This is a genomic window from Vibrio sp. 14N.309.X.WAT.E.F5, from assembly GCF_030397615.1.
GTDB lineage: Bacteria > Pseudomonadota > Gammaproteobacteria > Enterobacterales > Vibrionaceae > Vibrio > Vibrio lentus.
Map to the genome: position 1 here is coordinate 346,028 of NZ_JAPNXR010000002.1, position 57,671 is coordinate 403,698.

The following is a 57,671-nucleotide window of genomic DNA, read 5'->3' on the forward strand; positions in this document are numbered from 1 at the left end:
CTCAGTATTTAAGGTCGTGCCCATTGGGTATTGGTTACTTGGGGTGACATACAGAGCCTTAGCATTACTGGACAACACTTTTTCAATATCTAATCCAACCTTTTCACGCACACTCACACCGTCTAACTCTAGCCTCAACAGATCGATGATTTTATGCACTTGTCGATAGCCGGGCTCTTCCACAAGGATTTTGTCCCCCATCGCTAACGTCGCCATCAAACCAATTGAGATGGCTTGCTGCGCACCTGCGGTGATGATGATTCTATCGGCACTGCAGTGAACCGAGCGACTGCTTGCAAGATACCCGCTCAATGCTTCCCTCAAGGCCAAGCTTCCCTGAACCTCTTGATTACCCGCAATGTTCTGACGTGTAGAGTGACGTTGCAGCAGCCTCTGCCATTTCGCAAAAGGGAACGCATCTAAGTCAGGGACTCCGGGCGCAAAACTGCGGTTAATGTCGTTAGGTTTCGCTATGTTTGCACTCGGTTTACTGACGGTTTGTTGAATCTTCGCATCCTGAACACACTTCGGTTGAGACAAACTTAGAAAGTATTCTGGTTGTTCAACCGAGACATAAAACCCTGAGCCTTGCTTACTCTCGATATAGCCCTCGGTGACCAATTGTTCATACGCGTAAATCACCGTATTTCGACTTACCGACAGTTCTACGGCCAACTTACGTGTTGAAGGTAACTTGCTGCCTTTGCTCCATAAATCTTGAACGATCTTTTCTCTGATCGCATGAAACAAGGCGGTTTGACGTGTGTCATGTTGCTCGTCTAACTGTAGGTCACCGACATCAATAGGCTGCATAACTGGATCCAAATAGTGTTTAAAAGTGGCTCTATTTAAGAGACCAGTTAATCGCTACATTAATCAAAAGGCAATGATTAAGGAGCGATTATGTTATCTAACACGAAAAGAACTACGATTAAAAAAGGGGCTCACAAAGCCGTATTTGAACAAGAGAAACTTCATCAAATCATAGATGAGAGCTTAATCGCACACATTGCATTGCAAGGCGAACATGGACCAATGGTTATTCCAATGCTCGCGTGGCGAGTGGATGACAAGGTCTACATTCATGGCGCTAAAAACAGCCGCTTGTTGAAAGGCTTAAAAAAAGGAGAGCCAACCTGTTTAACGTTCACTTTGTTCGATGGTTGGGTGTTAGCTCGTTCGGCATTTCATCACAGTGCGCATTATCGTTCTGCTGTGGTGTTGGGGTCATTTTCAGTCATCGATGACAACCAAGAAAAGGATCGCTTGTTGAATATCTTTATTGAGCAAATCGCACCGGGCAGAACCGATGAAGTCAGGCTCAGTAATGAAAAAGAACTCACCGCGACCGAGTTATTGGCGATACCTTTAACGGAAGCCTCCGTGAAGATTGGTAAACATGGTGTGAATGATGATAAAACCGATATGGATATCCCAGTATGGGCTGGCGTATTACCTTATCGAACGATCGTAGGGCCATTAGAAACGGTGCCTGAGCAAGAAGGCGTCATCGATAAGCCTGATTATCAATCAGCCTATGGCGAACGTTGGTATCAGAATTAACACGACAAGGTGGTCAGCAAAGGATAATTGTATACAATCTGGTTTATCAAATTTTTAACATAACTAAATAGTTAATCAGACAATGCAGAAGAATAAGGAAACTCTCCCACTTCAAGACTTGCTCAATGGTATTGGGCAAGTCTATTTCACGTCATCTGTCATGACGTCCTTTCTGCTATTGCTCGCTATTTCAATTGAGTCACTGTCACTGGCTTTTCTTACCTTATTCGGTGCGAGTTGCAGCTATGGATTTGCCTTACTGACCAATAAACCGTCTCATGATATTGAGAATGGCATGTATGCGCTAAATGGCGCACTGATTGCTTTGTTCATCGGGAATTTTTTTGAAGTAAATGGGTGGCTGATTATAGTAGTAGCCCTCGGCTCGCTGATAACCGTACCCATCGCCAAGATCGTGTTTAGCTTTAAGAAGTATCGCGGTTACACAAGTGCCTTTATTGTCACCTCTTGGTTTATCTACATGCTTCAATCAGGCTTGAACCTCCCTTTTTTCACACCCTCAAACACTACGCTACAGTCGACAGCGTTTTTAACATTCAACGATTGGTTGAACCTACCAAGCATGGCCATAACGTTGTTAAAAGGCATCAGCCAAGTCAGCTTCATCAACAATGAGTTATCGGGGTTAGTTATCTTGGCTGCGATTGCGTTCAACAATATTAAGCATGCGCTATGGGTAATACTTGCGGTGACCGTCGGCACCGTTTTCAGCCAGTTAATCGGTGTCTCTGACGAACTGATCAAACAAGGCCTGTATGGTTACAATGCTGTGCTTGCGACCTTAGCGCTTGTGCTATATCAACGCGTCCCTTGGCCACTGATTATTCTATCCATGCTTCTAACCTGCTTAGTCACTTTGGGCTTTCACAAATTACAACTCGTTCCGCTTACCGCACCATTCATTTTAAGCACGTGGGGCATGGTTTATTTTGCCAGTCGGCTTAGAAAGAAAGGTTCGAACAGTACAAACTCTACTCCAACTAAATAATCATGGTTATGGCTAACGATGCTTATTACTGATAACGAAGCTAACTATCCAACTGAAAGCGCTCTGCATATTGCTTAGGCGTCAAACCCCGATGCTTTTTGAACATACGATTAAAGCTCGCCACGTTGGTATAACCTAAACGTTTTGCCACCTCTTCAATGGGCAATGAATACCTCAACAACTCAACCGCGATATTGCTGAGCACGTAACCAGTGATAGTTGAAAAGTTAACGCCGAGATCGTGTAACCGACGCTGAAACTGCTGCTCAGACAACCCCAATAAGCTGGATACCTTACTTAAGGTGGGCAAGCCAAAATGACGGCTGTAATTGATCATTTCATAGGTGACTTTATGGTCATCGGCAGCATCAGGCATATTTAGATAGTTGTCCAAGTCATGAAAATTCATGGCCAGGCTCATTTTACTGACGGACGGAGATTGGTTGGTAGAGAGCCTTAATTTACTTGGTAACCACACCTCGGTTCTCGGTTTGTCCCACTGAATATTGCAACCAAAGTACTCCTGATAAAGTGCAGCATTCTCTCGACGCCCCGCAATTGTCACAGCTGCTGGCTTAAAGTCCTCCCCTAGGTAACAACGCAATATCTTCATCATAAAGATAGCGACTCGAACCGAGTCATGAACCTTCCCCGCCTCCGAATAAGATGGGTTGTGATAACACCACTTGATAAGGTTCCCCACTTGGGCCCCATACAGGTAAGCCCCAGACTGTAAGCAGTGTAGCCCGGTGTTCACTCGACGGATCGTCGAGGCCAAATCATGACCAGAGAAAATCCAATTCGATAGTGGGCCAAGCTTTTCAATTTCTACACGGTCAGCAAGCTTTAATATGATGTCAGGATCGTTAGTTTGTTGCTCAAGGCCCACAAACCAACGGTCTACTTCACGTACAGGAATGAGGTTCATCGGGTTCTTAAATACCGAGCTTGGAATGCCCAATTGTTCGGCATCAACACCATCGTAAGCAACTGCGTACTGGTATATTCCCCAAATACCTAATGCTCTCAGGAAGTTAGAATTATTCATATGAGCGTCTTTCCTTACACACCAAACACTAATCACGTCATTTAATGTCGATTATTAACGTAATCTGTGAAATTACAACCTGTAAATTTGCATTCCATCACACTCGGCGTTCAAATTTTACTTAGGGTTGATCAATGAGTTTACTAAGTGTCCCATTCGTTGGAACAGGCGCAGATACCGCATTACACGTTGTAGCAGGCGTTGTGTTGGTCGCAACAATCGCAGCAGCCTGTTACGGCTTTTGGCGTATTCATGAATTACCAATCAATAAAGCTCACAGTAAAGAGCACCACCAGCTCGGTTTAATCACCGCTTTAACGTGGATTGGCTTCATATGGCACTGGGTATGGGTACTCGCAGTAATCGTGTCGTTTGTTGATATGGAAAAAGCCATTATCAACCTTAGAGATACATGGCGTGCACCAAGCAACACCAGCACAGAGAGTACGAGTAATAGCAATGCGAATACTGTCGGCAACGTAAACAGCACTCAATCGGTTGATAATAAGGAGAACCCAGCATGTTAGAAGGTTTGGCTGTATGGGCACTCTTTATTTATTTGCTGCGCTTAGTGGGCATGCCGTGGAACAAAGGTACTAAGGCGTTTGCTTACTTAGGTGGCACGTCTTGGTTACTGTTCGTCTGGGTTGGGTTGGTCAACTTTACCCCAATGGATCTGTCTGGCGGGTCGGTTGTACAGTCTCCCCATATTCAGCTGCGTCCAGACTCAACATCGGTCACCGGCAAAACCACCAAGGTTCACATCAGTCCAAACCAAGACGTGACGAAAGGTGAGTTAATCTACGAGATTGATGACACCAAATATGTCATCGCGAGAGACAAAGCAAGCGTTCAACTTGAATCTGCTCACGTAGCCTTAGATACCGCTCGACAAGAAGTCAGCATCGCAGAGATCAGTCATCAGTCTGCGCTTGAAGACATCAAAGCGTCTATCGCACAAATTGAATCAGCAAAAACAGACTTAGTCCTTCAATCGAAGACTCTCTCTCGTTACCAGCGACAAAACAATGTTGTTAAACATACGATTACTGAGGCCGACATAGACCAGCAAACGGCCAAGGTAGACTTAGCAACACATAACGTCACCACTTTGGAATCTCAACTGAGTAAAAAAGAAGTCGACGCCGAGAACGCGAAGTTAAACATCCACAAAGCAGAAACGAACGTCAGTAAAAAGCAAACTGAAGTCGACTCTGCAAAGGCAACCTTAGCCCAAGCGCAATGGGACCTTAACAGCACCAAAGTCACCGCCCCGACAGATGGCTTTGTGACTAACTTTATTCTTCGTGAAGGGCAACGAGTCTCAATGATGCCTCGTATCCAGATGTATACAGAAGAGAAGTACGTGCTAATGCGGGTTAATCACCAAGCGATTCGTAACGTAAAAGTGGGCCAGCCTGCTGAATTTGCTACGCCGGTTTATCCTGGAAAGGTTTTCTCTGCGACCGTCGAAGGTATTGTTGAAGCGACAGGTGAAGCACAAGCCAGTTTACTTGGTATTGATGAACAGGTTCGAGTAACAACCGGACGGAATCTTCAAAACAAACACCACTTCGTGAGACTGAAGATCGAAGAAACAGAAGGCTATGATATCCCAGTAGGCTCTGTTGGACTGGCATGGGTGAGTGGCGAAAAGCCAATCAGCTTTATGGCATTCTTAGATGTTATCCGTGGAATCATTATCAGAATGAAGTCGCAACTGTACTTCTTCTATTCGATATAACACGACTTCAATAAATTAGAACCAATAGTAAGCCCACATAGACTGATGTCATGTGGGCTTTTTTAATGCTTGCGTTGGCTTTAGTCTCTGTTTTGGTTTGAGTATCAAACTGGCTTCTTGTCTTTATCGCCTACTTACCACACTTGAAAATACTCAATTTCCCTTACTGATAAAATGTAAAATTGGTTGCAGAGCATCAACAATTCGCAAAATGCATTTTCATAATGCAAAAACACCTTTCAAATACGCACCAAATTGCTGTAAAACAGCCCAATTCATAGGTTTAAAAGTTGGCACGCTATCTGCAATGTATATATTGACCCTTCTTAAGCCGAGGGTCACCTAGCCAACTGACGTTGTTAGTGAACCTTTCTTGTTCACGATATATATAGGCCAATTGCGAATATTGCGATTGGCCATTTTTTTGCCTGCAATTTAAGAAACATCGTCCATCCAATATACAGACACCCATTCACGGCTATAATCGCTAGCATTCATAGTGAAGTTCAATCCTGACTCATCATCTACGTCATAGAAAACGTTTTCTAATTATTTTTAAAAAATAAATTTAAAAAGTAACCTTATGTTTTAAATGTCTATTTTTAACAAAGCTGCTTTAATAGCTGACTTATTGACAAAACTAGCATTGACTATGTGGTTTATATCACCATAATGCGCTCGTTTGCCTGCAATACGGCGACCGTTATTTTTAATTTTGATCAATTGCGGAGGTAAAAGATGGCTGCGGATAATAACTACAGTCTTGGGCCGGTTCCAACATCGGCTAGGAAAGGAGTTGCTTCACTCACCATGGTAATGCTTGGGCTCACTTTCTTCTCTGCAAGTATGTGGACAGGTGGTTCACTCGGGACAGGTCTTTCTTTCAACGATTTCTTCCTCGCCGTTCTCATCGGTAACCTAATTCTTGGTATTTACACTTCTTTTCTTGGCTACATCGGCTCATCTACTGGCCTCTCTACTCACCTCCTTGCTCGTTTCTCTTTCGGTACTAAAGGCTCATGGCTTCCTTCTGCGCTACTTGGTGGTACACAAGTCGGTTGGTTTGGTGTGGGCGTTGCCATGTTTGCGATTCCGGTACAGAAAGCCACGGGCATTGATACCAACACCTTGATTGTTGTATCAGGGTTGTTGATGACCGGTACGGTGTATTTCGGTATTAAAGCGCTAATGGTACTCTCGGCGGTTGCCGTTCCTGCGATTGCCATTCTGGGTGGTTACTCAGTACTGACCGCGGTAGACAGTGTTGGCGGGCTAGAACAGCTACAACTCATCGAGCCGGAAACACCAATGGACTTCTCAATGGCGTTAGCAATGGTTGTCGGTTCATTCGTGAGTGCAGGTACTTTAACTGCCGATTTCGTTCGCTTTGGTAAAAAGCCAGCGAGCGCAGTATTAATTACAATGGTCGCGTTCTTCATCGGTAACTCACTGATGTTTATCTTTGGTGCAGCCGGTGCAGCAGCGACGGGTCTCTCTGACATTTCAGATGTGATGATTGCGCAAGGACTACTTCTTCCTGCCATCATCGTTCTAGGCTTGAACATCTGGACAACCAATGAAAACGCACTTTATGCGTCAGGTCTTGGTTTATCCAACATCACTGGCCGCTCAAGTACTACAATGTCTATCATTAACGGCATCGTAGGTACGATTTTCGCGCTTTGGTTATACAACAACTTCGTCGGCTGGTTAACCTTCCTTTCGCTGGCAATTCCACCGATTGGTGGCGTAATCATCGCCGACTTCTTTGCGAACCGTAAACGTTACAAAGATTTTGCAAAAGCAGAGTTCCAAACCGTTAACTGGGCTGGCATTATCGCGGTAGCAACAGGCGTAGCCGCTGGTCACTTCCTTCCTGGCATCGTTCCTTTGAACGCCGTGTTTGGTGGTGCGATCAGTTACCTCGTGCTTAACCCTCTATTGAATAAAAACGCTCTGAAATCTCAGGCCGCTTAAGGACACACTATGACAACCTTATTAATCAAGAACGCGAAGCTTCAAGACCAAGATGGCTTGAAACAAATCCTGATTGAAAATGGTCAATTTTCTCGCATTCTCGATAATGACGCGCCAATCAATCATCAAGGTGAGATCCTTGATGCTGAAGGTGGCATTGCAGTTTCTCCTTTCTGTGAACCGCATATTCACCTAGATACTACGCAAACGGCTGGAGAACCTAACTGGAACATCTCTGGTACTTTGTTTGAAGGTATTGAGCGTTGGGCTGAGCGTAAAGAATTGTTATCAATCGAAGACGTAAAGTCTCGTGCGAAACAAACACTGAAATGGCAGATTGCTAACGGTGTTCAACACGTGCGTACTCACGTTGATGTATCGGATCCAACGTTAGTTGCGTTACGAGCAATGGTTGAAGTTCGTGAAGAGATGAAAGAGTGGGTCGACATTCAGATCGTTGCATTCCCTCAGGAAGGCATTCTTTCATACCCTAACGGCAAAGAATTGCTTGAAGAAGCTGTGAAGATCGGTGCTGACGTTATTGGTGCTATCCCTCACTTCGAATTTACTCGTGAGTACGGTATTGAATCTCTGCACTATGCGTTCGAGCTTGCACGCAAATACGACTGCCTGATCGACGTTCACTGTGATGAAATCGATGACGAGCAATCTCGCTTTGTTGAAACACTGGCGGCTCTTGCTCATAAATTCGACATGGGTGAAAAAGTAACGGCAAGCCATACGACAGCAATGGGCTCTTACAATGGTGCTTACGCATCTCGCCTATTCCGCTTGCTAAAAATGTCGGGTATTAACTTCGTCGCGAACCCGTTAGTAAACATTCACTTACAAGGTCGTTTCGATGACTACCCGAAGCGCCGTGGCGTGACTCGTGTTAAAGAGATGCTAGCGGCTAATATCAATGTGTGTTTCGGCCATGATGATGTGTTTGACCCATGGTACCCACTGGGTACAGCGAATATGCTGCAAGTTCTGCACATGGGACTGCACGTAACACAAGTTATGGGCTACGACCAAATCAACACCTCACTTGATTTGATCAGCAAGAATTCAGCTCGTACTCTGAACATTCAAGACAACTACGGTATTGAAGAAGGTAAGCCTGGTAGCCTACTGATCTTGCCAGCAGACAACGGTTTTGATGCTGTTCGTCGCCAAGTGCCTGTTCAATACTCGGTACGACACGGCAAGGTCATCGCTGAAACGCAACCTGCGAAAACAAAAATTAACTTAGATCAGACAGAAGATATCAACTTCAAGCGTTAATATCGTCTATACTGATGAAGAAAAGGAAGCTACAGGCTTCCTTTTTACTTTGTCATAGCGTGTAACTTTATAAAACTATCAACTATTAAGGGTAGTTTTGTTAACGAGCACAACATGACAAAAAAACTCGCTGATTTCTCAATCAATGAGTGTACAACCGGAAAGACTGTGTTAACATGCACTCGCTCTGTTAGCCGGAGTTATTTAAGTTAGATAAATAGTAAAAAATGACATGTAAAATCGTTACCCGTTTTTGTAAGTAGTTTTTCCTTATTTCTTAGCAATATTAAATAATTCAATTATCAGCGCATTGCAGTAATGCAATCAACAATTTAGAAAATTTATGAATAAGGGACAAATTATGTCTAACACAAATACTGGCACTGTAAAATGGTTTAACGAAGAGAAAGGTTTCGGTTTCATTTCTCAAGACAACGGCGGTGCTGACGTATTCGTACACTTCCGTGCAATCGCTTCAGAAGGTTTCAAAACTCTGAAAGAAGGCCAAAAGGTTTCTTTCGAAGTTGAAAACGGTCAAAAAGGCCTACAAGCAGCAAACGTTGTTGCTCAATAATTAGCTTTTAGCTAAAAAGAATTTTAAAGCGCTGATTTTTATCGGCGCTTTTTTATGCCTACAATAAAACTTCTTACCTGAAATAAAGCCTCTGTCCCCGTTATCATCACCTCTACACTGCGTCATATTACCTACTTTTCAGCTACCCGCTTTCCTCAAACTCTCTCGACTCAACTAACCTATCAAAGCTCATCTTCTATTGATTCTCAAAGCACCTAGAAGACAGCCAATCAATCTATCAAAAACATAGCGATTCTTCTTAGCAGTTACCAACTTTATGCTAAACCCTCATCAATCGACTTAGTGAAACTCCAAATCTAACCTTCTCCTCTTTGGTCAAAGAACAATCGATTTAATGTTCGATATAAATATGCAATCGATTTCCATAATAAAAATGATTGATTTATCCAACCCTTATCCATTAATTATATAATTTTTAAAGCAAATACACGCAAAATCCGCTAACCTAGCGACAAGTGGCTTTAGTTGGTTTGGTATCTGTAGTAAAAATAATGAACAAAGATGAATTTCAGAAATCCACCGCTAATTTGAAAAAAGCGGTGCCTCTTATGATGAAGAATAGAGTGTCGACAACACCTGCAAATTACGCACTTTGGTACACCTATGTCGACAACGCTATCCCGCAGCTCACCAAAGATATGGATGGTGTGTTAGAGCACTACGGTATCTGCCCTCCTGCGGTAGGTGAACAGCTCTACAACAACTACGTTGCAAGCAAATCCGAAACCAATATCAATGACCTACGAGCAAACCTAGAACTGTTAGTTTCTGAGGTTTCTAACTCGATGAACGATACTCTCACCGACACTTCAGCTTTCTCTGAGATGATCGATAAGAGCTTTGAAGACTTATCTCGTGTCGACAATGAAAGTTTGTCTATTGATGAAGTGATGTCGTTGGTCCGTCAGCTGGTTTCTGAATCTCGCAATATTCGACACTCGACTCAGTTCTTAAGCTCTCAACTGAACTCTGCAACGTCAGAAATCAGCAAACTCAAGACACAACTTGTCGAAGTACAGAAAGACGCGCTATTTGATAGCACGACCACGCTTTATAACCGACGCTCTCTGGATCGTGATTTAGAGACGTTGTGCGAAGCTAAGCAGTCGTTATGCCTCATTCTTCTCGATATCGACCATTTTAAAAACTTCAACGACACCTACGGACACTTGTTTGGCGATATGGTTCTTAAGGGTATTGCTCGTAAGTTAAAGCAAATGTGTCGCGAAGGGATTTCCGCTTACCGATTCGGTGGCGAAGAGTTCGCTCTCATTGTACCGAACAAATCATTACGCATTGCACGTCAACTTGCTGAGACCAATAGGCGTTCTCTGGAAAAACTGTCGATCAAAGATCGCCGCAGTGGACAACAGGTTGGTAGCATCACCGCATCGTTTGGCGTTGCTGAACTTGAACCTGGTGAATCAGCGGAATCACTGATCGAGCGTGCTGATAAACTACTTTACGAAGCAAAATCTCTCGGCCGCAATAGAGTGATGCCGCTGTAGTCTGCAATCATCTGAACAAATTTACAGCTAAACAGCGTACTTACTAAGCCCTGAGCTCTAGGTTCTAGGTTCTAGGTTCTAAAATAGACTCGCAGTTAACATCGAAAAGCAAAAAGCCCCAATCAATAACCAGTAGGTTAATCATTGGGGCTTTGTCGTTTATGCTCAGTGGTCAGTGTTTGATGTTAAAGACAACCAAAATTGCTAACTCATGACTCAGCATCTTTCATGAGTACGAAAGACTAAAGTGCGTAGCAGTAATTAAGGCAATAATCTTCACCGCTCTTAGCTCGGAACTCTTTGTCTTCGCTGCATGCTTTTGGTTTACCCTTCTCATCACCTTGAACTAGGCTGATCCAGTGACGTATTGCTGTCGTGATCCCTTGACGCTCAGTATTCGCTTGTACCGCTTCCATTGGTGACTGGCCAAAAGTAGTGCATGACTCTAGCTGAATATCATCGATATCGACCAGTTCAATGCAACCTGTCCCTTTGTGACAACCAAACATCACTTCTAAATGGCTTCCACTGCTATCTCGGAACAAGATTGAGTCTGGGTCACACTTCTCACCCATGTAAGCCACAAACTGCTTAGGATGCTTTAGACCGCTGTGTTGGCCATCTTTGAAATAAGCCATGATATGGCGGTAATCAACTACGTAGCTCGTTACATCTTGATGTGAACCGTTCTCTAGTGGGAACAATCGGTCTAGCAGTTGCTTCGCTTTGAGTTGCTTCTCAGTTTGCTGTTTGGCACTGATAGTCTCCACGGCAAAGACAGCTTCAGCGATAAATGGTTTTGTTTGTTTTTGGATTTCTGTTTTATCGAATGTAAGCATATTCATAGTCTTTCCCTCTTGACTAACCCGGTGAACATTCACCGATTTTTAAAGCAAAAATGTGTCCTAGAGCAATTATTCCAAACTAACGTTTAACTTATTTGTCATTTTGTGAATTGCTTAGTTTGTAGATTAGCGCTTTTTTACATACAATTTCACAACAAAAATTTTACAATGTGAATTTTACAAATATGGCCTTGTCAAAAAGTTTAGTTCGTCAGTCACATTTCCTAGGTACTAAGATCCGTAACCTAAGGAAGCGTAACCATTTAACCATGGAAGATCTGTCTGCGCGTTGTATAAGAATCAACCCAGAATACGCACCTTCCGTTTCTTACCTTTCAATGATTGAACGTGGAAAGCGAGTTCCAAGCATCGATATGCTGGAAGTCATTGCGCAGGTCTTTCAGAAGAACCCCACGTGGTTTCTTGACGATGAATCAGAACAACAAGCCATTGCGCCTGACAAAGGGAATCGTGGCGGGATAAGTGGCATGGCACTCGAGCCGAGCTTTCTTTTCTCTAACGACATCCTGCAAATTGCGATACCAGAGATGTTGTCGCAAACCGGTATCTCTGGTCGTCAATTTGCCCACCTCTTGATTCGAGCTCACCAAGAGAGCAATCAAAACCACTTCCCTGATCTAGAACGAGCAGCAGAAGAAGTTGGCTTGAAACGCCTCAACCTTGGCGTTGAAGACCTTATCGACATCGCGAGAAACTTAGGTATTCAAATTCGCTGGGTAACACGCACGCCTCAAGACGTGGTGGATGAGCTCGGAATCAATGCCAAGCAATTAGTGACTTCGTTCTTCGAACCACCGGGTACGATTTTCTTGAACGAAATCCTCAAAGAGTACCCAACTCGACTGAAATACGATTTGTCGGTTTATATCGGCCATTGCATTTTGCACAGCAAGGAAGGGCTTAAGAGTGTGTTGTCGGTAGGTAACAACAACACATGGGACGATAACCAAATATCGGGATCTTCTCAGCTGAACTCTCAAGACATTCTTCAAGCATGGCGAGACTTCGAATCTAGCTTCTTTGCCGGGGCACTGCTGTGTCCAAAAGTTCCATTTAGACAGCTGCTCGATCGTACTGGTTACGAAATCGACGTTCATAAAAGAGCGGGGGTTTCCCCCTCTGTTGCGATGCGCCGAATGACGGTAGTATCGCCCTACCCTCACTGGCACTACTTTGATGCTTATGGGCCGGGGAAACTCAAGGCGGTATACCGCGGGAACGGGATTCCACTGCCTTGGGGGAATATGAGAACGGTCGCCGACCCATGTCAACATTGGGCTGTGTTCCGTCGATTATCTGAACCTAGAGCAGGTAGCTCAGCTCAAATATCTATTTTAAATGTGGGCGATGAACCAAGAATCTACTGCTGTGAATCCATCAATATGACGGATCCTGCGGGTAACAATCGTGTGTTGTGTGCTGGTATAGACTTAAACCCGGCGATTGATGCTCAAGGTGGTAATTCAAGAGATATCGCAGAGCAGCTTAAGGCTTCATGTGTCAGCAATGGTGGCTCGGTAGCAATACCGCGTAACATCAAGAAAGATCTCACGACAGTAGCCAAGATTCTAAATATAAATTGGATTGAACGCGGGATCGAAACAGAGGCGAGGCTTATCTGCTCCAGAGGAGGAGAATGCCCACGCCAACCAAGCTGCTATTCAAAGTGTGGTGGGGATTAGCGATCTTTTAGCGAATCTAATGCAGCAAAGCAATAATATGGTCTCAAATAAGAACATGCTCTCAGATAAAAACATAGTGAACTCGTTTGCTATGTTCGATTCACGAGCTTAGTAAAAATAACCAATAGAACTCAAAATTCAGGCAAAAAAAAACCAATCACAATAAAGGTGATTGGTCATATATTTTGTGTGAACAATATGGGTTCACTAACAACGTCAGTTGGCTAGGTGACCCTCGGCTTAAGAAGGGTCACCATTAATAATGCAGTATGCGTGCCAACTTTTCACCTACGTATTTACTACGCATCTGGACACGTATTAGACACGAATTGCTGTTTATTTTGCAAAGTGGAATTGCAAATTGCAAAATAAAACAAAAACGCTAGTGATTATGTTGTTATTAAATAATAATTAACGTTCGATTAATCCTTTCAGAGCCTGCCATCTTCCATTTCCTCAACCTATTTTCAAACTAATAACCCATAAAATTTCCATATAACACGCATAAAAAAACGCGAACATTGAATATCAACATTCGCGTTTCATTGGGTTCGATTCAAAGCGTATAGCGGCTAGTTTCTAATTGCTAATTGCTAATTGCAGAAGGTAGCTTTCTAAAAAAGCGACCTTCGCAGTAATCAACTTAAACTGAACTCGTCTTTATTTTTGAGCAGCAGGCTTAGAGCGATGTCTAGATGGCTTGCTACCAGACGGTTTGTTCGTCGAAGGTTTATTGCCAGAAGGCTTGTTAGACGCTGATTGGTTTGATGAACGACCAGGGCCATAGCTACCACCATAACCTGATTTCTTCGGCTTACCAGCACCGTTTTGACCGCCTGAATTGGTGTTCTTCTCAGCGCCTCCAGCAGCATTACCGCGCTTATAGTTGCTACCATTGTTTCTTACAGACTTATCATCACCAGCAACTGCAGAGTTGCTGTCAGAGCCTTTGTTACCTGAGTTAGGCTTGTTCGCATTTGGCTTACGCTTAGGAGCAGAGCCTGAACCAGAAACATGACGCTTGTTCTTACCTGCTGGTTTGTGCCCACGAGCATTCTCACCAGAACGTTGACCATCAGAGTGCTCACGTGTCTTTTTCGGCTTCTTAGGCTTAATCGGACGCGAATCCAAACGAGATTCAGGCAGTTTGTTTACAGGTGCAAAACCTTCAAGTTCACGGCGCTCCAGCACTTGTTGAATAAGGCGCTCGATACCAAATAGCTCACCCACTTCATCAGCACATACCAATGAAATTGCTTTACCCACTTCACCAGCACGGCCAGTACGACCAATACGGTGAACGTAATCTTCTGATACGTTTGGAAGGTCGAAGTTCACTACTTGAGGCAGTTGCGGAATATCGATACCACGCGCTGCAATATCTGTTGCCACTAATACTCGTACTTTACCCGTTTTGAAGTTCTCTAGGGCTTTAGTACGCGCGCCTTGGCTCTTGTTGCCATGAATAGGTGCCGCAGAGATGCCTTGCTCGTCAAGGAAGTGAGAAAGCTTGTTCGCACCGTGTTTCGTTTTGCTGAACACGAGCACTTGTCGCCAATCGTTATCTTTGATCAGCTTGGCAAGCATTGGTGCTTTTTTCTTTTTATCTACTGGATAAATGCTTTGTTCAACAGTTGGTGCCGTTGAGTTTGCAGGGCTTACCGAGATTTCAACTGGGTTGTTTACTAAGCCTTTAGCCAAACCACGAATATCATCAGAGAACGTTGCTGAGAACAGTAGGTTCTGACGTTTTTTAGGCAAGAAAGCCAAGATCTTACGGATGTCGCGAATGAAACCCATGTCTAACATGCGGTCAGCTTCATCTAACACAAGGATCTCTAGCTGATCAAAACGCACTGCATTTTGATTGTATAGGTCAAGTAGGCGACCCGGTGTTGCCACCAGTACATCACTACCTTTACGCAGTTTTTGCATCTGAGGATTAATTTTCACGCCACCAAACACAACCGTAGAAGTCAAAGGTAGATTGATACCATACTTAACTACGCTGCCATTCACTTGCGCAGCAAGCTCACGAGTCGGTGTTAGTACTAACGCACGAACTTGATTCTGACGTACGCGAGGACCTTTTGATAACATTTCAAGAATAGGTAGCGTGAAGCCAGCAGTTTTACCTGTACCTGTTTGAGCAGCGGCCATTACATCTTTGCCCGTTAGGACAGCTGGTACGGCTTTCTCTTGGATTGGTGATGGCTTATCGTAACCTTGTGCTTCAATAGCTTTAAGGATCGGTTCAGAAAGGCCAAGGGAGGTAAAACTCATAGATTATTTTCTCAGTTGAATAACATTTAGTATGAGCAACGCGCAGAAAGAAGTCGTTGCTACAGCTTTCGCTCATCAATAGAATTGATAAGGAGCAAAGCGCGGTATTCTGAGGCTTTTCCCCACATTCAGCAACTAAATTCTAATCACAGTTCTAATTCAACCTACATAACTTGTCGCTTCTGTTCGTACATTTTTTCATCAGCCGCTTTCAAGAGCGCATCGACATCATCGTAGTTATTGTCATGAATAACCCAACCAACACTAATTCTAAGGTAAATTGAGTGCGTCTCGTAGACAACTGGCGTCGTACATATCGCCTTTCGAAGTTTAGCCACAATCGACGATACATGTTGATCATCGATGATGCGTGGCAACAAGACTAAGAACTCGTCCCCTCCTATCCTTGCGACGATATCTGAACCGCGCAATTCACTCTTGATACGCTTAGCACATTCAACTAATACCTGATCGCCAGCCGCATGACCAAACGTGTCGTTGATTGCTTTAAACCCATCGAGATCGATATTTACAACCGCAAAGGTTCTCGCTCTCTGCTTTTGAGTGGTAGTAAATGCCTGCCTAAGGCTGTACATGAAGTATCGACGATTCGGTAGCATGGTTAGCTCATCATGCATAGAACGGCTGTCTGCAATGCGGTACAGACGATAAATAGTAAAGAATGCAATCGCTAACACGAGCATGATGGAGTAACCCACCAGCCTAACCCCGTGTATTCGATACCAAGGCACGTCCATCAACACATGTTCGTTCCCTGATAGCGCCAAGAACCACCCTCCATAAGGGAAGTTAACTTGCTCAGTGGCAAACGCATTGGCAAATACGTATTGTTCACCATAGAAGATAGGGCCATCTTTGCCTGAACTATTCGCCCCCCGAATCGCGAGTTCGTACTTGTTCTCGATTTTCCCAATTCCGACATCTTCAAACAGTTCAGCTAAGTCAATAACAGCGCTAGATACACCCCAATAGTCTTGATTAAAAGGCGGGTCTCGAAAGATAGGAGTTCGCGTGATGAGGGCTTGGCCACCTTGAAGTAATTCAAAAGGCCCAGCAATAAAGGTGTTGCCAATATTTCGAGCTATCTCAACAGATTCCCATTGGTTTGGATAATCACGATAATTAATACCGAGAATCTGCTCATTACCTTCCATTGGGTAAACGAAATTAAGGATGTCATCTTTGGCGAGTCCGATAATTCGAATGTGGAATCCATCTCGAATGATGTTTTCGGCTATTTTGTCCCAGCTTTTCATATCGCTTTCTGGGTTTATCGTCACAAGCGTAGAGAAATTATTGAGGATATACATATCCGATACGATAGCGGCTTCTATACGCGAGCGTATTATGGAAAGCTGCTTTTTTGCCTCAGAATATGATTCATTTTTGAGGAAAGTTAATTGCTTGGCGTGAAAAACCTCTATGGCTGTCACGACAACCAAGAACAACAACAAAGATAATAATTTGGCAGGCCACTGCTTACTCGAACCACTTGGCATTTACGAACCTCTAACACATTTGTTCTGTTTACTGCCTTGAATCGGCTCATTTCTGGCTAATTCTTTCAGTATGCCGACAAGCTATTAAAAATCCACACTTTGCGTCGGGTCTCATTTCATTATTGAGCGATTCATCACTTCATAGTTAGTTAACTACACTGATTATTAAATCAAAAAACCTTAATGAACCTTATAAAGCTTACATTGTATTGACCCAAACCTTACATTGAAGGATTCATCAGTGTTATTTTATACTTACGATCAATCAGCTTGGTACCTTACGAACATGAAGCTAAAAACGCTAACTCTGTGCACATTGTTATCAGCCTCCGCTACAGTTGCGGTTCACGCACAAGCTACTTCTGATACGCAAACGGCTTTTGACACACAACAGACTGTTAACATACAAGAGAACAAACAAGCAACAAGCGTACCAAGTGTTCAATCACAAGCTGATGATCTCTACTCTCAAGAACAATCTTTTAAACAGTCTGCCGATCTGATACGCACAACCTACGAAAGCCAACTTTACACTCTGGCTGCATTCAAAGAGGGTCACTATGGTTTACGTATGTATCGACAAACATTAGACGATAAGTATTCCGCCGCCGTATGGAGCGACATGGCACGTGTTGCTAGTAAGCTTAGCGGCCTGTCGAATGACGTTCAAACCATGGAACAAATCGTACTCTACTCAGAAAAGCGCGTAGCTTCGTATGTGGGCGACAATGATGAACGCAGTGTGCGCCGTTACAACATCACTAAACATATGCCTGAATACCTTTATCTCGGTGTTGACCTACTCGGCTCTATGGCGCGAGCCAATGAATACGGTTTAGAGCACAAGAACGATGCCAAGCTTCGTGAGATTATTCGTCGTTACGACTTTTCACGATACGTGACCAATGAAGATATGGTTAAAGCGTGGGCAGCCCAACTCGCGAATCAAGTTTACTGGCTACGCCAATTGGGTGAGCAAGATGTGGTTGATGAGTTTGTCGAAACCTTCAAAAAAGCCTACCCAGATTCGCAAGACAGAAAGCTTTCAAGTCAGCAATATGGCAATAAAATCTATGGCATGACACATGTGATCTTTGGTGATTCAGAATATTACCAACATCAAGTAAGTGAACAAGAACACCAATGGATCTACGATTACTTCAGAGATAACATTGATACCATTCTGCTGCGCGCTAAAGAAGATGTGATTGCAGAGGTTGGATTAACCTTCTTATTGGCTGGCTTAGAAGATGACCCTGTTGTCGAAAAAACACGACTCGCTATCCAAGCTTCTATCGACAAAGAACACGGCATGATCCCTTCTATCACAGGTGATTTTGACCTTGAGTACGGCGAACACCGCAACGTGTTAGCAATCATGTTACTCGATTGGCAACAAGTGAACGAAGCACCGACGTTAAAAGGCAATCCTAAAGTGTTTACAACGATTCCGTATGGGCTAATTGAAAACCAGCCATTGAGTAAATAGAAACTCTGGAGTTCATCTATAAAACCCAAAAAGCCGCAAACCTCTCAAGGTCTGCGGCTTTTTAACTCTTATCACACCAACACTTCATTCTGGCTTAGGTTTAAGTTCAGGGGCAGACTTTGTTCATCACTATCGTGAAATCCCCTTCTGCGTATCCTTCTATCAAGGAAACATCGTCACAGAGTGTTTTACAGAATCGATAGACACCCTGAGGGTGATAACTCATCAAGGTATTGCGTGATGGATAATAACTTGAGTTCAACAGATTGAAGATCACCGTATGATTCGCAAGATCAAACATGCGAGTAATCATATCAGTAAGGTAATCTGCATCGCGTGAGTTGTAATTGAGCGAACCACTGGCAATAACCACATCGTGTGCTTCGAGGCTCATCCTACTCATGTCACCCGATAAAAACTGGCAGCGTTGTTCTGTGTAGTTTTGCTTGGCCTTTTTGAGGAAGTCTGCGTGTTGATCAACGCCGGTGTACGATTGAATTCGATAGATGCTGTCGAGCAGTTCAAACAGCTCGCCATAGCCACAACCCAAATCTAAGACACTCTTCCTTTCGAAGTCAGCCGAACGAGCGATCACTTCAAAGCGACACAATTGACTCTCTTCGCTCGTCCAACCTAGAGCTTTAGCCTTGTCACCATTCGAGCGGCTAGTCTGTTTTCGATGATACCAGTACACCTTAAAACGATCACGCCAGTGCATTACGTAAAGTCCACCTGAACTTTTCGACCACCAGCCTGTTCTTGATTGTGGTATTGCCAATCATATTGTGCGAGTAGCCTTTCTGTTAACTCTAAGCCGAGGCCAAAACCTAATTCATTATCTTCGATTGAGCCATCCGTATTGCAATTAACTATAACGACTCTTGAACCCTTTTGGACGATATCCACAGTACCATTCCCTGTGTGCTGATAGGCGTTCCGAATCAAATTGGTCAACACAATGCGTGTTAGGCCGGCTGGTAGCTGATATTGTGATTCATCACTCTCTAAGCTAACCGTAACTGGTTTCCCATTGAGTAAGTAAGTTAAGTCGTGGTTTATCTGTTGCAACATATCGCCAAGATGAATGTTATCAAGAGGTAGGTCTTTGTCTTGTTGTCGAGTGAGCCATAACAAGGTTTCTGTCAAATCTGTCATGGTAAAGCCCGCACGCTTGATTCGGTCGACAACTTCTAATTGCTTTTCCGGACTCTTACCCTTTTGAATCAGCTTCTCTAACAGTTCACTATTGGTTCTTGTGACGGCAATGGGTGTACGTAATTCGTGGCTCGCGTAACCCAGAAATTTCTGCTCTCGCTCTAAGCTGCTTTGAACCGAACTTAAGCTATCACGAATGATGCTAGCCAAGGTGTTCAACTCACTAAAATGAAAATCTGGCGTAGGTTCATTAAGGTTATCTTTATCTAACGACTTAGCCCAATTCTTTAACTGTTCAACAGGCGATGCCACTTTACGTAATATCAAAACTAAAATAGCGAAAAACAGGACAATCGCGGCTAATGCCGTCAGAAAAATTGTCACAAAATGAGGCAGTGCTTTGTCTTCTAAGAAGTGGTCTTGTGTTTGGTCAAACACAGCCGAAACGTAACGCACTTCATCTCCTTTCATCACTTTCATGACAAAGTAACCTTCTTTTGGCGGTGCAAAGATTGACTTACCAAGCACCTTTTTTGAGATGACATTTAACTCAACGTTACTCTGTTCAATATAAGTTTGAATGCCTTGTGGTAAATCGCCCCATTGCGTTGCAACCGTAAACTCTTGATTGGTCACAGGCTTGCCCGGCTTCACAACATCTTGTTGAGCTTGAGCAACCATAGAGCCACGCATAGCTACATCCATACCTGAGATAAAGTAATTTATACTCAATGCTGATAGAACCAAAATCGTCGTTACGCCCGTAACCAGAATCGCCAGCAAAACGTAGATTCTTAAACTTGGTCTAATCTTCATCCTACTGGTAACTCCTTAATCGCAAACCCTTTGCCCGCAATGGTATGCAGCAGTTTGTTGGCTTGTTCAGCATCCACTTGTTTACGTAGATTGAAGATATGCACTTTTAAGCTATTGCTGTCTGGTTGATCATCGCCCCACACTCCCTGCATGATGGTTTCTCGTGATACCGGATTGGGACTAGAACGCATCAGGATTTCTAATATTTTCAGAGCAGTAGGTGAAAGTTTTAGGGGAGTATTCGCTCGAGACGCTTGATGTTGCTTCAGGTCGATTTCTAGATCGCTCACCGATAAGCGGCTCACTTGACCACTGCGACGTTTTGCCAGAACTTGAGAGCGAACAATCAGCTCTTCCATGGCAAAGGGCTTCACCAAGTAATCGTCAGCCCCTTTTGAAAAACCGGTCAGCTTATCATCGAGAGTGTCTCGTGCTGTGAGCATCAATACTGGCGTATCAATACCTTGCGCTCTGAGATTCTCACACACTTGCAATCCGTTCATTTTTGGTAAGTTAAGGTCGAGGATCACTGCGTCATATCGATTACTCTCGATTAAGTTGAGCCCTGCTAATCCATTAGCAGCATGATCACATTGGATGTCTTCTAAATCGAGGTAATCAATAACAGCAGTGGCTAAATCAAGGTCGTCTTCAACCAAAAGTAATTGAAGCTTATCTGTGAGTTTATTGGTGACGGATTCTGCCATCATGACGACCTCTATTGTTAATTGTATTGTGGCTGGTAATGCGCGCTTCTGTAATGCGCTAGCCTATAGAGCCTTAACTGTAATGAACCTAGACCGCGGTTGCTGAGCCTCACTCAGCAATCATCAACCTAGATATCATTAGCTTAGCCATTATTAAGCCGTTTGCTCAACGCCTTTGACTCGATTCGATACTTTAAGGATAAGCAACTTAATCTCACACTGAATCATCAATAATGATGGAGTAAGAATCAGCGTAATGAAGGTCGCAAACAAAATACCGTAGCCTAGCGCCGCCGCCGCTGGAATCAGGAACTGAGCCTGTAAAGACGTTTCACTTAATAGTGGCGTCAAACCTGCGAACGTTGTTACCGATGTGAGTAGTACGGCTCTTAGTCGACCAGAACACGCTTCAACAATCGCATCGTGAACCGACTTACCCTGCTCTTTGATTAGCTCGTTAAAACGAGAAACCAACAACAAGCTGTCATTCACTACCACACCGCTCAACGCTAGAATACCGTTTAACGATAGGATACTGATTGTTAAGTCATTCCACCAGTGCCCTAAGATTGCGCCAACAATACCAAATGGAATCGCCGTCATGATGATCATTGGCTGTATATAAGACTTCAGCGGAATAGCAAGCAGTGTGTAAATAGCGATCATCGCGAGCACAAACATACTCATCATCGAACTGGCCGTCTCTTCTTGCTCTTCCGTTTCGCCGGCAAAGTCGACCGTTAACCCTGGATATTGCGCTTCTAAATCAGGTACTAAGTCCTGTTGTAATTGATGCACAAGTTCAGCAGGAGCCACTAAGTCTTTATCTAATACCGCGCTGATGTAAACCGCGCGCTGACTATCAATACGGGTAATCTCTGATACTTGGTAATCTGAATGTACTTCAGCAACCGAACTCAAAGGCACAACCGTACCATCGTTGGTTCTCACGCTCGATTGCTTAATATCAGCAATGGTTTGACGATCGGATTCTGGGTATCGAACTCGAACTTTGACCTCATCTTTACCGCGTTGGAACTGCTGAACAATGTCGCCACCAAACGCTTGTAACACTTGTTGTGAAAGGCTTGCCGTGTCAAAACCTAATGCGCGACCTTGTTGTGTTAATTCAAAGCGATACTGAGGCTCACCAAGGTCCAAGTTGTGGTCAATGCCACTCACACCATCAATGGTTTGCAGTTTAGCTAAGAACTCATTGCCCGCAGCCATTACTGATTCTTCATTCCACGCTTTCAATTCAACTTTGAAGTTGTCGACCATCTCCATTTTAGACAAGACTTTAAGCTTCTTAACGCCCTCCATTTGGCCAACGGTTTCTTCCCACAGATCTGCAAATTCATTGGATGTGTAAACACTGTTGCTGTCGAGCTCAATTCTTACCTGACCCGAATCATCGGCATCAGCGATAACTTGAAGGCTAAGCAGTTCAGATGATTCACCTTGAGCACCGTATTGTGCTCTCAATGTTTCATCTGTTTGTGTTGCCGCTGCTTCAAGAACTAATAAGTTTTGCTGTGTTTGACCAAAGCTCGCGTCGTTTTGCATCGACATATCGGCAGTCACCGTATCGCCCGGCATATCAGGGAAGAAAGCCACACGAACCGCACCCGTCATTGGCAACCCAGCAACCAAAATAAGCAGTGACAAGAAAACCATTACTACGGCATAACGCAGTTTCAGCGCCCATTCAATCACAGGGCAGTAGATGCGCTTATTGAACCAACCTAATCCTGTATCGGCAGCATGTTGAACACGAGCCCACAGCCCCTTCTTCTCACTGCGCTTAGTATTAATGTGTGCGAGGTGCGATGGCAGAATGAACTTAGATTCAACCAAAGATAGCAACAAACAGATAGTCACAACCGTGCCGAATTGAGCGTAAATCTGCCCCATTTTGCCTTCAACATTAGCGAGTGCTAAGAAGGCAACAACCGTCGTTAACACACCAAATATGGTCGGTGATGCTACTTTCATGGTGCCTCGAACCGTACTGCCTATCGAGTCCCCTTCTTCCTTACGCGTGGAGTAAATGCTTTCCCCGACGACCACCGCATCATCGACGACTATTCCAAGCGCCATGATGAAACCAAAGGTGGTCATTTCATTGATGGTTAACCCCATAAAGGTGTCGGTCATGAAGAACATGGTGCCAAAGAATACGAACGGTAAGCCCGCAGCTACCCAGAAAGCGACACGCACGTTTAGGAATACCGCTAACACGATGAACACCAGAGCAATACCCGTTAACGCATTCTTCACCAATAGGCTCAAGCGATCTTTGATCATGGTACTTTTGTCGTACCAAGTTTCGATTTCGACATCGCTAGGCAGCATGTTGCTGTTTTCCCAGCGATCTACCACTTGTTGAGCCTGTTCAACGATGCTGACGACGTCTCCGTATTCATCCATCACGATTTGAATCGCCATCGCATTCTGTTGGTTATAACGAGAAAGCATGAAAGTATCGTCGGCAAACATGTCTTCAACGTTGGCAATGTCACCCAGTGTAATTTGCGTACCATCAGTCGTCGTCATCACCGGAATCGCGTTGAAATCTTGGATCTCGTACGCCTGCTCAGACACCTTCAAACGAACCGTTTTTTCGCCATTACGAAGGCTCGTCGAAATAGCCGCAGAAGATTCCGCATTGATCGCTTCAGAGACATCAGTCAGGGTTAATCCGTAAGCTTGCAGCTTATTCTCATCAACCTCGACCGAGATCATAGGATCGGCTTTAGCCTTAATCTCTAAGTCACGAATCGCCGATTGGCTCAGTAAATCCGACTTTAGTTGCTCGGCTAAGCTCTGTAACGTTGCTCGATCTGCGTCCCCATAAAGCTGTACCCATAAGGCGTGGTCTTGCATGCGAGCCTTATCAATTACCGGATTGTCAGCACCCGCAGGCAGGTTATTGATCGCATCAACCTTAGTTTTAACGTCGGTTAACAGGGTATCAAGATCATAGGTGCTCGTTTTTTCAATCGAAACATAGCTGCCATTCGCATCAGAAGTCGACGTAATACGCTTAATACCCGGCACAGTTTCTAACGCATCTTCTATCTTGATTGCCAACCCTTCTTCCGCTTGAACTGGGTCACCACTGTCATAAGTGACTGAAACAGTGACAACATCGGGTTCAAGACTTGGGAAAGCCTCTTTACGTAACGTGTTAAGCGATAACACGCCAATAATGATCACGCCCACTAACAATAAGTTCGCTGCCACAGAGTTGTTAGCAAACCATGCAATAGCGCCTGTATGCTGCTTGTTTGACATGATTAACCCTCCGCCTTAGCCAAAACGACCATGCCTGCTTTAAAGCTGCTTAACGGACGCTTTACCACTTGCACACTGTCGCCAATTTCCACGTTCAGTTTGGTAGGATCGATGTAAATCAAACCGCCCTTTTCAAACTCAACATTCGCGTTGGATTTAGAGAGCTGACTGTTGTTATCTACGAACCACAGGTCGCCTTGCTGAGAAAGAGCTGAAGCCGGAAGCTCCCACAATTGAGTGAGTTGCTTGCCCGAAATAGTGGCTTGCACGAACGTGCCTGGATAAAGATCTTTCTCTTGCTCCAAAGGGTTATCGACTTTTACGATCAGTGAACGCTGACGCGTGTCTTGTTGTAAGTGCTGCTCTACTCGCTCGACATAACCTTGCCACTGGTATTGGCCATCAGAACTCGACAGAGTTACTGGCCACGGCTGCTCTTTCAATTGCGTGTTATCGCTGTTAGGTAGGCTCAACCATTGGTTTTCAGAAAGAGGCACAGAAACCTCAACCTCATCAATGCTATACAACGTAGCGATCTGTGCGCCCGTTTGTGCGTAGCTTCCCGGCTGAACATCACGACTCACGACCAACGAATCAAAAGGGGCAACCAAGGTTGTTTTTTCGAGGTCTTGTTGAGCCTTGACCAATTCAAGCTTGGCGTTCTCGAGAGCTGCTGTTACTTGTGCCAGTTGTGGCTCACGCAGTACCAAAGGTGAATCAGGCTCACCAGACAAACCAGAACGTTGCCATTCAGATTTAGCTTGCTCGCCTTGTCTTTGTTCTTCCAATAAATCCAGTTGAGCTTGAGCCACATTCGCCTTTGCTTGCGTCACCGCTTGTTGGTAACTGGTCGAATCGATATTGGCGATCACTTCGCCTTGGCTTATCACTTGCCCAGTTTCAAATTGCGAGCTGATCGTTTCTACTCGGCCGCCAACTTCCGTCGAAAACATCAATTCGTAACGCGACTTCGCTTCCCCGTAGCCCACAACCTCTGCTTGGTAGTCACCCAGTGTTGCTAGAACCACAGACACTTGTTGCTTCTGTGATGCAGCCAATGTCGTCGTTTCGACAGACTTAGCTTGAGGCTCTGAAACCGTTAGTTCATTGGCCTTTTCAGGAGCAGGAGCCACCTGAGAACCGTTGTAAGCAAGGGCTGCAAAGATGCTTGAACCAGCTACTAGAGTGATGGCGATTGTGATGGTATTCAGTTTCATGAAGATACTCCCAAGCCCAGAGCTAGGCCTAAATCAATTCGGTTTACGAGACGGTTATAAATGGTTTGTGTTAGCTGCGCTTCAAGGTCATAGGTTTGTTGCTGAACAGAAAGTAGATCAAAAATGTCGACCAAACCCTGACGGTATTTCTCTTCATAACTGGTGAAGCTGCGTTGTGCGCTTACCAAGGCGTTCGTTAGGTGTTGCTGTTGAAGTGTGAGTGACGACTCTTGTCCCATCGCATTTTCCACTTCATTCACCGCATTCAGCAGTGTTTCTTGGTAAGCCCAGTAACTGGTTTCTGTGGTTAGGTCTGCAATCTCAGCCTGTGCTTTAAGCTTGCCACCTTGAAACAGTGGTGCTGATACTTGACCAAGTGCGCTCCACAAAGGTCCAGTCAGCAAGGCTTCACTCGGTGAGTCCGCCATGTCAGTTAGGCTTGCTGATAAGCTGATAGACGGCAACATCGCCTTATATGCAGCATCAGCGCGCAGAGTTTCCGCTTCGATATTGAAGAAAGCGGCTTGAAGATCGGGACGACCTGCCAGATCTTGTGTCGGCATGTTGTCTAGCGGGTTAATGATGGTTGGGAATGAACCGAGTTCAGTAAGCGAAAACTCGTCAGATTCGCCACTCCACTGCCCGGTTAACAAAACCAACTCACGTCGGCTTTGTGCAAGCTGCTCGCGGTAGTCAGCTAAAGTTGCCTGAGTCGATGCGCTACTCGTTTTCGCGTTATCTAAATCTTCAAGGCTACCTAGCCCTGCTCGGTATCGTTCTAAAACAAGCTCTTCGTTGTTTTCTAGAATTACCAAACGCTGCGATTCGATATCGACAAGCTGCTGCTTCAAGCTGATATCAAGCCAACCTCTCATCACACTCGCGACCAAAAGATCTTGAGCGCCCTGAAGGTTAGCCTGAGACGTCGCGATATCTTTTAAAGCGGCGTTGTTTGTGTCTGCTAGTTTCTGCCATAGGTCGAGCTCCCAACCAACAGTCACTTCTGTGGTATAGGTTTCAGTGGTGCTTGAGCCGTTAGTGCCTTCGTCAGCTTTTCCTGAAAAGCTCGCATCTACGGTTGGTAAGCGATCGCCAGACGTCACACCTTGCTGTGCATAGGCTATTTTGAGTGCTGTGATGCTTTGTTGGAGGCTTGGACTGTTCTGCAGAGCGCGCTCGATATAGAGATCGAGATCTGGCGCATTTACGAGATCGGTGAGTTGCAGGTTCTCAGGGTCTCGATCTTGTTGAGTAGACGCTTGATCACTAGAAGCCTGTTGAATCAGCTCTGAGAGTAAGCTTTGTTGTGTCTGATTAGTATTTTGTTCGGCTAGCGATACGTAATCAGCCTGACTGGTTGAAGTACAACCCATCAAACCAACTAGAGCCAGCGCGATAACGGAATGTTTTAAAGGAAGATTCAATTTCATCTTCTTGTCTCCTGTAAGAATGGAGACAAGATAACGAGTTGGGGGTTAAGAGAGGGTTAAGGCGAACGTTAACCCTAAAGAAAATGCATAGAGCGTACGTTTAAACTTCTGATTTACGCTTCTGACTTGCTTGAGAAGAGTCCACCGATCTTATAACCGATCGCATAGCAAACCACCGCGACAGTCACAAACACCAAAGCTGAGAAGACATAAGCCACCGATGCTGCGACGCCAGTGCCCCATACTACGCTAAACACCAAACCGAGATACGCTTCTTGCGGCCACTCATAGATAGGAAACTGAGTACCACCAGCAATAAGATAAACCATCGCAAACAAGCCAATGAAGGTAGCAATAAGACCGATGAGAACGCGCATGTTCATGGAGAGATCCTTGGTTAATTTAATCTTGGTTGCCGTACTATTAATCGCAACCTAATGATATTCAAGTATATCGGATAAAAGGCACTGGCTCTATTACTCTTCCGAGTGAGCCTGAAACGTAATAGAAATAATGAGAGAAATGGTTAAGTCCGAATAAGCTTAACGAGCAGGCACAAAAAAGCGGACACCCTTCTTACGTAAACTCCGTAAGTAAGGTGCCCGCTTTTAGTGAATCTAGCTGTTTTTGCTAAATCTAGATTAAAGCAGGATGAAGATACCCGCTAAACATGCACTCATTAAGTTTGCTAGCGTACCAGCAGCTACCGCTTTCAAACCTAGGTTAGCAACTTCAGCACGACGCTCTGGTGCCATAACACCGATTGAACCCAGCTGAATTGCGATAGAGCCAATGTTAGCAAAACCACATAGAGCAAACGTCACGATGACTTGGCTGTGTTCAGATAGCAGAGCTTTGTTCTCAACGAAGTCGATGAAAGCAACAAACTCGTTCATTACGATCTTCTGACCAATGTAAGAACCCGCCATTAAGACTTCATCACTCGGGATACCGATCAGCCATGCTAGTGGTGAGAACAGGTAACCGAAGATAGCTTGCAGCGTAATACCCGCAAAACCGAACGTCTCACCCAAGCTTTCTAAGCCCGTGTTCACCATCGCAATCACACTCACGAATGCAATCAACATAGTACCAACGGCTACCGCTACCTTCATACCGTTCATTGCGCCGCTTGCCAGTGCATCGATCACGTTGCTTTGGTCAGCTTTATCGAGTTCGATATGGTCGTAGTCACTTGGTGTGCTGCGCTCAGGAACGATGATCTTCGCCATTAACAGACTACCCGGAGCTGCCATGAAGCTTGCTGCGATAAGGTATTTAAGTTCAACACCCAAACCAGCATAACCACCAAGTACACTGCCCGCTACCGACGCCATACCGCCCGCCATTACAGCAAACAATTCAGAACGAGTCATAGACTTTAAAAAAGGACGAATAAGAAGAGGAGACTCACCCTGAGAAAGGAAGATATTACCTGTCGCAACCAAAGATTCAGCTTTACTGGTACCCAGCAGTTTTTGCACTGCCCCACCAAGAACTTGAATCACTTTTTGCATGATGCCTAAGTAATAAAGTGCCGAGATCAAAGCGCTAAAGAAGATGATAATAGGAAGTACGCGAATCGCGAAAATGAAACCATCAGTAGCAAGGTCACCGAAAAGGAAAGCGATACCAGCATCCGCAAAACCAAGCAGGCTTGAAACACCATTGCTCATGCTCGTTAATGCCAATTGTCCCCATGGGAAATACAACACTAAGGCTGCAAAACCAATTTGGAGTAATAAAGCACGAGACACTGTTTTCCAGTTAATAGAAGAGCGACTCTCAGATAGCAGACATGCGCAAGCAATCAGTGCAATAACACCGACAAGACCAAATAGAATATTCATAATGTGTCCTAGTAATCCTTAAAGAGTGAACATGAGCCAAACAAATGACATCAAAGGAATAGGACAAAGAACCGCAAGCAAAACGCTACGCGATGAAGGAGCTAACAAGGTTAGCGAGTGTGACAACGAGTTGTTCATGTAAAAAATCACCTTATACAAGCAGTGGAACGTAGCTGGTCCGGTCCGTGGGGTCATTCACATATCCATGTGACGGCTTGTATTGGCTAAGCACCGGCTTAAAACCGGAAAAGAAGTATAAACAGTTAAGTGAGACTTTCATCACATTTCTTAACGCAAACGTTCGCGCGGTCAAGGATTAAACAAAACGCGGTGTTTATCATCATCTACGTGCTTCAAAAGCTGTAAACAATCTGTATGAGGTTGATTTTGGAATGTTAAATCTTTAAGAGTATTCGAGTAACCACTCGGTTAATTCTGTGTCATTCTTTAAGCTTTTCTGTGCTCTACCTCATTTCCGAACACTTCAATATTCATCTTGAGTTTAGATACGTATATACTTTGTTTGATCTCACAAAATAATTATCTATAAAATTCCAATAGAGCTGATTAGATATAACGGCCTTCGAGACTAAGAGAGGAAACACGTGAAGAAAATGGACGCTCCACACGACATGACAAACGGAGCTAAATTCAAAACAAATAGACACGGCTATGTGACAGTAGTTGAATATTATAATACCTATACTGTTATTGTCGCGTTTGAAAACACCGGAAATATCCGCGCTATCAGTGCGGCGAAATTACGTACAGGTCAACTTACCGATCGTTCTGTTGCGCCTGAATCAATTATGATTGGTGAAAAAGTTGAATCCGTTAAACATGGTATTCTTACTATTACTCAAGTTGAATCTGAAAATATTGTCGTACTCACAAATGCTAATAACGAAGAAATTAGAATGTTATTACCCGCTGTGCAAAAAATGAAAGACAAAGTAGAAGAAATCGACAATGAGAAAACCGAGACGCCAAAACCAACCTCTCTGAGTCAATTAACCAAAAGAAATAAAAAGACCAAAGACGTTAATAATATGCTTAAGAAGATGCTTACCGACTACGGTCGATACGATTAGTGCATTAATTCCGCTATAAACTCCACAATATTCACATTCCGATAGCCAAATAAAATAAGCCCTGCCTTTCTCAATAAAATACGTTGCATATTCGAGTGAAAAGTTAAATTTGATCAAAGTCTCACTCTGGATCTTTACCACAAATTAACGAGATCTGCATCACAATCTCATTTTGACTTTGTGATGCAAGTCTTATTGAAATCTCAATATTTCCATTACTATGCTCTCACACAATAAGAGAACGAAGCTTCTCAACCCTTAAAATCCAATTGAGACAAATATTATGAAAAAGATTCTTGTAGTTTGCGGTAACGGCCTTGGTACTTCACTTATGATGGAAATGGCAGTAAAAGAAGTAGCTAAAAAAATCGGTTTCGAAGCAGAAGTTGATCACGAAGATCTATCATCTGCAGCATCAAGCAATGCTGATATTTGGGTAGCAGCAACAGACGTTGCAAACCAACTAAAAGAAGGCGGAAAAGAGAACATCATCAGCCTTAAAAATATTTTTGACAAAGCATCAATCGAAGAACAACTAAAAACTTTCATGTAAGGTCAAAATTATGCAAAATTTTTTCGAGTTCATGCTCGGCTTATTAAAAGAGCCAGCGATCATGGTAGGTTTAATTGCTTTTATTGGCCTTGTTGCACAGAAAGCAGATATTTCTACCATTCTAAAAGGCACAATTAAAACCGTAATGGGTTTCCTAATTTTAGGTTTTGGTGCTGGCGCTCTTGTTGGCGCTCTAAATAACTTCTCAGTTGTATTTACAGAAGCATTTGGTGTACATGGTGTTATTCCAAATAACGAAGCGATTGTGGCATTAGCACAAGAAGCATTCGGTTATGAAATGGCTCTAATCATGTTTTTTGCATTCGTTGTGAATATTTTATTGGCTCGTTTAACTCCTTTAAAATATATTTTCTTAACGGGTCACCACACCATGTTTATGTCTATGCTAGTGGCAGTTATTCTGTCTTCAGCTGGCATCGAAGGAACCGTTTTAGTCGCTATTGGTGCAATTCTTGTCGGCACACTGATGGTTGTGATGCCTGCACTGGGCCAGAAGTACACTGAAAAAGTAATGGGTACAGACCAACTGGCTATCGGTCACTTCTCTACCCTTTCTTACATCGTGTCTGGTTTCATTGGTAGCAAGTTCGGTGACACATCGAAAACAACGGAAGACATTCAAGTTCCTAAAAGCCTGATGTTCCTACGTGACACGCCAGTTGCAGTAGCAACAACCATGGCTATCTTCTTTATGCTTGCGTCTATTATTGCTGGCGGTGAGTTTGTAGAAACAGTATCAAGCGGTCAAAACTGGGTTGTATTTACCTTCATGCAATCTCTCATCTTTGCGGGTGGTGTTTACATCGTACTGCAAGGTGTGAAGATGCTAATTGCTGAAATCGTTCCTGCATTTAAAGGTATTTCGGACAAACTAGTACCGGGTGCAAAACCTGCTCTTGATTGCCCTATGGTATTCCCAGTAGCGCCAAACGCAGTACTTATCGGCTTCCTATGTTCTTTCGGTGCAGGTCTACTCGCAATGGCAGTACAAGGCGCACTTGGTTGGACAATCATTGTAGCGGGCGTAGTTCCTCACTTCTTCGTTGGTGGCGCGGCTGGTGTTTACGGTAACGCAACAGGCGGTTTACGCGGTGCAATCCTAGGTTCATTTACGCAAGGTCTGTGTATTTCATTCCTACCAATGCTGCTACTTCCAGTACTGGGTGGCCTTGGCCTTGAAGCAACAACGTTTGCTGACTTCGACTTCGGTGTTGTTGGTCTGATTCTAGGGTGGATTGTTTCATGAGCCTGTTTGATTTAGTGGGTAACCAAGGCGTTATCATCAACTCTGAAGAAAACCTAACGGTTGATGCGGCGATTGATGTGACATGTTCAACACTGCTAGCGAGCAACAAAATCGAAGCAAGCTATGTTGAAGCTATCAAGCAAAAGCACAAGGATATTGGCGCGTACTATGTGCTTGCACCAAAAATTGCGATGCCTCATGCTCGCCCTGAAGATGGTGTAAACGAAGCATCACTGCAAGTGACAGTATTCAAGAAAGGTGTTGATTTAGAGTCGGAAGACAACGGTGACGTTTATCTTTCAATCACTCTGGCGGCCATGGATTCAGATAGCCACATCCATACTATTATGGCCCTGTCTGAACTGTTCCAAAATGATGATGACATTGATGCCATTATCGCAGCGGAAACAGAGCAAGCGATCATCGAGATCTTAAAGCGATACTAGCTTCAATTTTTAGGTCTTAACCTATAGCTCCTGCTGATGTTTATCTCCTAAAAGTCCCATTAAAAAAGCGATAGCCTCGGCTATCGCTTTTCTGGTTCTGGTTCTGGTTCTGGTTCTGGTGCTTAGTCATTTATCGTCTAACATGACTTGCCAATACATGCTTTACAATTACACGACTAACAAGTTCATCACACCAACGCCTCACAACCAATAAGCATTCACTAACGTTAAAACGCAAACATTCTTTTATCGGTCGATAATTCAAAGCAGTATTGTGCGTGTTTTTCAAGGCATTCAAACACTTCTCTATCTAACTTATAGTTTTCAACGTGGTCTCTCAAAATCGCCATCGTCTGTTCTAACGTCATACCAGCACGATACGGACGTGACTGAGATAATGCTTGGAATACATCCACCACAGCGACGATCCGACTCGGTTGATCCAACTCTTCTGCCGTTTTGCCCATCGGATAACCTGAACCATCTAATCTTTCATGATGATTGGATGCCCACTGGCAAACCTGAGGAGAACTAAACAACTCTTGCAGTGCAAATCGAGTATCCGTTGCATGTCGCTTAATACAACAGTACTCCTCTTCGGTCAGCAAATCCGGCTTATGAAGAATGTCATTAGGTGTTTGCAGTTTGCCGATGTCATGAACTAACCCTGCTAAATAGAGTTTGCGCTGAGTTGTGTATGAATAACCCAACTGCTTGGCGAGATATTCTGAAAGTTGCCCAACCTTCAAAGAGTGCTTAAAGGTAAATGAACTCTTGGTATCAACAACATTGGCAATAAACTCGGCAAAAGCCACTGTCTCATCCAGCGACATTTGTTGAGAGAAGAACGGCACAGGTTCAAAGTTGTCCCGCATGTTTTCAATGTAAGGGATCTCCATTGAAAACCAAAAATCGTCCAGATCGACCAACTCACACATGTGTTGCACAAGATTGGTTTCGAACATCTCGTCCGCTTGTTCAGTCAAACGTTCAATAATGCTCGCTTTGCCATCCGGTGTCAGGTTTCCATACCGATCTGAAGAAGTGATGCCGTAAAGGTAGTCTACTCGATCTGCGAGCATGACAATCGCAGCCAACTCTTTTTCTAACTCACTGATCGGCATCGCCTTTAATTCAACCCAAGGGGTATGATGGTAAAGCACCGGCTTAGCGAATATAGAAAGAACCGGGCACTCTTTTAGGATTTGGTAGCCCTTTTGACAATGATGATAGCTCGCATCTGGAACAAACCCAGAAGTCAGGCTGAGTTGCTCATCAATTTGCGATACGCCACAGTCGTGAATTAACCCCAATGAGAACGCAAGCTGCGCCTGCTCTTCTTCCCACCCGACACTCAGAGCACATCGATACGCGATGTAACCCACCCTCTGTCCATGATTCTTGCTTTCAAAACCGACGTTATCAAGCGCCTTCGCAATACCAAATAGAGCCTTTCTAAGGTCTACGGTTACATTCTGGCAATGTTGATTCATTATTTAAGCCTAGCATTTTTATAGTTTTTATATATTTAGGTTGCCAATACTAATGCATAGTTAATGATTATATACACAACTATTGTAAGGTTTAATGAGTTTCGTGATAGAACTAACGTATCACGTAATATTCGTGCTACAAGTTGTTGCATATTGTTTATTATGCGACATTATATCCTGCTGTTAATCGTACATTTTCAAACCAACCGAGGACAAAAACACGTATGTTCGAAACTGTTATAGACGAAGAACTCTCCATTGCATTGGTCGAAGAAAGCTTCGCGACCCATTACGCTGACTATTCACAAAGCCAAAATGAGTATCTTAGCCAGTGGTTAGCATGGCCACCGCACTGCAAAACAGAGCAAGATTTTAGGATTTTCATCCAACGCTCATTACACGATTATGCTGAAGGGAAAAGCATGACATGTGCCATCGTGTATCAAGGAAAGATCGTCGGTAACTGCAGCTTCAATACCATCGACCACAATACCAAGAAGGTAACGATTGGTTATTGGTTGTCACAGACTCAACAAGGCAAAGGCATCGTCACTCGTGTGGTTCAAAAACTGATTGATATTGCTTTCAATGAGTTAGATATGGAAAAGATTGAAATATCAGCCGCTACTGAGAACATGAGTAGTCGTAAAGTTTGTGAGCGCTTACATTTCACATTGGAAGGCATCATCACTTGTAACGAGAACTTGAATGGTCGCATCATCGACCACGCTATTTATGGCCTGCATCGTTCAAAGAGATAAACGATAAGCGATAGCTATTTGAAAATTCCACAGAGTAGCTAGCAAGTTCACGATAAACACCTGTAGATTAAAATAGCAAAGCCACGGCATTCGACCGTGGCTTTGCTATTTTAGGAGCCTAAGTAGATCTTAAAGCACCCAGTTATACGACCTTAGGAATCACGATACTGAATTTAGCACCACCGTGATTGCTGTCATCGATCTTGATATCCCAAGCAAGCTTCTTAGCCGCCGAAATGGCAATCGCAAGCCCTAACCCCGAGCCTCCCGTACTCGACGTTCTACTTGAATCTAGGCGAGAAAATGGCAGAAAGACTTCATCGCGTCTATCTTCTGGAATCCCAGAACCGTTGTCTTCAATAACCACCAGCCAACTCTCCGAGTTTTCATCGAGAGTCATCCAGATTTTATCTTGTGTATAGTTACCCGCGTTCTTGAGAATGTTATCGAACACCAAACGAGCCATCATGCAATCGCATTTAATATTGAAGTCTCGCGTTATCTTAGATTCAAAGATGATGTTGTCTAATTCCGAGTAACGAATCCTATCCAAGCAATACTCAGCAAGATCCGCTCTCACTTTCACCAACTCAAAGAAAGAGTTATCCATCACGTTCAACTTCGACAGCATAATAATTTCTGAGGTCAGCTCGTTGATGTCTTCAATATAACCATCAATGTCATCAAACAAGGCTTGATGATGACTTGGTGCCCCTCTCCTCAATAGGTCCGTTGCTAGTTGTATACGGCTCAACGGCGTACGAACTTCATGTGGGATGGCTTGGGCGAAGATATGACTTTGCTTAACTTTACTTTCGATCTCTTCAGCCATGACGTTAAAGCTGCAAGCAAGATCAGACACTGGATGTATCTCATCCATACTAGAACGGGTACTCAACTTACCTCGACCAAACTGCTTTTGTTTCTCAACAAGTAACTCGATTCTTTCCTGAAAGCGTCTCACCGGTAAATAGACACTTGCACCAATTGCCACGATAACCGCCAGCAGTAGCCCTAATAGGAAATGCCTTTCAGAATCCTCATACCATTCAATATCAGGCGAGAAGAAATCCCCTACCTCGCTGAATGCGAAGCTAAATTTAGAGTTGGGTAGTTGAAATACAGCCGAATAGAGATTGTTCTCGCTGAGGTAAATCGGAACACCATTTAACCTTGTATATAACTCGCATTTTTGGCAAGGAGCCTCTCCCGACCAATTTTCTAACAGGCGTAAATTGAAGATATAAAATTGTTGGTAGCCTGTTTTATCGAGTTCTTGGTATAGCGAGTTCTCTTGATTGCGCTGGCGGATATATTGTTCAACAAAGTAAGAACCATCGTTGAGAAACGTTTCTATCTCGGTTCTTCGCATGTGCCCTTCACCAAGATTTAAAAACAAGAAGATCGTCGCAGACATCCCAATGACTATACCGAGGTATAAACGAGCGAACATAGAAACCGAACGAAACTTGGTAACAATAAACTTACGCAACCAGCATGTACCCCTTGTTACGAACCGTACGAATCAACTGTTTATCTTTTGCGTGTATACGAAGCTTGCGACGTAATCCTGAAACTCGCATATCAATCGAACGGTCATTAAACGCGTAATCAATCCCTCTGAATAGCTGACAGCACTGATCGCGAGTCACGACCTGACAGATGTTATTGACAAGAAGGTTGAGAATTTCAAATTCAGCAGAGGTTAACTTGAGATTTTGACCATATAACGTGGCACTTTGAGCCGTATTATTAATGACAATATCACACTGTTTTTCAGTACCGGTATCCATTGTTTCAACCGCAGGTGAAGCTCTACGCAGCAAAGCTTCAATGCGAGCTAACAGCGCGTGTCCACGAATAGGCTTAGTCACGTAATCGTCTGCACCAAATTTAAATAAGCTAACTTCACTCATCTCATCTGCTGAAGCGGTAAGCACCAAAATGATTCCGTTGTAAAATTCTCGAGCCTGGCGGCAAATTTGAGCACCACTCAAACCTGGTAACATCAGATCCAAAAGAACAAGATCAGGTTCAGTATTACGAATCGCTTCAAGCGCTAAATTCCCATCATGAACAACGCTGACATTGTAACCTTCTGCTTCGAGATAAAGCGTCGTTAAACGAGCGATCTCTTGGTCATCTTCGACAATGAGCACTTTGGTTTTCGACATTCCTATCACCAGTATTTATTAAAAGCGAGGGCAGTATATATACTGTTCATATATCATCAATGTTGTTATTAGAGCCTTGAGTTTACCGTACGCAAAACATTGTAATCACTTTTGTACATACACGTTTACAAAACACGTCGTTCAATAGCCCGTACGCCTCAGTTTATGAAGGCCCAACTCAACTGGAGGAATCACTGTTAGGGTTTTACATACTCATCCAATGCTTACATTTGCTTTATTTTCTTACGCGCACTTACATTTAAGGCATTTACAAATCACAATCAAATCAACCATCTGCGCGCTTACCACCCATCAGTTGATATTACTGGTAATGAACCCAAAAGCAGCCTAAAAAACCACTACATCAATAATTAATTCAAAAGAAATCGATTACCTTTTCGGGTCACCAGTACTTTCCATTTTTAAACACGTGACAAATCCTGTTAAGCGAAGGGCTCTTAACGTAACATTCACCCAGCTAATAATTCGAACCGATATTAGCCATTAATCACTTCTTCACAGGGCTCACGTTAAGATGAATAAATCGCTTTCACTGTTACTTACAACCACAGCATTAATGTCAACACCACTTATTGCTGATACCAATAAACATGAAATGGTAACTAAAATTCAAGAACAGGTAAGCGCTTGGATAGATATTCAAGTCACACCACAAAACAGCATTATTCAGAAGATGGTTTTTAACTGTGAGTTTTACAGTGCCACCCCTTACATCAAATCGCCGGACGGCAATGAGAGCAGCAGTGGCTCATACCTCTTTTACTCACACAAAGGCGTATTAGGAACCGTGACAGAACCTTATACCACTCAACCTTTGCCTGAGTTGACCATGTGCCTTAAAAAAGACTTCGTAATCACCAACCAAGATGAAGCACAACTGTTGTTCGAAGCCATCGAAACTGTCTATCCAAATTATTCGATGTTCGATGATAATTTCCCTAAAGAGATCACCAAGACACCCAATGGATGGCAATTAATTGATGGTGAGATATTTGATGATAAGAAAGGTTATGTCATCGAAACAACACCTCAAGGTAAAGTGACAAAGATCATCCGCTCACTGAACCTGTAACACGTTGTTTTCACTTTAATGCATCGCTTCTTCTTTAACACAGTCTTGTACTGACGGTTAAAAAGCCAGATTCCAATTTGATCAGCGGCCTACTGAATGCATGAGTTCAGTAGGCATCGATCGCCCCAAATATCAGTTCACCGAGTTCAATATGATGACAAGTTATCAACCTTTCGAGTATCTCCAGTGTCCAATTTGGATATATGACATTGATAATAAGAGAATAACTTGGGCAAATAGCAGCGCCCTCCCTCTCTGGGAGTCTGAGTCCTTATTTGAACTGACATCGCGCGATTTTAGTGTCGAGATGTCCAAGGCGATAGAAGCCACTCTTGAAGAGTATCAAAGACAGTTTTTACGAGATGAAAGCATCAAGACATGGTGGAACTTCACACCCAAGTACATTGCTAAGCGGGCGCTGTGTTTGTTCTCTGGGATCCCATTACCAGATGGCCGTACCGGAATGCTGGTACAGGTCATCGCTGAAGAAGGCAGCCTAAAGCACGACCTCGCTTGTTCTGATGGCTCTAACCTATCCCTTTTGTTTGATAGATCGGGAGCGGTAGTGAGTGCTAACTCTGCATTTTCCCAAAACTATGGATCACCGTTTACCACCCTCTCCGATTTCGTTTCAAGTGAAGAAATAGCCGACCAATGGTTATTTTCAGCACGTAAAGGCCGAGAGATTTTAGAAGAAGTTAGCTGCCAGATTGGTGATAAAGCGCATCATTTTGATGTACAGGGAAAGTGGTTATTTGATAAGAGTGAACTGCTGTTAGAGCTGACTTGCACCACCAAACAAAAAGAGAAGCTGATAAAGGCCAGATACAACGCGGAGCACGACTGCTTAACTGAGCTTTATAACCGTCGTGGCATCACCAACCTTCTGGAAACCAGTATCGCCTATCGCTCCCCCTTTGAGTTGATGTTCGTTGACCTTGATGGCTTCAAACTGGTTAACGACACGTATGGACACAATGTCGGCGACCAGCTACTCAAACAAGTGGGTGAACGTCTGAAACAGCTCGTTGATGAAACCTGCATGATTGGTCGATTTGGCGGCGACGAATTCATCGTGATCGCCCACACCTGCCGAAACCACAACATCCCGTTACTTTGCTCGCGTATTATCGATGCCTTAAACCGCAGTTTCCATATTAGAGGGATTGGCACCTTGTCTGTGGGTTGCAGCATTGGTACGGCACATTTCCCAGACAATGCCGTAGATCAAGAGTCGTTGCTGAAACAAGCAGGGATGGCAATGCACATTGCCAAAGCGAATGGTCGAAATCGTTTCCAAACTTTCACCCCTAACTTAGCGCAGATCCTTCATCGGAAAGTAGAAATCCGCCATCGATTGACTCAAGCCTTAGAAAACGACGATCTTAATCTGCATTATCAACCGATCATGAATATCAACAATGACAAGGTGAAAGGGTTTGAAGCGCTACTCCGATGGTCAGACAAAGAGCTGGGTAACATTGGCCCTGATGAATTCATCACATTAGCGGAAGAAACAGGTCAAATCGTACCGCTAGGAAAATGGGTACTCAATTCAGCACTCAAGCAGTTATCGATATGGCATCGGGAGTTTGATAGTGAATTGATGATGAGTATAAATATCTCGAGTATTCAGATGCATGCAACCTTTGCTGAACAGCTGTCTGCAATGCTTAACTTCTACAATATCAACCCTCAAAGCATTGCCCTTGAAATCACGGAATCTTCAATGATTTTCAAACACGGTGAAGTTAGGCAAGCACTGAACGATATATCGAAATTGGGTGTTGAGCTTCACCTCGACGATTTCGGAACCGGCTATTCTTCTCTCTCTATGTTACACGACCTGCCCATTAGCACTGTTAAACTCGATAAAAGCTTTGTCCACGGTTCACACAAAGGGAGTAAAGCGATTGTCCGAGCAGCTCATGCAATTTGTGACAAATTGGGGTTAAAAGTGGTGGCTGAAGGCGTCGAGACAGAACAACAAAAAGAGTTCCTCATCGACTCTGGTTACCGCTACCTTCAAGGGTTCTTGTTCAGTAAGCCCATTCCCTCAAATGAAGTCGAAAGTCGATTTCTCACCTTAGGATAGGTGCACACTTAACATCAAAATCGCCTCTACTCTTCAATCCATGCACAAAGGGGCGCCGTTATCTCTTTTAATACGGAAAGTTACACCGATTCACCTGTAAGGGACTTTTGTCAGTTCTTGTTTAGCTCATTCTTGACTCTGTCGCGACTCATATTTGAGTCTCGTTCTTTTGTAAACTTTTTCCATCTTAACCAAATGAGAAAGAGAATCATGAAAAAGAACACCTTCGTTTTACCTGCCATCGTAATTTCAACGGTATGTATGTCATTGTCTGCATTCGCAAATAGCCGTGACAACTCTATCGAAGCTGGCGTGACCTTCATCGGAAATCAAGAACTGGCAAGCTTCGGCTATAGTAAAGAGTTGTCGAACAACATCGTTGTCGGTGGCGGTTTCTCATTAGGAACGGAAGCGGTAGATTTAAATAAGCCAAACTCACAAGATGCATGGGGTTTGTACTCCAACATTGGCTACAAATTTGAAATCGCTGAGTTCGATATTATCCCTAAGATCGGTATTAACTATCTGAATGCAGATGTGAGATTTGACGACTCAGCATCTAACGACATCAATATCGACAATGTCTATGGCTCAATAGGCACAACGGTTAACTGGCGCATGATAGGCTTAACGGTTGATTACGGTAAGATCAATGATTCTGCAATGGTGCCAACGGGTACAAGCCCTAACTCTAGCACAACACCATTTGAAGAAGACGTAGTACGCGTTACCGCAAGCTTCAATTTCTAGCCTTTAGCTTTCTACCTCTCACCAATAGAAAGCAATCGAGAGCTCCTATTAGTCACCTAATTAGGAGCTTTATTTTTAACCTTATACGGAAATCTACGTCTTTTCCCCTAGGGGGATTTTATGATGGTGTTTGTTAAATAATCAAAAGCCAATTTCACTTCTAATTATAACTGACTAAAAAGTAACACTAATTGAGTCAAGTCGTTAATATATCTACGTTTAATTAGAGATCTAAGCATTTAACCAACCTAACTCATATCAAATCACAATATTCATCAACAAAATAGAGTTCAAACACTAACCAAAAACAGGTTAACTATGGAATAAAAATCACAATTAAAACAACGTATCGCTTTAGATTTAATCCTTCCAGGTAAAATAAATCGATTAGGTTCTTATCCGAACAGATTAATTTATAAACCCAACTTACAAACCTTTTTAAAATCCCACTATTGATGATTTAATTAATTTAAATTCATATTCAATAATAAAAAGTAGTATCTATATTAAATGATATTAATATCACCTAAGTTCTTGTAATTAAATTTTATCCTGAAAAATTCTGATAAATCTGCCTCATCAATAGCTACCACAAATACTACGACCATCTACATTAGCAACTGCTAAACTTACGATTAAAACCGCTAGTATAGAAGCTTATAATTGGATAAATACCAAAACAAATGGATAAATCCCCCTTCTCTCTTGTAAAAAATCGCCTTTCATTTATAAATTCAAGTTTTGGGTGAACATCTCGATAACCTTTCATTACAGCCCAGATTCTGCGATTAGTATCAATATCTTGAGAGGAAATGGTGACATTTTAGTTATGTTATTTTGAAAGGACTCTTGGGTTGAATGACAATCTCAGCCACCACATATCAATTACACGAATATAATAACTATCGCTTAGGAGTTGAGCTATGCACTGTTCTTTCAATATAAATAACAATAATGAGAGCTTGCAACTTATTTATAATGAAGAAAAAATATACATCAAAAGAAACAGTAATAAAATATCAGAGGAAAGTCTAAATAGTAAAGAGAGTTTTGTATTTAAATATCTTGTTGAGCACTCTTCAATATCGAACCCTCAATCAGCACGAGACGTTGAAGAATCGTTTAAATTACACTTTGACGAAGAGTTTAGTTTGTACGCGTTAAAAAATATTATCGCTTCGATAAGAAAAAAGTATCGAAGTTTATGTAAAAAAGCAAAGATTGATAATAATAACGAACTGATCACCAACTTATATAAGGTCGGCTACTTTATTGATTTAGATAAAAGTCCGACAGATCGCATCAAACCTAAGTACAACATCAACCAATTCAAGCCCAGCCATATCGATGTGCTAAAACTGATGTACCGCTCTTACCACAAAGAACTGATACGCTCTTTCATACTCATGCTGACTGTTTCTTCGTTTATCTTATTCGTTATCTACTTTTCCCAAATCTTTTACACAACGAAGATTGCCGATGAATACAGTCTCAACACTAAGCAGGTCGCAGAAGAAGTGATGAGTGATGGTTGTTACAGCGACGTCGCTGTCTACGCGCTAAGGCACTCTCTAAACTTTGACTCCGTCATCATGACAACGCCAGATGGCTCATGTTACATATCCAAGAGCCGCTCCAAGTTCATAGAGCCAAACCAAGTTGATGAGTTCTACGACAGCCTAGATTTTGCTTACTCACGTTTTACGTTGCCTGAAAACGGCGTTTACCTTACCGCTCGAATTTCCAAGAACTCAATAGAAGCTCGCTATAGAAACTCATTATTACCGCTGTTCATAGATTCAGTCTCGATACAAAAAAATGGCTATTACATTCTGAATCTCGGAGAGCAAAGCCAGCCGATTTACCAACACTCACTGCCAAGCGGTGCGACTATCACTTTTTATAGTCACAATATAATCGCATTCTGGATCGGGCTAACTTTACTGTTAACTCTAATATTTTATCGTTCTTACCTGTTGGGCTTTGTCGTTTATCTGTTTCGCTGGAAGAATATCTCCTTTGAAGAAGAGCCTATCATCAACACGGAAGACAGCAGCGTCTTGTACTATGAACTGTTGTCCAGAGTCCGCAATCTCGGCGTGCTAGATTTCATCAATGCCATGAGACGTACCAACCTATTGACCTTCCATACCATTTTGCTGATTGAGACGGTTAAAAACGCCAAATCAAACAATAGCCATGAAATCTATGGCGTCAACGTATGCCCGAGTGCGTTAGTGGGTACTAACTTTGCTAAAATTCAGTACCATTTAGCGGCAATGGAAGCGAACGAATTTGTTGTCGAGATCACCGAATATTCGAACATCGGGTATGGGTGTGAGGTGATTGATAACATCAAAGAAATTAAAAATTTGGGGATTACTATCGCGCTGGATGACTTCGGTACCGGGAACAATAATATCGAGATTATTAGCGTTATCTCTCCGACGTACCTGAAGTTAGATCGCTGTTTTGTCAAAGACATTGAATCAGGAGAACATCATCAAGGAGTGTTGCTCAACATGTCCGAAATTGGACGCTTATCTAACATCACTATGATTTACGAAGGTGTCGAAACTCGCCGACAACAATACATCTTGTGTCAACTCGGCTACAACCTGCAACAAGGCTACTTGTACAGCAGGCCTCAAAGCACCACGACTTAATCACTTTCTAGACATTAACTACCTGTGAGCTCATTTATCCCGAATGACATTAGGCTCAAAAAGACAATCATGTCAGAGCTCACAGGGGGAAATATTGCCTACCCTAAAATCAAACAGACAACAGCTTATCGAAGTGATCACTAAGTGTTCAGTCGAAGTAAAACAAAAGTAAATTCAGTACTTTACCTATGTATCAGACCTCTACCTTCCAGCACTTCTAGTCTGTCGATAATAATTATTTCCAATAAAAACCTTGCCAATCTGGATAAAAGGGTTAGTGTTATACACATGTATATCACCATGCAGTTTTAATTATGACCGAATGGAAAGACGACCAACCGATCTTTAGGCAGCTAGCTGCAAAGATCAGTGACCAAATTCTTCAAGGTGTTTGGTTAGAACAACAAGCATTGCCCTCAGTGCGTGCTGTTGCCGCCGATCTTAAAATCAACCACCTTACTGTCATGAAAAGCTACCAGTTACTGGTTGATGAAGACCTAGTCGAGAAAAAACGCGGCCAAGGTATGTATGTCGCAGAAGGGGCACTTCAAAAATTGAAAGAGTCCGCACATCAATCATTCATCAACACACAGATCCCAGCCATCGCTGAGACGCTAGGCATCATTGATATGAGTGTCGAAGAACTCGTGAAACAGCTAGAACAACATATAAAGGACAAGTCATGAGTACTTTACTTTCAGTTAAAAACGTAACCAAAACCTATTCAAATCAAGTGGGTGTCGAGAACATCAGCTTTGAGTTAAAACCGGGGCAAGTGCTTGGGCTGCTAGGTCACAATGGCGCAGGTAAATCGACCCTGATCAAATCACTGCTTGGTGGGCACAACTATCAAGGCGAGATTGAAGTAAATGGCTACCACCCTATCCACCAGCACGCTGAACTCATGTTGCACTTATCGTACATTTCAGATGTGAACGTATTGCCAGAGTGGATGACAGTAAAGCAACTGCTTCGATACACACAAGGCGTTCACCCAAGCTTCAACAAGCAAAAAGCAGAACAGACGTTAAGTAGCACCAACATTAAGCTAACTTCAACGATCAAACAGCTTTCTAAAGGGATGAAGGTACAACTTCACCTTGCGATCATCATCGCGACCGACACTCAAGTGTTGATCTTAGATGAGCCAACGCTAGGTCTAGATCTGCTCTACCGCGATACTTTCTATCGCCACCTCCTAGAGTGGTTCCACGATGGCGAACGCGCGATGATCATCGCTAGCCACGAGGTTTCAGAGATTGAACACCTATTAACGGACGTATTGATTCTGAAACAAGGCCATTGTGTGCTGCAAAAAAGCATGGAAGACATCGAGAACGACTATTTCATTATCGATGTCGCAAACAGCCACTCAAGTGAAATCCAGAAACTCAATCCACTGACCTCACAGCCTGGGCTAGGAACCACTAAATGGTTATTGGAAGGCCAATACAAAGCGCAAGTTGAATCATTGGGTAACATCTACAACGTTGGTCTCGCAGACCTATTCCTTGCAACACAGACGGAGAAGGCATAATGCACCCAACTTTTTATATGCTAGAAAAAGAACTGATCGAGCACAAAATTAACACTCGATTACCTCTATTTATCGCGTTATGTGGTTTCTTGCTGTTCGTTAGTTTGTTTTTCAATGGCGCAGCGCAGCATGAGTTTTTCTTCCAAATGGAAGTCAACGGCGACGTGAGTGACATCCACAGAGAGTTCGCACAAGACCTCAACTCAGTGATCTACTTTGGTGCTGGCCTTGTTTCACTCATACTTTCGACGCTTTACATCCCTAAAACACTGCGTAAAGAGCGCCAAGAAGGCAGTTCGATGTTTTGGAGAAGTATGCCAGTATCCAATGCCATGACTCACGGCGTGAAGCTAGGCTTCGGTCTAGTGGTTATTCCGGCTATCTGCGCGCTATTAGTTCTATTCGCTGACTTATTGTTTTGGGTACTGAACGTTTCAAGCGAACAACAATTGGCATTGATAGTAGAGCAGCAATCACTGTTTTATGTGCTGAGCAATTGGTTGGTGTTCTTTGGACGAATGATGCTAATTGCGTTAGTTCTGCTGCCATTAGCAACGGTTACTCTGGCGATTTCACAACTGGTAAACTCTCCATTGCTTGTCATTTTCATCTCAAGCTATGCGATTAAGTTTCTGTCTGTCGCCGTGTTTGGATTTTATGGCATCAATGACTTCTTCTCTCTCATCGCTTCACTGCCGATGAACCTGCTCACAGCAAGCAATCCATTCAGCGTGATTGCAGAAGCGCCAGTTCTGTCTTTGGGTATTTATGTACTGATTGGTGTTGGCGGCTATCTGTTGAGCCTAAAGCTAAATAGAACGGACGATGTGAGCTTGAAGACGCTGTTCCAACGATAGAGTCACTTATTCTGAGCCCTCAACGGGTAACCAAATTAGATATCAAAATCTAAATCAAAGCTTCTGAGAAATCGGGAGCTTTTTTATTGGCTGCTGTTTTATTGTTAGGCGCTTTGAATTCTAACAACGATTGCAGTTATAGAAGCAAAAATACGGATTGGTGGTTGGTTTTGGTGCTGAGTGCTGAGTGAGGTAAAGATAAACTAGGAGGTATTAATGAGCTGACATTGAATTGCATTGTTGTTAATGCCTGCCAGCTCTTTGGGGGATGATTTCTTTAGTCGCCGACCAGATGAAGGTCCTTGAGAGCGCTATTGAAATCGGTTTGTTGCGTTTTACATTTGATTAAGCTGTTCAGCTTTTTTAAAGCTTTACGATTTAAAGCTTATTTCTTTGAAGCTTCTTTCGCTGTGTCTTTCCAGTATTGGATGCGAACGCGATGAAGCTGTGCTCTTCTCATTTTTTTCATAAGGGATATTTCCTTTTCTTTAACTGCTCTTCATGAGCTATTTTTATTGCCAACTATTCGAATCTAACGGTGTTTGACGGCCAGATCAATGATACAAATCACAAAATATATAGAGTTTTGAGTACCATTTACATCAAAGTATGACCTAGTTATCAACTATGGCTCAATTCAATCTATTAAGCCGTTGTTCGAAATTTAGATTAGTTATCTCAGATGACAAATTCATTTCAGTATCAATACAGTTCAGTGATACGTATTTAATAGACCGGACTAACACAGATTTAGTTCCCAATAATTTGCCTTTCCTACTCCTGCCATTAACTGGCCTTTCTCGCGTAATACTTACCTCCCCCAAACTAAAGTTACACCGTAACTATAATTCCTTTTTAATTGGCTATTTTTTATTCGCATAGGCCTATACGACACAAACTCAAAATGGGATTATGTTTGTAACGGAAGAGCTTTTAATAGAAAAAGACAGTAATGGATAAAATCAAATGGACGTGATCATGAGTAAAGTCATTCTACAAGGGCATATTCTTGTGCCAGACAACGACCTAGAAGCCGTCACACAAGCGCTGGTTGTTCATAAGGAACTCACACTCTCAGAACCCGGTTGTATCGTGTTTCGAGTCAGTCAAAGCTCACTTCAACCTAATCGTTTTGAAGTTTATGAAGAATTCACTAGCCGTGAGGCGTTTGAAGCGCACCAACAGCGAGTAAAAACTTCTGAGTGGGGTGACATTTCGAAGAATGCAACACGTCACTATCAAGTCACCGATGTTCCGACACCATAATGATTGACCCGCTAGCCAACCGTATCATCACATTGATCAAACAAGATCCCCTGCGAATGAAGGTTTTAGACTGTGTCTCTCAGCTGGGTTTACCACAATGCCATATCGCCGCAGGCTTTGTGCGAAATCTCGTTTGGGACTACATACATGGTTTTGATTCTCCTACGCCACTCAACGACATTGATGTGATCTACTTTGATCCCAGCGATACCTCTTACGAATCGGCTCTTCGATACGAGGTTCAACTTCAAGGGTGGTTACCTGAACTCAACTGGCAAGTTCGTAATCAAGCCAGTATGCACACACGAAATGGCGACAAACCTTATCAAAGTACATTAGGCGCGATGAGTTACTGGCCAGAGAAAGAAACCGCCATCGCCGTAAAGCAAAACCCGACTGGGGAAATCGAGTGTATTTCCGCTTTTGGTTTAGAGAGTTTGTTTGATTTGAAGATCACACCGAACCCCAATCGCAGAAAAGACGTGTTTGACCAACGAGTTCAATCTAAAAACTGGTTAACTCATTGGCCCAAATTAACGATTGGTCACAGTTAACGATGAGCCACAGTGAGTTAATGAGCGGCTACAGTCAACTAGCGGCCAGATTCAAAATGAAAACCATTGACTAAAAGCCCAATCAGATCGAACATGCCCCACTTCTCAAATCAAACGCACACTTCACTAACTGCTGCGCTCTCTCGTCATACTGAGTAACGACCATGAACCAACAATACATGCTGCAAGCTCTTGAAGCTTCGCGCCAAGCCCTACCCGATTGCCAACCAAACCCGCCTGTGGGTTGTGTTTTGGTTAAGAACGATAAAGTGGTGTCTGTTGGATATACGCAAAAGGTCGGTGGAAACCACGCCGAGGTTGAAGCACTGAATGGCTATGACAGCGAAACGGACGGCGTTACCGCTTACGTAACTTTAGAGCCATGTTCATTTGTTGGCAGAACACCCGCTTGTGCCAATACATTGGTTAAAGCAGGTGTAAAACACGTAGTAGTGGCGATGCTAGACCCAGACCCTCGCAATAATGGTCGTGGTGTGGCGATACTCGAGTCGCACGGCGTGAAAGTCGATGTAGGGCTATGCCAAGAACAAGTGAGCGCTTTTCTAACCCCGTATCTTGGTAAATCTTAGTTCTTAAACAGCCAACGCTAGCTCAATTTGACTCGATAAAGCGGATTGACTGACTTATCGACAAAATACGACCAAATATGATCGTAGACGGCATGTTGGTTGGGGAACGGCGCAAGTGCTTTCGCTTCCTCTAAATCGCACCAACGGTACTCTGTATGTTCCTCGTTCAGTTCAATCGCTTGGTTGGGTGGGCATAGCACCGCAAACACCGGGATTAGCTGAATCACATTAACGTGAGCCTCGTAAAACTGCTCCAGAAACTGCGCGTTATACAAAGCTTCCACTTTAATTTGGGTCTCTTCTTCAAACTCGCGCACGATAGCCTGCCAGCCTGTTTCACCCGCTTCAATCGAACCTGCGACATGGCACCAAAATTCGCCTTTCACACGCTTCATTAATAACATTTTCATTTGTCCGTCGATCTCTGAAATAGCGACACCGGATACAATCGAAGTATTGAGTGGAATCATAACGTTACCTTAGATTGAACAAGAGGGCGGCAAGGCTACCACCCTTCGTTTGTGAAGTTACCTTCTATGATTAAAAACGAGAAGTTACTCATCAATTAATGAAGTTCAAGCCATAACTCATGGGTTCCGTGTTAACCGTCTCGCTTAGCTATCCAGTAATAGAACCATTTCTTATTTGAGGCGCTTTTCGATAAAGAGTAGAATCGCCGCCTTGTACTGTGTTTAAAACCTTTAAACATACACAGTAGACTCACAACCATTTATCACCACGATATAAGTATTAATACGACTATGCACTCATCAAACTCAACGCACGACTCAGATAACGGCCACACACCTGAGCATTGCTTCACCCGCTTTCAACAGCCGATCGAGTCATATTCGTTGCCTGAGCGTTTCACATTCCCGTTCTACTACGAACCGCACCCACTGTGTGAAATCGCCTCTCATCAGCTTCAACAATATCTAGAAACTCAAACCGATTGGCAGCATGACTTCGGATTGGATTCTGACGCTGGTCGCGGCAAAATGTTTGGTGTGTTACTGGTGAAAAGCCCTGAAGGTGAATTGGGTTACTTCTCTGCTTTCTCTGGAAAAATCGCCGACCAAAACCTACTGCCTCACTTTGTGCCACCCGTATTCGACATGTTGAGCAGCGACAGCTTTTTCCATCAAGACACAGCCGACATGATGGCTGTGAATGCGAAATTTAAAGCGCTGCAAGCAAACGCTGAATACCTTGAACTGTGCGAGCAACTGGCACAACAAAAAGCACAAGCTGAACAGGAGATCGAAGCGCAACGTTTGTTGATTATAGAAGGCCGAAAAACACGTAAAGAACAACGTGAACAAGGTAAAGAAAGCCTTGATGAGCAAGCCTTCGAACAGCTAAATAACGAGTTAAACAAAGCCAGTGTTGCCGACAAGAACCAGCAGAAGTACCTAAAACTCAACTGGGAACAGACTCTGAAAGTGTTGCAGGCTAAAGTTGATGTGTTCACCACTCAACTTGCTGAGCTAAAAGAGCAAAGAGCACACATCTCTCATCAGCTTCAGCACAAACTGTTTTCACAATACGCTTTCCAAAATGCGGAAGGTAACATTGAGGATCTCAACCAGATCTTTGAAGACACGCCAAACAAGATACCACCAGCAGGTTCTGGCGAGTGTGCCGCACCCAAACTTCTGCAATACGCGTATTTAAACGGTTACACACCATTGGCACTGGCTGAATTTTGGTGGGGTCGTTCACCGAAATCGGAAATCCGTAAACACAAGAAATACTACGCCTCTTGCCAAAGTAAGTGTGTACCGATTTTAGGTCACATGATGAAAGGCTTAGAAGTCGATCCCAACCCATTGCTAGAAAACCCAGCAGAAGGCAAAGACCTCGATATCTTATTCCAAGACGATCACATCGTTGTGGTACACAAACCAGCAGGTTTTCTATCCGTACCGGGTAAAACCATCAAAGATTCGGCCTACACTCGTGTTCAAGAAATGCATCCCGATGTTGAAGGGCCATTTGTTATCCACCGCTTGGATATGGCGACCTCTGGCATTCTAATCTTCGCTCTCACACGACGTGCGAACAAGAGCTTGCAGAAGCAGTTCATTACTCGTGAAGTTGAGAAGTGTTACGTGGCAATGATAGAAGGCGTTTTAGAGCAAGATGAAGGTTATGTTCGCTTACCACTACGTGGAGATTTATACGATCGTCCTCGTCAGATTGTCTGCTTCGAACACGGCAAGCCTGCTGAAACGAAATGGGAAGTGATTGAGCGAAACCATGACACCACAAAGGTTTATCTGCACCCTAAAACAGGCCGCACACACCAATTACGTGTTCACTGTTCACATGAAGAAGGGCTTAACATGCCTATCGTTGGTGACGGCTTATACGGCAACAAAGCCGACCGACTACACCTACACGCAGAAAGGCTAGCACTGCACCACCCAGTCACCAAAGAGTGGATGGAGTTCCAGTTCGACGCCGAGTTCTAAGCGTTAAGCCTATTTTCTGCGTTAAGCCTAAGAGATAAACCAGAGTCACAAGCCATTTGTGACTCTGACTCCCTCTTTCTCCTACCCCTTTCGGATAATTCTCAACGCTTATTGCACTACATCAAGGTTCACTTTCTTGTGACGAGTAGCATTCGCCTCTTCTTCTTTCCTTGAGGCCTTTGATATGTCATCAGCTGCTTTGAATATACAACCCAACACAACGACTTCTTCCGTGATCGCTTCGCAAGCACTAAGCTTGAAACCACTCACAGACAAAAAGCCAGACTTAAACTCGGCAATGCTCAATCTAATTGAAGAAGTTAAAAACGAACTCCCTCTTTATGAGTCGGAGACGTTTATCTGTGGACCGAAAGGAAACTGCTCTGGTTGCTCTAAGAAATTATTGGAGATGGTCGACAGTGAATTGATGTACTGGGAACACAGTATTTCAATCGGCCAAGGCCCTAACTTCGAAGAATTACGCCGTTTTGGTAAGCTATGCAGTAGCGTTAGACGTGGCTTAGAACGCAACGGCTTGGTAGAAAAACGCCCAAAGAAAAGATAACCAGCTAGCTCACAGCTACTACAAGCTTTCGATGAGCATTACAAACTATCGATCCGCATTGCAAGCTATCGATCATCATTGCAATCCAGCCTAGTCACTAACAGGTTGAACTCGTTCACTATAAGAGTGATAATGTTTTGTAATACAATAAGTACCAAGACAAACCATTAGAGATTTTCCGCCAAGTTCTTGAGCGAATCCATCCTTCATGTCTAGCGTGTCTTAAACCTTCTGAAAGCCAACATCACATCCATTAAAAGCCCTTTATTGGATAGCGGGGAAATACCTTGAAGAAACCACAACCAGTACTGGGTAAGACCGGCATGCTATTTTTCCTCGTGATCATCAGTGCGTTTCCTCCATTGACCATCGACTTGTATTTGCCAGCCCTTCCGCAAATGGTCGAGGTGTTCAATACCGACCAATCGATGGTCAACCTAACCCTGAGCAGCTACTTCGTGACCTATGCGGTTGGCCTGTTGTTCTGGGGACCGCTCAGCGAAAAGTTCGGGCGTAAGCCGATTCTACTCATTGGTATCGCGAGCTATATGGTGGCGAGTGTCTTATGTGCCATGACCAATAGCATCGAGCAGTTGATTGGTGCTCGTATATTCCAAGCCTTTGCGGGCAGTGCTATCACCGTTATCGCAACCGCCATTGTGAAAGACCTTTATGACGGCCGAGAACGCGAAAAGATCATGGCGACTATCATGTCTCTGGTGATCATCGCACCGATGGTCGCGCCTGTATTTGGTGCTTTCCTGCTGAAAATAGCGTCTTGGCGAATGATGTTCGTCACTCTCGCTATTTTTGGTGCATTCGCATCAGTGTTGGCGCTTTGCTACCGAGAGACGCTTGAAAGCAAATACCAAGGCTCTATTTTCCGGTCATGGGGAAGACTGGCCGTGGTCATGAAAAACCGCTCATTCATAAAGCTGCTGGTTATTTTCTCTATCACACCAATGGCGCTAATGGGCTTTCTTGCCGCAGGGTCTTATATCTACATCAATGACTTCGGATTGACCGAACAGCAATTCAGCTACGCTTTCGCATTCAACGCATTATGCGCCTCATTTGGGCCAACGCTTTATATGAAGTTGTCCTACCGAGTGTCGGTTCAAAAAGTGATTTCAGGGTGTTTTGCTCTACTGGCGATTGCCGGAATCTTTACGCTGACAGTCGGTGGTTTGTCACCTTGGTTCTTTATGTTTATCGCAGCACCAGCGACGCTGATGGTTATCATCATGCGAGTACCAGGCACCAACTTAATGTTGAACCAGCAAGACCATGACACAGGTTCTGCTGTCGCATTGATTCAGTTCTTTAGCATGATTTGTGGTTCACTTGGTATGGTTTTGGTTTCAATCCGCCCAGATTCGTTAATTGAAAACCTAGGCTTTATCCAATTATCGGTGGGAATCCTAGGCGGCTTGATGTGGCTGATGGTCAGAAACAAAGAGTACGTGACTAAGAAACTGAATTAGGCATATCCAAAATAGCTAAGTTTGTACTCAAACACGATTTAGGGCGTCCTCGATCGTGTTTGAGGTCTCGCCCTCACAGGCTTTAGCGCATATTGGCTCCAATTCCCTCAATTGGAGTAAACCTCATGAAATGGGCACATTTACTGTTCGCACCCCTGCTTTCCTTTTGTACTTCTGCCATAGCTTCCGATGTCGGATTCACTCAAGTCACCTTAACTGACGATCCTAATCGCCCGCTAAACACTGCCATTTGGTATCCCACACAAGATGCATCAGACATAACCTTGATTGGCGATAATCCTGCCTTCATCGGTACGCAAGTCATCAAAGATGGAGAGATTCAATCAGGCACTTTTCCATTAGTACTTCTATCACACGGCTACCGAGGAAACTGGCGAAACCAAAATTGGTTGGCGACCGAACTTGCGAGTCGCGGTTACATCGTAGCGGCCACTGACCACCCGGGAACCACTTCTTTTGACCAATCTCCAGAGCAAGCAGCTAAATGGTGGGAGAGACCACAAGATATGTCACGCATTCTGGACTACTTGTTATCCGAAACCCCGTGGAAGCAATTTGCTAACGCTGAAAATGTTACCGCAATCGGACACTCTCTAGGTGGCTGGACTGTAATGCAATTAGCGGGCGCGAGATTGGCTAGATCAACCTTCGAAGCCAATTGTTTGGTATACCCGAACCCACGAACTTGTGGACTATCTGATGAATTAGGGCTATCACAAGTCCAACCCTCAGAACCAAGCAATAAAGATCTTTCAGACCCTCGAATACAGCGCGTGGTTAGTCTTGATTTAGGGCTTGCTCGTAGCTTTTCGGTGCAAAGCCTCAATGAGATCAATGTACCCACTTTAATATTGGCGGCTGGGATTGATATTGGAGACCTACCTCAGGCATTAGAGTCTGGCTACATTGCTGAGCACATGCCTCTTAATTTAAGACGCTATAAGGTCTATGAAAGCGCTACCCATTTTAGCTTCATTCAAAGCTGCAAATCTGGGGCAGTACCGATGCTTGAAGAAGAAGTGCCAGGCGATGGCATTATTTGCAAAGATGGCGTTGGTACATCACGCGACCAGCTGCATCAATTGTTCTTAAACGACATCATTAGCTTTCTGAATTGATAAACGGAAAGCAAACACACTTAATCTAACACTTTTGGCGAGCTCCGAAATTCACTCGGAGTTTGCCCAGTTATCCTTGAAAACTCGCGATTGAAATTGGACTTGGTCTGAAAGCCTGAACTAAGGAAGATATCAGTTATCGCTTCATCACTTTGCATCAGGAGAGTCTTAGCGTGCTCAATTCGATAGGCGTTAATCACCTTTGAAATATTCTGGTGGTGAGTTTGATTAACCGCAGAGGATATTTTTCGAGCTGGGATACCTAGCTTTCTCGCCACTCGATTCAGGGACAAGTCAGGATCTTTGAACACCTGATGATCCTTCATTAACGCATCAAACTTAGCGACGATCTGCATGACTTCTTCATCCACTTTTAAGCTTGTCGACGATGCCGAAGATACATCAATTGCTTCAGGATAATGGTTTGACGTTGTCAGTTCACTCTGCTGTAGGTTTTGTTCCTGAATTGGTGCCGTGCTAGTACTCACAACGACTACAGCCCCAACAATTAAGGGAATAAGAACTAGGTAACCAATAGACAGAATTAAGTCGGTGTGTTGTGCGTTAAGCAGCAAAATATCATACGAGATAATACCGTCCACGAGAGCTGAAAACAGCAAAGCAAAACCAGCAACACGTTCAGCAAGCAAAACATTCGATACATCACTCAGCCTGACGTGCTCTGGGAAGTTAAACGATGATTTCAACAACAAGCAGCCATAGCCGAGGTACAACGAGATCAACAATAGATCAATCGTTCCATCCCAAATATACGAATAAGAAAAGGAGCCAACCAGAACAACCACTGGACCTAAGCAATGCAAGAGAGACAAAGGTTTACTTCGATGAGCTCCCGCAAAGCAGAGCCATGCAGCCACCGGTACACTTGCCCCTAGAACCGGTTGTAAGAAACGGAACAGTGCAATATCAAACGTCCAACGTAACCCAACAACAGTAATCATCAACGCACACAACATAATAAACCAAAACGGTTTTTGGCTTGTTTGTGGGTAACGATATCGAAGCAAAACAGCCGTGATAAATAACAACAGCGCAGCAACAAATGGCAAGGGAATGGCAAGCATCAAAATTCCATTTATGTTCGAGAAAAGATTATTTCAATATCACGTCACCTATTCCGTAAGTAAACCATTGAATCAATGCGAGTGATAAGTATTGAATATCAATCTATGGTAAATCATTCCTCAGAGAGAAATCTAGAACGAAATCTTGATGGTGTTAAGCCAATGATTTTCATGAAGACCTTACGAAAGCTATTTACGTCCTCATAGCCAACTAGGTAGCTGATCTGCTCAACCGGTTTATGAGAGCTTTCCAATAACTCGCAGGCACTTTGAATACGTACGTGTTGGATATAGTTAATCGGCGTAAAACTGGTCGCCTTGGTAAATTGACGAATAAAGGTTCTTCGAGTCATAAACGCTTCTTCAGCCAATTGATCAAGAGACAACGAAAGGTGATGGTTCTTTTGAATAAAACGCTGCACCGACACAATTTTGTCATTGCCGTGAGCATAGTTCGGCACAAAGCTCTGATAGTAACGTTGCTCTCTCAACCCCGTATCAAGCACCAAATATTTACCTAGATTACGAGTGTTGGTCGGTGTCGTGTATTTGGTCAGGATAAACAAAGCGAGATCCATCCACGACATCAAACCACCAGCGGTCATCACATCCGCATCATCAATCAAGATTTTATCGATATCGACTGCGACCTGTGGGTAAAGCTCCGTAAACTTCTTTTGCGCTTGCCAGTGAGTGGTCACGGTTCGCCCTTCTAACAAACCTGTTTTTGCCAAAATGAACACGCCCGCACAAGCTGAGCAAAGTATCGCCCCCCTTTGGTGAGACTCAATCAGGTACTCAAGCAAGGTGTCACTCGGCTCTAGATAGTAACAACCATCTAAATTTGGTGGGAGTATGATGATATCGGCGTTCGATACGCTAACACTGTCATGCGCTTGGATCTGAACGTTGAATTGAGTCTTCTCAGCAGAAGGTTCAAGAGAATTTGCCATCTGCAGAAACTCTTTCACGCCAAACACGGCACTTTGCAGAGAGCCTGGGTAGTCGATGATTTCGACCATTACTGATTTTGTCACTATTGCCATAGAGTCTGTCATTTTTGACGTGCGATAAAAACTACAGAGTATTCATAATATCCCTACACCGCAATACACCAAATACACCAAATACACCAAATACACCAAATACACCAAATACACCAAATACACCAAATACACCAAATACACCAAATACACCAAATACAAAGGTATAGAATATGAAGAACACTGCACTACTACTTATCGACTTTCAAAATGACTATTTCCCTTCATACGAAGGTGCAAAATGGGCGCTGTCTAAAACAGAGAAAGCAGCCGAAAAAGGTGCACAGTTATTATCCGCTTTCAGAGACAAGCAATTTCCTGTGGTTCATGTACGTCATGAGTTTCCGACGAATGATGCTCCTTTCTTCTTGCCAGAATCAGACGGTGCTCAAATCCACAGCAGCGTGACTCCGCTAGAAGGCGAACCTGTTATCGTAAAGCATCAAATCAATAGCTTTAGAGACACCGAACTAAACAAGGTGCTAAAAGAGCAAGGCGTTGAAAAGCTGATCATCGTTGGCGCAATGAGCCACATGTGTATCGATGCTGTAACTCGTGCAGCAACCGACTTAGGCTATGAATGCCACGTAGCGCATGACGCTTGCACAACCTTAGACATGGAGTTCAATGGTGTTACCGTGCCCGCAGCCCATGTACATGCCGCTTTCATGGCTGCACTGAGCTTTGGTTACTGCAATGTCGCAACGGCCAGTGAGCTTGAAAGTCTTCTTTAACAAGGAAGCCTAAATTTTCAGTCTGTTCATTACAAACACAAAAAAGGCTCCAATTAAGGAGCCTTCTTATCAAAGCCAGTTACGACTGAGTTTGGTCAATGACAACTAAGCGTTAGCCACTTGGCGTGCCGGGTGTTTGATAAACACAGCGACTACAGCCACGATTGCAAGTGCAAAACAGTAGTAAGAGTTAGACACGATTTCTAGAGGCGATAGGTTAAACACAGAGCCCAATAGCAATACCTGAGCACCGTAAGGCAACACGCCTTGAATCACACAAGAGAAGATATCCAACAAGCTTGCTGAGCGACGCGGAGACACATTGTTCTCTTCCGCCAATTGGCGAGCCACACTACCAGATACAATAATCGCTACCGTGTTGTTTGCAGTACATAGGTTCACCATAGATACCAAGCCAGCAATACCTAGCTCACTCGCACGGCCATTCGCTTGCTTAGAGTGTGAAGAGCCAAACGCACGAATCACACCACTTACCAAGTTAGTCAGAAACGCCAATCCACCTTGACGACGCATTAGCTCACTCAAACCACCAATCAGCATCGACAGTAAGAAAATTTCCTGCATGTTGCCGAAGCCTGCATAGATATCTTGAGCGTAATCAGTCATACCGTAGTTCTCAACAGAACCTAGGCTCACGCCACCCGCCAGTAAGATACCAATCGTGAGCACAACGAACACATTCATGCCCGATACTGCAAGAATCAAAATAGTGATGTACGGCAGTACTTTGAGCCACTCAATTGGGCCTGTTTCAGGAACCTGAGTTGCCGTGCTGTTGAAAGCAAAGATAACGATCGCGATAAGAGCAGCAGGCAGTGCAATACGGATGTTCTCTTTAAACTTATCTCTCATTTCACAGCCTTGTGAGCGTGTCGCGGCAATCGTGGTAT

Annotated in this window: 51 protein-coding genes (2 of these 51 running past the window's edge); 30 read left to right on the forward strand and 21 right to left on the reverse strand. The window is 43.7% G+C overall.

Annotation, left to right across the window (positions count from 1 at the left end; genetic code table 11):
- Positions 1-813 carry the 5' portion of a PLP-dependent aminotransferase family protein gene (locus tag OW495_RS03915; protein ID WP_102326832.1) on the reverse strand. The gene continues 645 nt to the left of window position 1, outside the view, so only the first 813 of its 1,458 coding nucleotides appear in the window; the start codon lies at positions 811-813; its stop codon lies beyond the left edge, outside the window.
- Positions 814-903: 90 nt separating this feature from the next.
- Between OW495_RS03915 and OW495_RS03920 the strand changes: the two genes are divergently transcribed.
- Positions 904-1,563 carry a pyridoxamine 5'-phosphate oxidase family protein gene (locus OW495_RS03920; protein ID WP_102312822.1) on the forward strand — a complete coding sequence of 220 codons (660 nt, stop codon included), beginning with the start codon at positions 904-906 and terminating at the stop codon, positions 1,561-1,563.
- Positions 1,564-1,645: 82 nt separating this feature from the next.
- Entirely contained in the window at positions 1,646-2,572 is a 927-nt protein-coding gene (locus tag OW495_RS03925) for an urea transporter (protein ID WP_289885122.1), read from the forward strand.
- A gap of 40 nt (positions 2,573-2,612) precedes the next feature.
- On the opposite strand, the gene OW495_RS03930 is transcribed toward OW495_RS03925, so the two are convergent.
- On the reverse strand, positions 2,613-3,620 hold the full coding sequence (locus tag OW495_RS03930) for an AraC family transcriptional regulator (RefSeq protein WP_289885125.1): 1,008 nt from the start codon (positions 3,618-3,620) through the stop codon (positions 2,613-2,615).
- Positions 3,621-3,754: 134 nt separating this feature from the next.
- On the opposite strand from OW495_RS03930, the gene OW495_RS03935 reads away from it, so the two are divergent.
- The 6 genes from OW495_RS03935 to OW495_RS03960 all read left to right on the forward strand — a co-directional run bounded on the left by OW495_RS03935 (position 3,755) and on the right by OW495_RS03960 (position 10,731).
- Positions 3,755-4,147, forward strand: coding sequence for an MFS transporter (locus OW495_RS03935; protein WP_289885126.1), 393 nt, complete (start codon positions 3,755-3,757; stop codon positions 4,145-4,147).
- On the forward strand, positions 4,141-5,364 hold the full coding sequence (locus OW495_RS03940; RefSeq protein ID WP_289885129.1) for an efflux RND transporter periplasmic adaptor subunit: 1,224 nt from the start codon (positions 4,141-4,143) through the stop codon (positions 5,362-5,364). The genes OW495_RS03935 and OW495_RS03940 overlap by 7 nt, the downstream gene beginning before the upstream one ends.
- 738 nt (positions 5,365-6,102) lie before the next feature.
- The gene (codB, locus tag OW495_RS03945; protein WP_076667865.1) at positions 6,103-7,341 is read left to right on the forward strand and encodes a cytosine permease; all 1,239 of its coding nucleotides are present in this window, start codon (positions 6,103-6,105) and stop codon (positions 7,339-7,341) included.
- A gap of 9 nt (positions 7,342-7,350) precedes the next feature.
- Positions 7,351-8,628, forward strand: coding sequence for a cytosine deaminase (locus tag OW495_RS03950; RefSeq protein ID WP_065112724.1), 1,278 nt, complete (start codon positions 7,351-7,353; stop codon positions 8,626-8,628).
- Between the two features lie 361 nt (positions 8,629-8,989).
- Complete coding sequence (locus OW495_RS03955; RefSeq protein WP_004730009.1) at positions 8,990-9,202, forward strand: cold-shock protein; 213 nt, start codon at positions 8,990-8,992, stop codon at positions 9,200-9,202.
- Positions 9,203-9,714: 512 nt separating this feature from the next.
- Positions 9,715-10,731: a GGDEF domain-containing protein gene (locus OW495_RS03960; protein WP_065105338.1), complete on the forward strand. Its 1,017-nt coding sequence runs from the start codon at positions 9,715-9,717 to the stop codon at positions 10,729-10,731.
- Positions 10,732-10,973: 242 nt separating this feature from the next.
- Here OW495_RS03960 and OW495_RS03965 read toward each other — a convergent pair whose 3' ends face one another.
- Positions 10,974-11,576: a hypothetical protein gene (locus OW495_RS03965; protein WP_289885133.1), complete on the reverse strand. Its 603-nt coding sequence runs from the start codon at positions 11,574-11,576 to the stop codon at positions 10,974-10,976.
- Positions 11,577-11,746: 170 nt separating this feature from the next.
- Between OW495_RS03965 and OW495_RS03970 the strand changes: the two genes are divergently transcribed.
- Positions 11,747-13,279: a DUF3612 domain-containing protein gene (locus tag OW495_RS03970; protein ID WP_017110788.1), complete on the forward strand. Its 1,533-nt coding sequence runs from the start codon at positions 11,747-11,749 to the stop codon at positions 13,277-13,279.
- A 660-nt stretch (positions 13,280-13,939) separates the two neighbouring features.
- Here OW495_RS03970 and OW495_RS03975 read toward each other — a convergent pair.
- Together OW495_RS03975 and OW495_RS03980 are read right to left on the reverse strand one after the other, a co-directional pair.
- Positions 13,940-15,562: a DEAD/DEAH box helicase gene (locus OW495_RS03975; protein ID WP_289885139.1), complete on the reverse strand. Its 1,623-nt coding sequence runs from the start codon at positions 15,560-15,562 to the stop codon at positions 13,940-13,942.
- 164 nt (positions 15,563-15,726) lie between these two features.
- A complete protein-coding gene (locus OW495_RS03980; RefSeq protein WP_102579034.1) occupies positions 15,727-17,082 on the reverse strand; it encodes a diguanylate cyclase in 1,356 nt (451 codons plus the stop codon).
- Positions 17,083-17,368: 286 nt separating this feature from the next.
- On the opposite strand from OW495_RS03980, the gene OW495_RS03985 reads away from it, so the two are divergent.
- Complete coding sequence (locus tag OW495_RS03985) at positions 17,369-18,571, forward strand: DUF3541 domain-containing protein (RefSeq protein ID WP_289885198.1); 1,203 nt, start codon at positions 17,369-17,371, stop codon at positions 18,569-18,571.
- Between the two features lie 106 nt (positions 18,572-18,677).
- Here the strand turns inward: OW495_RS03985 and OW495_RS03990 are convergent, their stop codons facing one another.
- From OW495_RS03990 to OW495_RS04025, 8 genes are all read right to left on the reverse strand, one after another.
- Positions 18,678-19,289 carry a class I SAM-dependent methyltransferase gene (locus tag OW495_RS03990; protein WP_065105334.1) on the reverse strand — a complete coding sequence of 204 codons (612 nt, stop codon included), beginning with the start codon at positions 19,287-19,289 and terminating at the stop codon, positions 18,678-18,680.
- Positions 19,289-20,542, reverse strand: a complete 1,254-nt coding sequence (locus OW495_RS03995) for a HAMP domain-containing sensor histidine kinase (RefSeq protein WP_102514195.1) — start codon at positions 20,540-20,542, stop codon at positions 19,289-19,291. Before OW495_RS03995 ends, OW495_RS03990 begins: the two co-directional genes overlap by 1 nt.
- Positions 20,539-21,249 carry a response regulator transcription factor gene (locus tag OW495_RS04000; protein WP_102514200.1) on the reverse strand — a complete coding sequence of 237 codons (711 nt, stop codon included), beginning with the start codon at positions 21,247-21,249 and terminating at the stop codon, positions 20,539-20,541. Before OW495_RS04000 ends, OW495_RS03995 begins: the two co-directional genes overlap by 4 nt.
- A gap of 153 nt (positions 21,250-21,402) precedes the next feature.
- On the reverse strand, positions 21,403-24,546 hold the full coding sequence (locus tag OW495_RS04005) for an efflux RND transporter permease subunit (protein ID WP_102514196.1): 3,144 nt from the start codon (positions 24,544-24,546) through the stop codon (positions 21,403-21,405).
- A 2-nt stretch (positions 24,547-24,548) separates the two neighbouring features.
- Positions 24,549-25,763, reverse strand: a complete 1,215-nt coding sequence (locus tag OW495_RS04010) for an efflux RND transporter periplasmic adaptor subunit (protein WP_102514197.1) — start codon at positions 25,761-25,763, stop codon at positions 24,549-24,551.
- Complete coding sequence (locus OW495_RS04015; protein ID WP_102291880.1) at positions 25,760-27,193, reverse strand: TolC family protein; 1,434 nt, start codon at positions 27,191-27,193, stop codon at positions 25,760-25,762. The genes OW495_RS04010 and OW495_RS04015 overlap by 4 nt, the downstream gene beginning before the upstream one ends.
- A 113-nt stretch (positions 27,194-27,306) precedes the next feature.
- Entirely contained in the window at positions 27,307-27,576 is a 270-nt protein-coding gene (locus OW495_RS04020; protein WP_102291881.1) for a hypothetical protein, read from the reverse strand.
- 258 nt (positions 27,577-27,834) lie between these two features.
- A complete protein-coding gene (locus tag OW495_RS04025; protein WP_017110799.1) occupies positions 27,835-29,043 on the reverse strand; it encodes a NupC/NupG family nucleoside CNT transporter in 1,209 nt (402 codons plus the stop codon).
- A 614-nt stretch (positions 29,044-29,657) separates the two neighbouring features.
- On the opposite strand from OW495_RS04025, the gene OW495_RS04030 reads away from it, so the two are divergent.
- The 4 genes from OW495_RS04030 (at position 29,658) to OW495_RS04045 (ending at position 32,400) form a co-directional block, all read left to right on the forward strand.
- Positions 29,658-30,134, forward strand: a complete 477-nt coding sequence (locus OW495_RS04030) for a hypothetical protein (RefSeq protein WP_102269917.1) — start codon at positions 29,658-29,660, stop codon at positions 30,132-30,134.
- 283 nt (positions 30,135-30,417) lie between these two features.
- Complete coding sequence (locus OW495_RS04035; RefSeq protein WP_009845707.1) at positions 30,418-30,687, forward strand: PTS sugar transporter subunit IIB; 270 nt, start codon at positions 30,418-30,420, stop codon at positions 30,685-30,687.
- Between the two features lie 10 nt (positions 30,688-30,697).
- Positions 30,698-31,954 carry a PTS ascorbate transporter subunit IIC gene (locus tag OW495_RS04040; protein ID WP_017110802.1) on the forward strand — a complete coding sequence of 419 codons (1,257 nt, stop codon included), beginning with the start codon at positions 30,698-30,700 and terminating at the stop codon, positions 31,952-31,954.
- Entirely contained in the window at positions 31,951-32,400 is a 450-nt protein-coding gene (locus tag OW495_RS04045) for a PTS sugar transporter subunit IIA (protein WP_029223524.1), read from the forward strand. Before OW495_RS04040 ends, OW495_RS04045 begins: the two co-directional genes overlap by 4 nt.
- Positions 32,401-32,627: 227 nt before the next feature.
- Here OW495_RS04045 and OW495_RS04050 read toward each other — a convergent pair whose 3' ends face one another.
- Complete coding sequence (locus OW495_RS04050; protein WP_017110805.1) at positions 32,628-33,893, reverse strand: HD domain-containing phosphohydrolase; 1,266 nt, start codon at positions 33,891-33,893, stop codon at positions 32,628-32,630.
- A gap of 224 nt (positions 33,894-34,117) precedes the next feature.
- On the opposite strand from OW495_RS04050, the gene OW495_RS04055 reads away from it, so the two are divergent.
- Complete coding sequence (locus OW495_RS04055; protein ID WP_017083233.1) at positions 34,118-34,654, forward strand: GNAT family protein; 537 nt, start codon at positions 34,118-34,120, stop codon at positions 34,652-34,654.
- Positions 34,655-34,796: 142 nt separating this feature from the next.
- Here OW495_RS04055 and OW495_RS04060 read toward each other — a convergent pair whose 3' ends face one another.
- Together OW495_RS04060 and OW495_RS04065 are read right to left on the reverse strand one after the other, a co-directional pair.
- The gene (locus OW495_RS04060) at positions 34,797-36,146 is read right to left on the reverse strand and encodes a HAMP domain-containing sensor histidine kinase (protein WP_102312806.1); all 1,350 of its coding nucleotides are present in this window, start codon (positions 36,144-36,146) and stop codon (positions 34,797-34,799) included.
- Positions 36,139-36,828, reverse strand: coding sequence for a response regulator transcription factor (locus tag OW495_RS04065; RefSeq protein ID WP_102291884.1), 690 nt, complete (start codon positions 36,826-36,828; stop codon positions 36,139-36,141). The genes OW495_RS04060 and OW495_RS04065 overlap by 8 nt, the downstream gene beginning before the upstream one ends.
- 535 nt (positions 36,829-37,363) lie before the next feature.
- On the opposite strand from OW495_RS04065, the gene OW495_RS04070 reads away from it, so the two are divergent.
- The 10 genes from OW495_RS04070 (at position 37,364) to OW495_RS04115 (ending at position 48,236) form a co-directional block, all read left to right on the forward strand.
- Positions 37,364-37,921, forward strand: a complete 558-nt coding sequence (locus tag OW495_RS04070; RefSeq protein WP_017110809.1) for a hypothetical protein — start codon at positions 37,364-37,366, stop codon at positions 37,919-37,921.
- Positions 37,922-38,021: 100 nt separating this feature from the next.
- Positions 38,022-40,016: an EAL domain-containing protein gene (locus OW495_RS04075; RefSeq protein WP_102514198.1), complete on the forward strand. Its 1,995-nt coding sequence runs from the start codon at positions 38,022-38,024 to the stop codon at positions 40,014-40,016.
- A gap of 210 nt (positions 40,017-40,226) precedes the next feature.
- On the forward strand, positions 40,227-40,766 hold the full coding sequence (locus OW495_RS04080) for a hypothetical protein (RefSeq protein WP_289885153.1): 540 nt from the start codon (positions 40,227-40,229) through the stop codon (positions 40,764-40,766).
- Positions 40,767-41,689: 923 nt separating this feature from the next.
- Positions 41,690-43,432: an EAL domain-containing protein gene (locus tag OW495_RS04085; protein WP_289885154.1), complete on the forward strand. Its 1,743-nt coding sequence runs from the start codon at positions 41,690-41,692 to the stop codon at positions 43,430-43,432.
- A gap of 314 nt (positions 43,433-43,746) precedes the next feature.
- Positions 43,747-44,118: a GntR family transcriptional regulator gene (locus OW495_RS04090; protein WP_017111621.1), complete on the forward strand. Its 372-nt coding sequence runs from the start codon at positions 43,747-43,749 to the stop codon at positions 44,116-44,118.
- The gene (locus OW495_RS04095) at positions 44,115-44,969 is read left to right on the forward strand and encodes an ABC transporter ATP-binding protein (RefSeq protein ID WP_102514369.1); all 855 of its coding nucleotides are present in this window, start codon (positions 44,115-44,117) and stop codon (positions 44,967-44,969) included. Before OW495_RS04090 ends, OW495_RS04095 begins: the two co-directional genes overlap by 4 nt.
- The gene (locus OW495_RS04100) at positions 44,969-45,826 is read left to right on the forward strand and encodes a hypothetical protein (RefSeq protein WP_102514370.1); all 858 of its coding nucleotides are present in this window, start codon (positions 44,969-44,971) and stop codon (positions 45,824-45,826) included. Before OW495_RS04095 ends, OW495_RS04100 begins: the two co-directional genes overlap by 1 nt.
- Before the next feature lie 978 nt (positions 45,827-46,804).
- Positions 46,805-47,092, forward strand: coding sequence for an antibiotic biosynthesis monooxygenase (locus OW495_RS04105; RefSeq protein WP_065113082.1), 288 nt, complete (start codon positions 46,805-46,807; stop codon positions 47,090-47,092).
- Positions 47,092-47,646 carry a nucleotidyltransferase family protein gene (locus tag OW495_RS04110; RefSeq protein ID WP_102514371.1) on the forward strand — a complete coding sequence of 185 codons (555 nt, stop codon included), beginning with the start codon at positions 47,092-47,094 and terminating at the stop codon, positions 47,644-47,646. The genes OW495_RS04105 and OW495_RS04110 overlap by 1 nt, the downstream gene beginning before the upstream one ends.
- 164 nt (positions 47,647-47,810) lie before the next feature.
- Complete coding sequence (locus tag OW495_RS04115; protein ID WP_102514372.1) at positions 47,811-48,236, forward strand: bifunctional diaminohydroxyphosphoribosylaminopyrimidine deaminase/5-amino-6-(5-phosphoribosylamino)uracil reductase RibD; 426 nt, start codon at positions 47,811-47,813, stop codon at positions 48,234-48,236.
- Between the two features lie 17 nt (positions 48,237-48,253).
- Here OW495_RS04115 and OW495_RS04120 read toward each other — a convergent pair whose 3' ends face one another.
- Positions 48,254-48,706 carry an NUDIX domain-containing protein gene (locus OW495_RS04120; RefSeq protein ID WP_102514373.1) on the reverse strand — a complete coding sequence of 151 codons (453 nt, stop codon included), beginning with the start codon at positions 48,704-48,706 and terminating at the stop codon, positions 48,254-48,256.
- A gap of 291 nt (positions 48,707-48,997) precedes the next feature.
- Between OW495_RS04120 and OW495_RS04125 the strand changes: the two genes are divergently transcribed.
- From OW495_RS04125 to OW495_RS04140, 4 genes are all read left to right on the forward strand, one after another.
- Complete coding sequence (locus tag OW495_RS04125) at positions 48,998-50,710, forward strand: RluA family pseudouridine synthase (protein ID WP_102514374.1); 1,713 nt, start codon at positions 48,998-49,000, stop codon at positions 50,708-50,710.
- A 184-nt stretch (positions 50,711-50,894) separates the two neighbouring features.
- Positions 50,895-51,275, forward strand: a complete 381-nt coding sequence (locus OW495_RS04130) for a hypothetical protein (RefSeq protein WP_065105314.1) — start codon at positions 50,895-50,897, stop codon at positions 51,273-51,275.
- A gap of 323 nt (positions 51,276-51,598) precedes the next feature.
- On the forward strand, positions 51,599-52,759 hold the full coding sequence (locus tag OW495_RS04135) for a multidrug effflux MFS transporter (RefSeq protein WP_102312798.1): 1,161 nt from the start codon (positions 51,599-51,601) through the stop codon (positions 52,757-52,759).
- Between the two features lie 125 nt (positions 52,760-52,884).
- Complete coding sequence (locus tag OW495_RS04140; RefSeq protein WP_102514375.1) at positions 52,885-53,898, forward strand: alpha/beta fold hydrolase; 1,014 nt, start codon at positions 52,885-52,887, stop codon at positions 53,896-53,898.
- A 20-nt stretch (positions 53,899-53,918) separates the two neighbouring features.
- On the opposite strand, the gene OW495_RS04145 is transcribed toward OW495_RS04140, so the two are convergent.
- From OW495_RS04145 to OW495_RS04155, 3 genes are all read right to left on the reverse strand, one after another.
- Positions 53,919-54,986 carry an AraC family transcriptional regulator gene (locus OW495_RS04145; protein ID WP_102514376.1) on the reverse strand — a complete coding sequence of 356 codons (1,068 nt, stop codon included), beginning with the start codon at positions 54,984-54,986 and terminating at the stop codon, positions 53,919-53,921.
- 110 nt (positions 54,987-55,096) lie between these two features.
- A complete protein-coding gene (locus OW495_RS04150) occupies positions 55,097-56,029 on the reverse strand; it encodes a helix-turn-helix domain-containing protein (RefSeq protein WP_102514377.1) in 933 nt (310 codons plus the stop codon).
- A 31-nt stretch (positions 56,030-56,060) separates the two neighbouring features.
- Positions 56,061-56,210 (reverse strand): hypothetical protein, encoded by a 150-nt coding sequence (locus OW495_RS04155; RefSeq protein ID WP_289885164.1) that lies wholly within the window; start codon positions 56,208-56,210, stop codon positions 56,061-56,063.
- Here OW495_RS04155 and OW495_RS04160 point away from each other — a divergent pair.
- Positions 56,200-56,760: a cysteine hydrolase family protein gene (locus tag OW495_RS04160; protein ID WP_102514378.1), complete on the forward strand. Its 561-nt coding sequence runs from the start codon at positions 56,200-56,202 to the stop codon at positions 56,758-56,760. The genes OW495_RS04155 and OW495_RS04160 overlap by 11 nt on opposite strands.
- 105 nt (positions 56,761-56,865) lie before the next feature.
- Here the strand turns inward: OW495_RS04160 and OW495_RS04165 are convergent, their stop codons facing one another.
- Positions 56,866-57,671, reverse strand: the 3' portion of a protein-coding gene (locus OW495_RS04165) for a Na+/H+ antiporter NhaC family protein (RefSeq protein ID WP_017111608.1). 553 nt of this gene lie beyond the right edge of the window; 806 of the gene's 1,359 nt are visible here — the last part of the coding sequence; the start codon falls outside the window, past its right edge; it ends in the stop codon at positions 56,866-56,868.

Coding starts and splice junctions, on each gene's coding strand:
- OW495_RS03920 (WP_102312822.1), top strand. CDS start 904: ATGTTATCTAACACGAAAAGAACTACGATTAAAAAAGGGGCTCACAAA.
- OW495_RS03925 (WP_289885122.1), top strand. CDS start 1,646: ATGCAGAAGAATAAGGAAACTCTCCCACTTCAAGACTTGCTCAATGGT.
- OW495_RS03930 (WP_289885125.1), bottom strand. CDS start 3,620: ATGAATAATTCTAACTTCCTGAGAGCATTAGGTATTTGGGGAATATAC.
- OW495_RS03935 (WP_289885126.1), top strand. CDS start 3,755: ATGAGTTTACTAAGTGTCCCATTCGTTGGAACAGGCGCAGATACCGCA.
- OW495_RS03940 (WP_289885129.1), top strand. CDS start 4,141: ATGTTAGAAGGTTTGGCTGTATGGGCACTCTTTATTTATTTGCTGCGC.
- codB (WP_076667865.1), top strand. CDS start 6,103: ATGGCTGCGGATAATAACTACAGTCTTGGGCCGGTTCCAACATCGGCT.
- OW495_RS03950 (WP_065112724.1), top strand. CDS start 7,351: ATGACAACCTTATTAATCAAGAACGCGAAGCTTCAAGACCAAGATGGC.
- OW495_RS03955 (WP_004730009.1), top strand. CDS start 8,990: ATGTCTAACACAAATACTGGCACTGTAAAATGGTTTAACGAAGAGAAA.
- OW495_RS03960 (WP_065105338.1), top strand. CDS start 9,715: ATGAACAAAGATGAATTTCAGAAATCCACCGCTAATTTGAAAAAAGCG.
- OW495_RS03965 (WP_289885133.1), bottom strand. CDS start 11,576: ATGAATATGCTTACATTCGATAAAACAGAAATCCAAAAACAAACAAAA.
- OW495_RS03975 (WP_289885139.1), bottom strand. CDS start 15,562: ATGAGTTTTACCTCCCTTGGCCTTTCTGAACCGATCCTTAAAGCTATT.
- OW495_RS03980 (WP_102579034.1), bottom strand. CDS start 17,082: ATGCCAAGTGGTTCGAGTAAGCAGTGGCCTGCCAAATTATTATCTTTG.
- OW495_RS03985 (WP_289885198.1), top strand. CDS start 17,369: ATGAAGCTAAAAACGCTAACTCTGTGCACATTGTTATCAGCCTCCGCT.
- OW495_RS03990 (WP_065105334.1), bottom strand. CDS start 19,289: ATGCACTGGCGTGATCGTTTTAAGGTGTACTGGTATCATCGAAAACAG.
- OW495_RS03995 (WP_102514195.1), bottom strand. CDS start 20,542: ATGAAGATTAGACCAAGTTTAAGAATCTACGTTTTGCTGGCGATTCTG.
- OW495_RS04000 (WP_102514200.1), bottom strand. CDS start 21,249: ATGGCAGAATCCGTCACCAATAAACTCACAGATAAGCTTCAATTACTT.
- OW495_RS04005 (WP_102514196.1), bottom strand. CDS start 24,546: ATGTCAAACAAGCAGCATACAGGCGCTATTGCATGGTTTGCTAACAAC.
- OW495_RS04010 (WP_102514197.1), bottom strand. CDS start 25,763: ATGAAACTGAATACCATCACAATCGCCATCACTCTAGTAGCTGGTTCA.
- OW495_RS04015 (WP_102291880.1), bottom strand. CDS start 27,193: ATGAAATTGAATCTTCCTTTAAAACATTCCGTTATCGCGCTGGCTCTA.
- OW495_RS04020 (WP_102291881.1), bottom strand. CDS start 27,576: ATGAACATGCGCGTTCTCATCGGTCTTATTGCTACCTTCATTGGCTTG.
- OW495_RS04025 (WP_017110799.1), bottom strand. CDS start 29,043: ATGAATATTCTATTTGGTCTTGTCGGTGTTATTGCACTGATTGCTTGC.
- OW495_RS04030 (WP_102269917.1), top strand. CDS start 29,658: ATGGACGCTCCACACGACATGACAAACGGAGCTAAATTCAAAACAAAT.
- OW495_RS04035 (WP_009845707.1), top strand. CDS start 30,418: ATGAAAAAGATTCTTGTAGTTTGCGGTAACGGCCTTGGTACTTCACTT.
- OW495_RS04040 (WP_017110802.1), top strand. CDS start 30,698: ATGCAAAATTTTTTCGAGTTCATGCTCGGCTTATTAAAAGAGCCAGCG.
- OW495_RS04045 (WP_029223524.1), top strand. CDS start 31,951: ATGAGCCTGTTTGATTTAGTGGGTAACCAAGGCGTTATCATCAACTCT.
- OW495_RS04050 (WP_017110805.1), bottom strand. CDS start 33,893: ATGAATCAACATTGCCAGAATGTAACCGTAGACCTTAGAAAGGCTCTA.
- OW495_RS04055 (WP_017083233.1), top strand. CDS start 34,118: ATGTTCGAAACTGTTATAGACGAAGAACTCTCCATTGCATTGGTCGAA.
- OW495_RS04065 (WP_102291884.1), bottom strand. CDS start 36,828: ATGTCGAAAACCAAAGTGCTCATTGTCGAAGATGACCAAGAGATCGCT.
- OW495_RS04070 (WP_017110809.1), top strand. CDS start 37,364: ATGAATAAATCGCTTTCACTGTTACTTACAACCACAGCATTAATGTCA.
- OW495_RS04075 (WP_102514198.1), top strand. CDS start 38,022: ATGAGTTCAGTAGGCATCGATCGCCCCAAATATCAGTTCACCGAGTTC.
- OW495_RS04080 (WP_289885153.1), top strand. CDS start 40,227: ATGAAAAAGAACACCTTCGTTTTACCTGCCATCGTAATTTCAACGGTA.
- OW495_RS04085 (WP_289885154.1), top strand. CDS start 41,690: ATGCACTGTTCTTTCAATATAAATAACAATAATGAGAGCTTGCAACTT.
- OW495_RS04090 (WP_017111621.1), top strand. CDS start 43,747: ATGACCGAATGGAAAGACGACCAACCGATCTTTAGGCAGCTAGCTGCA.
- OW495_RS04095 (WP_102514369.1), top strand. CDS start 44,115: ATGAGTACTTTACTTTCAGTTAAAAACGTAACCAAAACCTATTCAAAT.
- OW495_RS04100 (WP_102514370.1), top strand. CDS start 44,969: ATGCACCCAACTTTTTATATGCTAGAAAAAGAACTGATCGAGCACAAA.
- OW495_RS04105 (WP_065113082.1), top strand. CDS start 46,805: ATGAGTAAAGTCATTCTACAAGGGCATATTCTTGTGCCAGACAACGAC.
- OW495_RS04110 (WP_102514371.1), top strand. CDS start 47,092: ATGATTGACCCGCTAGCCAACCGTATCATCACATTGATCAAACAAGAT.
- OW495_RS04115 (WP_102514372.1), top strand. CDS start 47,811: ATGAACCAACAATACATGCTGCAAGCTCTTGAAGCTTCGCGCCAAGCC.
- OW495_RS04120 (WP_102514373.1), bottom strand. CDS start 48,706: ATGATTCCACTCAATACTTCGATTGTATCCGGTGTCGCTATTTCAGAG.
- OW495_RS04125 (WP_102514374.1), top strand. CDS start 48,998: ATGCACTCATCAAACTCAACGCACGACTCAGATAACGGCCACACACCT.
- OW495_RS04130 (WP_065105314.1), top strand. CDS start 50,895: ATGTCATCAGCTGCTTTGAATATACAACCCAACACAACGACTTCTTCC.
- OW495_RS04135 (WP_102312798.1), top strand. CDS start 51,599: ATGCTATTTTTCCTCGTGATCATCAGTGCGTTTCCTCCATTGACCATC.
- OW495_RS04140 (WP_102514375.1), top strand. CDS start 52,885: ATGAAATGGGCACATTTACTGTTCGCACCCCTGCTTTCCTTTTGTACT.
- OW495_RS04150 (WP_102514377.1), bottom strand. CDS start 56,029: ATGGCAATAGTGACAAAATCAGTAATGGTCGAAATCATCGACTACCCA.
- OW495_RS04160 (WP_102514378.1), top strand. CDS start 56,200: ATGAAGAACACTGCACTACTACTTATCGACTTTCAAAATGACTATTTC.